Source organism: Pseudomonas salicis (assembly GCF_057128705.1).
Genome location: NZ_JBSKHU010000006.1, coordinates 225205 through 280291, shown reverse-complemented (window position 1 = coordinate 280291; position 55087 = coordinate 225205). Strand labels below are relative to the sequence as shown.

General features: G+C 60.2%; 57 protein-coding genes (1 of these 57 cut by a window edge). 29 read left to right on the top strand and 28 right to left on the bottom strand.

Features of this window, described 5'->3' with window-relative positions; translation table 11 throughout:
* The 6 genes from ACWKWE_RS22760 to ACWKWE_RS22735 form a co-directional block, all read left to right on the top strand.
* Positions 1-707 carry the 3' portion of an ABC transporter permease subunit gene (locus ACWKWE_RS22760; protein ID WP_483851764.1) on the top strand. The gene continues 1579 nt to the left of window position 1, outside the view, so 707 of the gene's 2286 nt are visible here — the last part of the coding sequence; its start codon lies off the left edge, out of view; it ends in the stop codon at positions 705-707.
* 13 nt (positions 708-720) lie between these two features.
* Positions 721-2391 carry a phosphate ABC transporter permease PstA gene (gene pstA / locus ACWKWE_RS22755; protein WP_483851763.1) on the top strand — a complete coding sequence of 557 codons (1671 nt, stop codon included), beginning with the start codon at positions 721-723 and terminating at the stop codon, positions 2389-2391.
* A gap of 103 nt (positions 2392-2494) precedes the next feature.
* Positions 2495-3328 (top strand): phosphate ABC transporter ATP-binding protein PstB, encoded by an 834-nt coding sequence (pstB, locus tag ACWKWE_RS22750; protein ID WP_166594018.1) that lies wholly within the window; start codon positions 2495-2497, stop codon positions 3326-3328.
* 54 nt (positions 3329-3382) lie between these two features.
* On the top strand, positions 3383-4141 hold the full coding sequence (gene phoU / locus ACWKWE_RS22745; protein WP_166594019.1) for a phosphate signaling complex protein PhoU: 759 nt from the start codon (positions 3383-3385) through the stop codon (positions 4139-4141).
* 185 nt (positions 4142-4326) lie between these two features.
* A complete protein-coding gene (locus ACWKWE_RS22740) occupies positions 4327-5223 on the top strand; it encodes a response regulator (RefSeq protein ID WP_166594020.1) in 897 nt (298 codons plus the stop codon).
* A gap of 323 nt (positions 5224-5546) precedes the next feature.
* Positions 5547-6455: a peptidoglycan DD-metalloendopeptidase family protein gene (locus tag ACWKWE_RS22735; RefSeq protein WP_166594021.1), complete on the top strand. Its 909-nt coding sequence runs from the start codon at positions 5547-5549 to the stop codon at positions 6453-6455.
* A gap of 140 nt (positions 6456-6595) precedes the next feature.
* Here ACWKWE_RS22735 and ACWKWE_RS22730 read toward each other — a convergent pair whose 3' ends face one another.
* The 3 genes from ACWKWE_RS22730 to phoB all read right to left on the bottom strand — a co-directional run bounded on the left by ACWKWE_RS22730 (position 6596) and on the right by phoB (position 10077).
* Positions 6596-7936 (bottom strand): hemolysin family protein, encoded by a 1341-nt coding sequence (locus ACWKWE_RS22730; RefSeq protein WP_341960921.1) that lies wholly within the window; start codon positions 7934-7936, stop codon positions 6596-6598.
* 98 nt (positions 7937-8034) lie between these two features.
* Positions 8035-9336, bottom strand: a complete 1302-nt coding sequence (gene phoR / locus ACWKWE_RS22725; protein WP_483851762.1) for a phosphate regulon sensor histidine kinase PhoR — start codon at positions 9334-9336, stop codon at positions 8035-8037.
* Between the two features lie 51 nt (positions 9337-9387).
* The gene (gene phoB / locus ACWKWE_RS22720; RefSeq protein WP_062379821.1) at positions 9388-10077 is read right to left on the bottom strand and encodes a phosphate regulon transcriptional regulator PhoB; all 690 of its coding nucleotides are present in this window, start codon (positions 10075-10077) and stop codon (positions 9388-9390) included.
* 171 nt (positions 10078-10248) lie between these two features.
* Here phoB and ACWKWE_RS22715 point away from each other — a divergent pair, with 171 nt between their 5' ends.
* On the top strand, positions 10249-10629 hold the full coding sequence (locus ACWKWE_RS22715) for a COG4315 family predicted lipoprotein (RefSeq protein WP_401145479.1): 381 nt from the start codon (positions 10249-10251) through the stop codon (positions 10627-10629).
* Between the two features lie 34 nt (positions 10630-10663).
* Here the strand turns inward: ACWKWE_RS22715 and ubiA are convergent, their stop codons facing one another.
* Together ubiA and ACWKWE_RS22705 are read right to left on the bottom strand one after the other, a co-directional pair.
* The gene (ubiA, locus tag ACWKWE_RS22710) at positions 10664-11554 is read right to left on the bottom strand and encodes a 4-hydroxybenzoate octaprenyltransferase (RefSeq protein WP_341960919.1); all 891 of its coding nucleotides are present in this window, start codon (positions 11552-11554) and stop codon (positions 10664-10666) included.
* Positions 11554-12129 (bottom strand): chorismate--pyruvate lyase family protein, encoded by a 576-nt coding sequence (locus ACWKWE_RS22705; RefSeq protein ID WP_178115699.1) that lies wholly within the window; start codon positions 12127-12129, stop codon positions 11554-11556. The genes ubiA and ACWKWE_RS22705 overlap by 1 nt, the downstream gene beginning before the upstream one ends.
* 201 nt (positions 12130-12330) lie before the next feature.
* Between ACWKWE_RS22705 and ACWKWE_RS22700 the strand changes: the two genes are divergently transcribed.
* The 4 genes from ACWKWE_RS22700 to ACWKWE_RS22685 all read left to right on the top strand — a co-directional run bounded on the left by ACWKWE_RS22700 (position 12331) and on the right by ACWKWE_RS22685 (position 14726).
* On the top strand, positions 12331-12498 hold the full coding sequence (locus ACWKWE_RS22700) for a rubredoxin (RefSeq protein ID WP_108236219.1): 168 nt from the start codon (positions 12331-12333) through the stop codon (positions 12496-12498).
* Positions 12499-12530: 32 nt separating this feature from the next.
* Positions 12531-13679, top strand: a complete 1149-nt coding sequence (locus ACWKWE_RS22695) for an NAD(P)/FAD-dependent oxidoreductase (RefSeq protein WP_483851761.1) — start codon at positions 12531-12533, stop codon at positions 13677-13679.
* 188 nt (positions 13680-13867) lie between these two features.
* Positions 13868-14143 carry an HU family DNA-binding protein gene (locus ACWKWE_RS22690; RefSeq protein WP_166594027.1) on the top strand — a complete coding sequence of 92 codons (276 nt, stop codon included), beginning with the start codon at positions 13868-13870 and terminating at the stop codon, positions 14141-14143.
* 208 nt (positions 14144-14351) lie between these two features.
* Complete coding sequence (locus ACWKWE_RS22685) at positions 14352-14726, top strand: SCP2 sterol-binding domain-containing protein (protein WP_483851760.1); 375 nt, start codon at positions 14352-14354, stop codon at positions 14724-14726.
* Positions 14727-14779: 53 nt separating this feature from the next.
* Here ACWKWE_RS22685 and ACWKWE_RS22680 read toward each other — a convergent pair whose 3' ends face one another.
* The 6 genes from ACWKWE_RS22680 to exbB form a co-directional block, all read right to left on the bottom strand.
* Positions 14780-16174 carry an aminoacyl-tRNA deacylase and HDOD domain-containing protein gene (locus ACWKWE_RS22680; RefSeq protein ID WP_166594029.1) on the bottom strand — a complete coding sequence of 465 codons (1395 nt, stop codon included), beginning with the start codon at positions 16172-16174 and terminating at the stop codon, positions 14780-14782.
* Positions 16175-16259: 85 nt separating this feature from the next.
* Positions 16260-18335 (bottom strand): ATP-dependent DNA helicase RecG, encoded by a 2076-nt coding sequence (gene recG / locus ACWKWE_RS22675; protein ID WP_483851759.1) that lies wholly within the window; start codon positions 18333-18335, stop codon positions 16260-16262.
* Positions 18336-18343: 8 nt separating this feature from the next.
* On the bottom strand, positions 18344-19273 hold the full coding sequence (locus ACWKWE_RS22670) for a hydrogen peroxide-inducible genes activator (protein ID WP_166594031.1): 930 nt from the start codon (positions 19271-19273) through the stop codon (positions 18344-18346).
* 91 nt (positions 19274-19364) lie between these two features.
* Positions 19365-20108 carry an energy transducer TonB gene (locus ACWKWE_RS22665; RefSeq protein ID WP_166594032.1) on the bottom strand — a complete coding sequence of 248 codons (744 nt, stop codon included), beginning with the start codon at positions 20106-20108 and terminating at the stop codon, positions 19365-19367.
* On the bottom strand, positions 20105-20530 hold the full coding sequence (gene exbD / locus ACWKWE_RS22660; RefSeq protein ID WP_166594033.1) for a TonB system transport protein ExbD: 426 nt from the start codon (positions 20528-20530) through the stop codon (positions 20105-20107). The genes ACWKWE_RS22665 and exbD overlap by 4 nt, the downstream gene beginning before the upstream one ends.
* A gap of 3 nt (positions 20531-20533) precedes the next feature.
* Positions 20534-21502: a tonB-system energizer ExbB gene (gene exbB / locus ACWKWE_RS22655; RefSeq protein ID WP_483851758.1), complete on the bottom strand. Its 969-nt coding sequence runs from the start codon at positions 21500-21502 to the stop codon at positions 20534-20536.
* A 211-nt stretch (positions 21503-21713) separates the two neighbouring features.
* On the opposite strand from exbB, the gene ACWKWE_RS22650 reads away from it, so the two are divergent.
* Entirely contained in the window at positions 21714-22577 is an 864-nt protein-coding gene (locus ACWKWE_RS22650; RefSeq protein WP_483851757.1) for an SDR family oxidoreductase, read from the top strand.
* A 154-nt stretch (positions 22578-22731) separates the two neighbouring features.
* Here the strand turns inward: ACWKWE_RS22650 and ACWKWE_RS22645 are convergent, their stop codons facing one another.
* The 6 genes from ACWKWE_RS22645 to ACWKWE_RS22620 all read right to left on the bottom strand — a co-directional run bounded on the left by ACWKWE_RS22645 (position 22732) and on the right by ACWKWE_RS22620 (position 28135).
* The gene (locus ACWKWE_RS22645; RefSeq protein WP_483851902.1) at positions 22732-23469 is read right to left on the bottom strand and encodes a hypothetical protein; all 738 of its coding nucleotides are present in this window, start codon (positions 23467-23469) and stop codon (positions 22732-22734) included.
* Between the two features lie 66 nt (positions 23470-23535).
* Complete coding sequence (locus tag ACWKWE_RS22640) at positions 23536-23916, bottom strand: RidA family protein (RefSeq protein ID WP_166594036.1); 381 nt, start codon at positions 23914-23916, stop codon at positions 23536-23538.
* Between the two features lie 23 nt (positions 23917-23939).
* Positions 23940-26048, bottom strand: coding sequence for a bifunctional GTP diphosphokinase/guanosine-3',5'-bis pyrophosphate 3'-pyrophosphohydrolase (gene spoT, locus ACWKWE_RS22635; protein ID WP_341960908.1), 2109 nt, complete (start codon positions 26046-26048; stop codon positions 23940-23942).
* Positions 26049-26108: 60 nt separating this feature from the next.
* Positions 26109-26372, bottom strand: a complete 264-nt coding sequence (rpoZ, locus tag ACWKWE_RS22630; RefSeq protein ID WP_004887180.1) for a DNA-directed RNA polymerase subunit omega — start codon at positions 26370-26372, stop codon at positions 26109-26111.
* A gap of 265 nt (positions 26373-26637) precedes the next feature.
* Entirely contained in the window at positions 26638-27258 is a 621-nt protein-coding gene (gene gmk, locus ACWKWE_RS22625) for a guanylate kinase (RefSeq protein ID WP_341964657.1), read from the bottom strand.
* Between the two features lie 13 nt (positions 27259-27271).
* Positions 27272-28135 (bottom strand): YicC/YloC family endoribonuclease, encoded by an 864-nt coding sequence (locus ACWKWE_RS22620; RefSeq protein ID WP_483851756.1) that lies wholly within the window; start codon positions 28133-28135, stop codon positions 27272-27274.
* A gap of 287 nt (positions 28136-28422) precedes the next feature.
* On the opposite strand from ACWKWE_RS22620, the gene rph reads away from it, so the two are divergent.
* Complete coding sequence (gene rph / locus ACWKWE_RS22615) at positions 28423-29145, top strand: ribonuclease PH (protein ID WP_296184638.1); 723 nt, start codon at positions 28423-28425, stop codon at positions 29143-29145.
* Between the two features lie 60 nt (positions 29146-29205).
* Positions 29206-29574, top strand: coding sequence for a DUF4870 domain-containing protein (locus ACWKWE_RS22610; protein WP_166594040.1), 369 nt, complete (start codon positions 29206-29208; stop codon positions 29572-29574).
* Positions 29575-29774: 200 nt separating this feature from the next.
* Here ACWKWE_RS22610 and ACWKWE_RS22605 read toward each other — a convergent pair whose 3' ends face one another.
* Entirely contained in the window at positions 29775-30554 is a 780-nt protein-coding gene (locus ACWKWE_RS22605) for a catabolite repression control protein Crc (RefSeq protein WP_166594041.1), read from the bottom strand.
* Between the two features lie 82 nt (positions 30555-30636).
* Here ACWKWE_RS22605 and pyrE point away from each other — a divergent pair, with 82 nt between their 5' ends.
* Positions 30637-31278, top strand: coding sequence for an orotate phosphoribosyltransferase (gene pyrE, locus ACWKWE_RS22600; protein WP_483851755.1), 642 nt, complete (start codon positions 30637-30639; stop codon positions 31276-31278).
* A gap of 22 nt (positions 31279-31300) precedes the next feature.
* Positions 31301-31915: a DUF4124 domain-containing protein gene (locus tag ACWKWE_RS22595; protein ID WP_483851754.1), complete on the top strand. Its 615-nt coding sequence runs from the start codon at positions 31301-31303 to the stop codon at positions 31913-31915.
* 65 nt (positions 31916-31980) lie between these two features.
* Here ACWKWE_RS22595 and argB read toward each other — a convergent pair whose 3' ends face one another.
* The 4 genes from argB to coaBC all read right to left on the bottom strand — a co-directional run bounded on the left by argB (position 31981) and on the right by coaBC (position 37281).
* Complete coding sequence (gene argB / locus ACWKWE_RS22590; RefSeq protein ID WP_062379782.1) at positions 31981-32886, bottom strand: acetylglutamate kinase; 906 nt, start codon at positions 32884-32886, stop codon at positions 31981-31983.
* 25 nt (positions 32887-32911) lie between these two features.
* Positions 32912-35512 (bottom strand): phosphomannomutase/phosphoglucomutase, encoded by a 2601-nt coding sequence (locus tag ACWKWE_RS22585; RefSeq protein WP_483851753.1) that lies wholly within the window; start codon positions 35510-35512, stop codon positions 32912-32914.
* A 98-nt stretch (positions 35513-35610) separates the two neighbouring features.
* The gene (gene dut / locus ACWKWE_RS22580; protein WP_166594044.1) at positions 35611-36066 is read right to left on the bottom strand and encodes a dUTP diphosphatase; all 456 of its coding nucleotides are present in this window, start codon (positions 36064-36066) and stop codon (positions 35611-35613) included.
* Between the two features lie 6 nt (positions 36067-36072).
* Positions 36073-37281, bottom strand: a complete 1209-nt coding sequence (gene coaBC, locus ACWKWE_RS22575; protein ID WP_483851752.1) for a bifunctional phosphopantothenoylcysteine decarboxylase/phosphopantothenate--cysteine ligase CoaBC — start codon at positions 37279-37281, stop codon at positions 36073-36075.
* Positions 37282-37413: 132 nt separating this feature from the next.
* On the opposite strand from coaBC, the gene radC reads away from it, so the two are divergent.
* Positions 37414-38088, top strand: a complete 675-nt coding sequence (radC, locus tag ACWKWE_RS22570; protein ID WP_483851751.1) for a RadC family protein — start codon at positions 37414-37416, stop codon at positions 38086-38088.
* A 148-nt stretch (positions 38089-38236) separates the two neighbouring features.
* On the opposite strand, the gene ACWKWE_RS22565 is transcribed toward radC, so the two are convergent.
* Positions 38237-39826 (bottom strand): ABC transporter substrate-binding protein, encoded by a 1590-nt coding sequence (locus tag ACWKWE_RS22565; protein WP_483851750.1) that lies wholly within the window; start codon positions 39824-39826, stop codon positions 38237-38239.
* Positions 39827-40187: 361 nt separating this feature from the next.
* On the opposite strand from ACWKWE_RS22565, the gene rpmB reads away from it, so the two are divergent.
* Entirely contained in the window at positions 40188-40424 is a 237-nt protein-coding gene (rpmB, locus tag ACWKWE_RS22560; protein ID WP_108236194.1) for a 50S ribosomal protein L28, read from the top strand.
* Positions 40425-40435: 11 nt separating this feature from the next.
* Positions 40436-40591, top strand: coding sequence for a 50S ribosomal protein L33 (gene rpmG, locus ACWKWE_RS22555; protein ID WP_062379766.1), 156 nt, complete (start codon positions 40436-40438; stop codon positions 40589-40591).
* Positions 40592-40684: 93 nt separating this feature from the next.
* Here rpmG and ACWKWE_RS22550 read toward each other — a convergent pair whose 3' ends face one another.
* Positions 40685-41047 carry a cupin domain-containing protein gene (locus ACWKWE_RS22550; RefSeq protein WP_166594048.1) on the bottom strand — a complete coding sequence of 121 codons (363 nt, stop codon included), beginning with the start codon at positions 41045-41047 and terminating at the stop codon, positions 40685-40687.
* A gap of 276 nt (positions 41048-41323) precedes the next feature.
* Here ACWKWE_RS22550 and ACWKWE_RS22545 point away from each other — a divergent pair, with 276 nt between their 5' ends.
* Entirely contained in the window at positions 41324-42817 is a 1494-nt protein-coding gene (locus ACWKWE_RS22545) for an aldehyde dehydrogenase (RefSeq protein WP_401145538.1), read from the top strand.
* A 317-nt stretch (positions 42818-43134) separates the two neighbouring features.
* The gene (locus ACWKWE_RS22540; protein WP_166594050.1) at positions 43135-44280 is read left to right on the top strand and encodes an MFS transporter; all 1146 of its coding nucleotides are present in this window, start codon (positions 43135-43137) and stop codon (positions 44278-44280) included.
* Here the strand turns inward: ACWKWE_RS22540 and ACWKWE_RS22535 are convergent.
* Together ACWKWE_RS22535 and ACWKWE_RS22530 are read right to left on the bottom strand one after the other, a co-directional pair.
* On the bottom strand, positions 44277-45860 hold the full coding sequence (locus ACWKWE_RS22535; protein WP_483851901.1) for a phospholipase D family protein: 1584 nt from the start codon (positions 45858-45860) through the stop codon (positions 44277-44279). The two genes, ACWKWE_RS22540 and ACWKWE_RS22535, sit on opposite strands and share 4 nt — an antisense overlap.
* A 54-nt stretch (positions 45861-45914) precedes the next feature.
* Positions 45915-47348 (bottom strand): aminotransferase-like domain-containing protein, encoded by a 1434-nt coding sequence (locus tag ACWKWE_RS22530; RefSeq protein WP_483851749.1) that lies wholly within the window; start codon positions 47346-47348, stop codon positions 45915-45917.
* Positions 47349-47523: 175 nt separating this feature from the next.
* Here ACWKWE_RS22530 and ACWKWE_RS22525 point away from each other — a divergent pair, with 175 nt between their 5' ends.
* Positions 47524-47757 carry a DUF1127 domain-containing protein gene (locus tag ACWKWE_RS22525; RefSeq protein WP_483851748.1) on the top strand — a complete coding sequence of 78 codons (234 nt, stop codon included), beginning with the start codon at positions 47524-47526 and terminating at the stop codon, positions 47755-47757.
* A 129-nt stretch (positions 47758-47886) separates the two neighbouring features.
* Here the strand turns inward: ACWKWE_RS22525 and ACWKWE_RS22520 are convergent, their stop codons facing one another.
* On the bottom strand, positions 47887-49176 hold the full coding sequence (locus tag ACWKWE_RS22520; RefSeq protein WP_483851747.1) for an NAD(P)/FAD-dependent oxidoreductase: 1290 nt from the start codon (positions 49174-49176) through the stop codon (positions 47887-47889).
* A gap of 270 nt (positions 49177-49446) precedes the next feature.
* Between ACWKWE_RS22520 and ACWKWE_RS22515 the strand changes: the two genes are divergently transcribed.
* Entirely contained in the window at positions 49447-49800 is a 354-nt protein-coding gene (locus ACWKWE_RS22515; protein ID WP_483851746.1) for a YkgJ family cysteine cluster protein, read from the top strand.
* A 6-nt stretch (positions 49801-49806) separates the two neighbouring features.
* On the opposite strand, the gene ACWKWE_RS22510 is transcribed toward ACWKWE_RS22515, so the two are convergent.
* A complete protein-coding gene (locus tag ACWKWE_RS22510; RefSeq protein ID WP_166594055.1) occupies positions 49807-50295 on the bottom strand; it encodes an Lrp/AsnC ligand binding domain-containing protein in 489 nt (162 codons plus the stop codon).
* Between the two features lie 154 nt (positions 50296-50449).
* Between ACWKWE_RS22510 and dadA the strand changes: the two genes are divergently transcribed.
* From dadA to ACWKWE_RS22480, 6 genes are all read left to right on the top strand, one after another.
* On the top strand, positions 50450-51751 hold the full coding sequence (gene dadA / locus ACWKWE_RS22505) for a D-amino acid dehydrogenase (RefSeq protein WP_483851745.1): 1302 nt from the start codon (positions 50450-50452) through the stop codon (positions 51749-51751).
* A complete protein-coding gene (locus ACWKWE_RS22500) occupies positions 51723-52076 on the top strand; it encodes a RidA family protein (RefSeq protein WP_166594057.1) in 354 nt (117 codons plus the stop codon). The genes dadA and ACWKWE_RS22500 overlap by 29 nt, the downstream gene beginning before the upstream one ends.
* A gap of 142 nt (positions 52077-52218) precedes the next feature.
* On the top strand, positions 52219-53292 hold the full coding sequence (alr, locus tag ACWKWE_RS22495) for an alanine racemase (protein WP_483851744.1): 1074 nt from the start codon (positions 52219-52221) through the stop codon (positions 53290-53292).
* A 149-nt stretch (positions 53293-53441) separates the two neighbouring features.
* Positions 53442-53990, top strand: a complete 549-nt coding sequence (locus ACWKWE_RS22490) for a cupin domain-containing protein (RefSeq protein WP_074754671.1) — start codon at positions 53442-53444, stop codon at positions 53988-53990.
* A 174-nt stretch (positions 53991-54164) separates the two neighbouring features.
* Positions 54165-54587 (top strand): c-type cytochrome, encoded by a 423-nt coding sequence (locus ACWKWE_RS22485; RefSeq protein ID WP_483851743.1) that lies wholly within the window; start codon positions 54165-54167, stop codon positions 54585-54587.
* A gap of 35 nt (positions 54588-54622) precedes the next feature.
* Positions 54623-54922 carry a DUF2845 domain-containing protein gene (locus ACWKWE_RS22480; protein ID WP_483851742.1) on the top strand — a complete coding sequence of 100 codons (300 nt, stop codon included), beginning with the start codon at positions 54623-54625 and terminating at the stop codon, positions 54920-54922.
* Positions 54923-55087 lie beyond the last annotated feature (165 nt).

Sequence of the window (55087 nt, the reverse complement as noted above, 5' to 3'; positions counted from 1 at the left end):
TGCCGGGGATTTTCAGCCTGCTGCTTCTGACCCCCATCGGCATTCTGCTGGCGGGTTATCTGTGGACGCGCTTGCCTGATTCGATTCGCCTGCGCGTGCCAGACGGCTGGGAAAGCGCGATCCTGATTCCGGTCATTCTGCTGGTGGGCTGGTTCTCGCTGGGCATGAGTTCGCACATGGAGAATTGGTTCTTCGAGGGCGACATGCGTTCATGGATCACCAACGGTCTGGGCATCACCTATGATCAGCGCAACGCGTTGGTCGTCGGTATCGCGATGGGTTTTGCCGTGATCCCCAACATTTATTCGATTGCCGAAGACGCCGTGTTCAGCGTGCCTCGCGGCCTGACACTCGGCTCCCTGGCGCTGGGCGCCACGCCTTGGCAGACCTTGATGCGCGTGGTGTTGCTCACAGCCAGCCCCGGAATATTCTCGGCGCTGATGATCGGCATGGGCCGCGCGGTGGGCGAAACCATGATCGTGTTGATGGCCACGGGTAACACGCCAATCATGGACATGAACCTGTTCGAAGGCATGCGTACGCTCGCGGCCAACGTTGCGGTCGAGATGCCGGAATCCGAGGTGGGCGGCAGCCACTACCGTGTGTTGTTCCTCGCGGCGCTGGTGCTTCTGGTCTTCACTTTCATCATGAACACCTTGGCAGAGCTGATTCGTCAGCGCCTGCGCAAGCAGTATTCATCTCTCTAGGGCAGGTATTCAGATGAAAAAGACCTCCCTCAAGAGCTGGTTCAACAGCGGCGCCCCCGGCGTGTGGATCAGCGCGGGTGCCGTGTCGATTGCCGTGATCATGACCATCGGCTTGTTGGCGGTGATTGCCGTGCGCGGGCTGGGGCATTTCTGGCCAGCGGACGTGATTTCCGCCCAATACGACGTTCCCGGTCAGGAAAAACACGTGCTGGTCGGCGAGCTGGTGCAGTCCGAGCAAGTCCCACGTGCCCGCCTCAAGGCGACCGGATTGCCGGTGCCGGATCAAGGGCCAGAGTTCATGACCCGCGACCTGTTCAAGGTCGGAAACCGCGACCTCAACCCCAGCGATTTCAGCTGGGTCATCGGTGAGTGGCTGAAGGACCAGAAAAGACCCGCCGAGCTGATGACGATCGAGCGCCGGGAGTGGGGCAATTTTTACGGCTATCTGGTCAACGTCAAAGAAAACGGCAAGGTCATTGCCGAGGGCGAGGCCGCGTGGCCACAGTTGCGCGAACGCATCGAGCGGGCGCAAACAATCTCCGATGAATTGGACAGTCTGGAAAAGACCGACATCGGCGCGATCAACCACGGCATCGAACGCCTGCGCCTTCAGGCTCGCAAGCTGGAGCTTAACGGCCAACTGGACGCCGAGGCCCAGGCCGACATGGCGACCGAGCGCGCCGAGTACGACGCGCGTTACAAGGATATCGAGTCGCGCCTCTCTGCCTTGCATGCTGATTTTGCGCGCGACAGCCTGACCGCCCGTGACGCCAACGGCAAAGAAGTGGAAATCAGCCTTGGCAAGGTTGTGCACGCGTATCAGCCCAATGCCATGGGCGTCGCGACCAAGTTGGGCTTCTACTTCCAGAAGCTGTGGGAATTCCTCAGCGACGACCCGCGCGAAGCCAACACCGAGGGCGGGATCTTCCCGGCGATCTTCGGCACCGTAATGATGACCCTGATCATGGCGGTGATCGTGACCCCGTTCGGCGTGCTGGCGGCGGTCTACCTGCGTGAATACGCCCGTCAGGGGCTGGTGACGCGGCTGATCCGCATCGCCGTGAACAATCTGGCGGGTGTGCCGGCCATTGTGTACGGCGTGTTCGGCCTGGGGTTCTTTGTCTATGTGCTGGGCGGTTCGCTGGATCGGCTGTTCTTCCCCGAAGCGCTGCCTACGCCGACCTTTGGCACGCCGGGTCTGCTTTGGGCGTCGTTGACCCTCGCGCTGCTCGCGGTGCCGGTGGTGATCGTGGCGACCGAGGAAGGTCTGGCGCGCATCCCGCTGACCCTGCGCGAAGGCTCGCTGGCACTCGGCGCGACCAAGGCAGAAACCCTGTGGAAGATCGTGCTCCCGATGGCAAGCCCGGCGATGATGACCGGCCTGATTCTGGCTGTCGCTCGCGCAGCGGGTGAAGTCGCGCCGTTGATGCTGGTGGGCGTGGTCAAGCTTGCGCCGTCGCTGCCCGTGGACGGCAACTACCCGTATTTGCACCTCGATCAGAAGATCATGCACCTGGGCTTTCATATTTATGACGTGGGCTTCCAGAGCCCCAACGTCGAAGCTGCACGGCCGCTGGTGTACGCCACGGCGCTGTTGCTGGTGCTGGTGATTGCGCTGTTGAACCTGTCGGCAGTGACCATTCGAAACCGGCTGCGCGAGAAGTACCGCGCCCTCGATGGATGACCGCAGCGACGAGCTTCAAGCGGCAAGCTACAAGCCGCTCCCCGTTTGCTCTACTTGTAGCTCACGGCTTAACGCCTGCCGCTAAAAACGATGTGAGAGAGAGATGCAGAAAGATCCACACACACACGGCGTGAACATGTCGGCTCTGGGGCGCAAGCGCCAGGGGCTGGACATGGCCAGCGAAGACGTGGCGCTGGAAGTGCCGGGCCTGAACCTGTTCTACGGTGACAAGCAGGCGCTGTTCGACATTCAGATGAACATCCCGAAGCAACGGGTGACGTCGTTCATCGGCCCGTCGGGCTGTGGCAAATCGACCTTGTTGCGCACGTTCAACCGCATGAACGATCTGGTGGACGGCTGCCGGGTGCAGGGCGAGATCAAGATGTACGGCCACGACATCTACACCAAGGGTGAGGATGTCGCCGAACTGCGCCGTCGCGTGGGCATGGTGTTCCAGAAGCCGAACCCGTTCCCCAAGACCGTGTATGAAAACGTGGTCTATGGCTTGCGGATTCAGGGCATCAACAAAAAGCGCACGCTCGACGAGGCGGTCGAGTGGGCACTGCGTGGCGCGGCGCTGTGGGATGAGGTCAAAGACCGCCTGCACGAGTCGGCGCTCGGGCTTTCCGGTGGTCAGCAGCAACGTCTGGTGATCGCCCGCACTATCGCCGTCGAACCTGAAGTGCTGCTGCTGGATGAGCCGTGCTCTGCGCTCGACCCGATTTCGACGTTAAAAGTCGAAGAGCTGATCTACGAACTGAAATCCAAATACACCATTGTGATCGTTACCCACAACATGCAGCAGGCGGCGCGTGTATCGGATTACACCGCTTTTATGCACATGGGCAAGGTGGTCGAGTTTGGGGACACCGATACGTTGTTCACCAATCCGACCAAAAAGCAGACTGAAGACTACATAACCGGTCGTTACGGCTAGCACGTGTTTCGTCAGCCCTGAACCACCGCGCAATCAATCGGACGGACACTCAGCATGATCAAAGACAGCCACACACATCACATCTCCCAGCAGTTCAACGCTGAACTGGAAGAGGTTCGCAGCCACCTGCTGGAAATGGGTGGCCTGGTCGAGAAGCAGGTCAATGACGCGGTCACCGCGCTGATCGAAGCCGATTCGGGCCTGGCCCAACGGGTTCGTGAAGTCGACGATCGCATCAACCAGATGGAGCGCAACATCGACGAAGAATGCCTGCGCATTCTGGCCCGTCGTCAACCTGCCGCTTCCGACCTGCGTCTGATCATCAGCATCTCCAAGTCGGTCATCGACCTGGAGCGCATCGGTGACGAATCCACCAAGATCGCCCGTCGCGCCATTCAGCTGTGCGAAGAAGGCGAGTCGCCACGCGGTTATGTGGAAGTGCGCCACATCAGTGACCAGGTGAGCAAAATGGTCCGTGACGCTCTCGATTCGTTCGCCCGTTTCGACGCCGATCTGGCGCTGTCGGTCGCGAAGTACGACAAGACCATCGACCGCGAGTACAAGACCGCGCTGCGTGAGCTGGTCACGTACATGATGGAAGACCCGCGCTCGATTTCTCGCGTGCTCAACGTGATCTGGGTCCTGCGTTCGCTGGAGCGTATCGGCGACCACGCTCGTAACATCTCGGAGCTGGTGATCTATCTGGTGCGCGGTACCGATGTGCGTCACTTGGGTCTGAAGCGCATGCAGGAAGAAGTCGAAGGTCTGTCCGCCGAAATACCTAATGTTCCGGCCTCGCCTGACGATAAGTAAGATTGCCTGAGAAAAAACGCCTGGCGAACGCCGGGCGTTTTTTTTGGGGGATTCAGTCCTTTCAGGCCGCCTATTTTTCTGTCACCCGCGAATAAATGTCCCGGTGTCGTCAAACAATTTTGGCAGTTGGCCACCAGCCAGCGATATGCTCGCCATTTGCGGTGAACACGCCATCAGGAGCGTCGATGAGTAAAGTCAGTGTATTGGTGGTGGATGACGCGCCGTTCATCCGCGACCTGGTTAAGAAAGGGCTGCGTAACGCCTTTCCCGGCGTCACGCTGGAAGACGCAGTCAATGGCCGAAAAGCTCAGGTCCTGCTGACCAAAGAGGTCTTCGACCTGGTGTTGTGCGATTGGGAAATGCCCGAGATGTCCGGGCTTGAATTGCTGACCTGGTGCCGTCAGCAAGAAAGCCTGAAAGGCATGCCGTTCATCATGGTGACCAGCCGTGGTGACAAGGAAAACGTCATTCAGGCGATTCAGGCGGGCGTTTCCGATTTCATCGGCAAGCCGTTCACCAATGAACAGTTGCTGACGAAAGTGAAGAAGGCGCTGCACAAGGTCGGCAAGCTGGAGGCATTGATGTCGTCCGGCCCGGCTCGTGCTGCAGCGGCGTTCGCCAACGACTCTCTAAGCGCGCTGACGGGCAATCGTCCGGAAGTCGTGTCCGCGACGCCAGCGGTGTCTGCTCCGACGCAACCGTTGATCAGGCCCGCCGCTCCGGCCGCGGCGTCGACCGAGCCCACCGGCCGGGGTCAGGGCCAGTTGCGTCTGTCCAGCGGCACTCAGCAATGCGTCATCAAGGCCTTGACGCTGAAAGAGGCGTCGCTGGTCGTACGCCGCAGTGAAACCCTGCCGCAGATTCTGGACAGCGCCGTGCTCGATCTGGAACAGGGCGAGAACGCCGAAGTGGCGCGGTTGAACGGGTACCTGCACGCCATCGCAGCGTTCGAACAGAAACCGGACAGTGACTGGCTGCAACTGACTTTCCGCTTCGTCGACCAAGACACCCAGAAGCTCGACTACCTGTCGCGCCTGATTGCTCGCGGCACAGCGCTCAAGCACTTCGTGCCTGGGGCGTAAGTAAATCCAACTGACCGCAATTACAGGACGGTCACAAAACCTGTGGGAGCGAATTTATTCGCGAAAGGCCGGTGCGGTCGCAGCAGATGTATCGGCTGTACGATTGCATCGCGAATGAATTCGCTCCCACAGAGTCGTTGCAGCCCGACAAGCTGACCAAACGCATTCCCAACTCAGCATAGAAATTGCAAAACCCTTCGCGCCTGACCCTGACGCGATTTCCTTGACGCTTCGTCTATTGCCGATTGATACGGATAAGTCCCGTTCTATCGGCTTCGCTGCTAGGCTGGGCGCCAATCGTCCCTTACGCCAGGCCTATCCCGATGTTAGAGCGCTTGCTGGTCGTGTGTGCATTGCTGCTGGCTGCGCAGTCGGCCTCCGCCATCACCATTTATCGATTCACCGACGCCAACGGCGTGGTCTCGTTCACCGACCAACCCGTCAAAGGCGCTCAGGTGATGAAGCTGCGCGAGCGCATGGTCGAGCACATCGACAGTCAGGTACGCCTGAACGTCAAAAAAGCCAAAGGTACCGACAGTCTTTACGTGCGCAACGACCTGTATGCGCCGGTGGAAATCGAGCTGAAGCTGTCAGGCGTGAAGAACGTCGTTGGCGTCGCCGATCAGGTCATTCGCCGCACGATTCCCGCCCGCAGCAACGAACGGCTGATCGCCCTCAGCCCGCAAATCCCGAGCAAGGCCATGGCCTACAAGCCGAGCTTGCGCTCGATTGTCGGCGACCCGCAGCGGGGCCTTGTGAGCAACGTGGGAGGGTATCGTTATCCGCTGCCGTGGGTCGGCGGGCCATTCCGCATCAGCCAGGGCCCCAACGGCGCCTACAGCCATGTGGGTGCGAGAAGCCGCTACGCCATCGACATCGCCATGCCGGAAGGCACACAGATCATCGCCGCGCGCAGCGGGACCGTGATCAAGACCGAGAACAGCCAGACAGGCCGAGGCGCGAACCCCTCAGGCAACTTCGTGCGCATCCTTCACGACGACGGGACGATGGGCGTGTACCTGCATTTGAAGCAAGGGTCGGTCAGCGTGAAGGAAGGGCAGCGCATCGTGGTGGGCACGCCACTGGGGCTTTCCGGCAACACCGGCAACAGCACTGGGCCGCACCTGCATTTCGTGGTGCAGCGCAACGTCGGGCTGGCGCTGGAGTCAATCCCCTACGAATTCGCCCAGCCAGTGCAGAGCCTGCCGAATTTTGCGATTGGCGGGAATTGATACTGGTGCGGCGGGGCGTGTCTCTGTAGGAGCGAATTCATTCGCGAGAGGCCGGTGAAGCCAACACATCCCCGTCGGATGTGTCGCCGCGTCGCGAATGAATTCGCTCCCACAGGTTTTCCATATCGTTCGGGCTTACATCAATCCAGCTTCAACACCTTCGCCAGCACGATCTTCGGGCCCTTCATCTTTTTGATGATGATGCGCAGCCCTTCGACTTCCATGACTTCCTCTTCCTCAGGCACGCGCTTCAGGCTGTCGTAAATCAGGCCGGCAAGGGTTTCGGCCTCGACGTGGTCCAGATCGATGCTCAGCAGCCGCTCGACCTTGAACAGTGGCGTGTCACCCCGCACCAGCAGTTTGCCCGGTTGGTACGCGAGGATGCCGCGCTCGGCCTTGCGGTGTTCGTCCTGAATGTCGCCCACCAGCACTTCCAGCACGTCTTCCATGGTCAGGTAGCCGATCACCTTGCCATCGGCTTCCTCGACCAGTGCGAAGTGCGCGCCGCCCTGACGGAACTGCTCCAGCAGGCGCGACAGCGGCATGTGTTTGGACACGCGCTCAAGCGGACGGGTCAGCTCGGCCAGGTCGAACGCTTCCGGAAGATGATCCAGCGCCGCCAGTTCCAGCAGCAGGTCCTTGATGTGCAGCAGGCCGACAAATTCGCCACGCTCGGCGTCGTACACCGGATAGCGGCTGAACTTGTGGCGGCGGAACAGCGCGAGGATTTCCTTGAGCGGTGCGTTGAAATCCAGCGTGACGAGGTCTTCGCGGGAGTTTGCCCAGTCCACCACTTCCAGCTCGCCCATTTCCACGGCTGACGCCAGCACACGCATGCCTTGGTCGCTCGGGTCCTGGCCCCGGCTGGAGTGCAGGATCAGCTTGAGCTCTTCGCGGCTGTAATGGTGCTCGTGATGCGGGCCAGGCTCGCCCTGGCCTGCAATGCGCAGAATGCCGTTGGCGCTGGCGTTCAGCAGGTAAATCGCCGGGTACATGGCCCAGTAGAACAGGTACAGCGGCACCGCCGTCCACAGCGACAGCAGCTCTGGTTTGCGAATGGCCCAGGACTTGGGCGCCAGTTCGCCAACCACGATGTGCAGGTAAGAAATGAGGAAGAAGGCGGTGAAGAACGACACGCCTTTGACGACTTCCGGCGAATTCACGCCCAGCATTTCCAGCAGCGGCGCCAGCAAATGCGCGAACGCAGGTTCACCGACCCAACCCAGGCCAAGGGAGGCGAGGGTGATGCCCAGCTGACAGGCGGAGAGGTAGGCGTCGAGTTGACTGTGAACCGTGCGCAGGATGCGGCCGCGCCAGCCGTTTTTCTCGGCAATGGCTTCCACGCGTGTAGAGCGCAGTTTGACCATGGCGAACTCTGCCGCAACGAAGAAGCCGTTGAGCAGGACCAGAATCATTGCGAAGAGAATCATGCCGAAGTCGGCGAAAATCGAAGCGAGGCTAATACCAGGGGAAGGGTCCATGATGGAGTTTTGCAGGTTCCGTTTTGATAAGGGACGTCATAAACCCCCACGAATCGGGGGCATAAGCGCAGCAATTTAGCGGCTATCCACGTGCTTTGCTAGGGCTTGGTCATCTGCGCGGGAGCGAAGTTGCAGATAAATACGCTGCCTTTGCCCAACACACTGTTGATCTCCATTGCGCCCCGATGGCGCAACAGCACGTGCTTGACGATGGCCAACCCCAATCCGGTGCCGCCGGTGTTGGACGCACGGCTGGAGTCGACTCGGTAGAAACGCTCGGTCAAGCGTGGGATGTGCTTGGGATCGATGCCGATGCCCGAGTCCTGCACGCTCAGGTGTGCGCCACGCCCGTCAGCCCACCAGCGCACGCGGATCCTGCCGTCGGCGGGGGTGTATTTCACGGCATTGAAGATCAAGTTGGAGAACGCGCTTCGCAACTCCGCTTCGCTGCCTTTGAGGTTCACGTGGTCTTCAATATCCAGCGTGATCTGCTGATTCTTGCTGCCGGACAACGCCTGCGCGTCACTGGTAATGGATTGCAGGAGGGCGGGGACCGACACGGGCTGGTTGTCCGACGGGTAATCGGTGGCTTCGAGCTTCGCCAGCAACAGCAGGTCGTTGAGCAGGGTCTGCATGCGGCCACCTTGCTGGTTCATCTGCTGCAACGCACGCAGCCAGCGAGGGTTCACGTCTTCGGCGTTATCGAGCAGGGTTTCCAGATAACCACAGATCACCGTCAGCGGCGTGCGCAGCTCATGGGACACGTTGGCGACGAAGTCCTTGCGCATCTGTTCCAACTGATGAAGGCGGGTGACATCGCGCACCAGCATCAGGTGCTCGTTGTTGCCGTAGCGGGTGATCAGCATCTGAATGCGCAAGCGGTCATTCACCGGCGATGGAATCTCCAGCGGCTCGGCGTAATTGGCTTGCTCGAAATATTCCTTGAAGCGCGGGTGGCGCACCAGGTTGGTGACCGGCTGGCCGCTGTCTTGAGGGGTTTTCAGGCCCAGGAGGGTTTCAGAAGCGCGGTTCCACCATTCCAGGTTGCCATCGCTGTCGAGCATGATCACCGCGTCTTTCAGTGCTGCCGTGGACTCCTGCACGCGATCGATGACCGCTTGCAGACGCCCCCGCACGCGTTGGTCGCGGCGTTGCAGGTGATAAATGCTGTCGAAGACGTCGCCCCACAGGCCGTAACCGTCAGGCGGCGGCTCGTCGGGTTTGTGATGGCGCAACCAGTCGTGCAGGCGCAGCAATTGTTTGAGGGTCCAGGCCAGGTACAGACCCACAGCGACAGCCAGGCACGCGCCGTAATGCCCACTGATCAGCCCGGCCAGCAGCGCGGCCGTGACCAATAGCAGCAGATGGCGGATCAGGGTGCCATGCCAGTTGTGATTCAATTAACGCGTCCTTGTTTTCAGCGAATGGCGAATCCGCTCCCAAAAGCGTGCTCAGCTTTTGGTGGAGAAACGGTAGCCAGTACCGCGGACGGTTTGTACCAGATTTTCATAGGCATCGCCGAGGGCTTTGCGCAGACGACGGATATGAACGTCCACGGTGCGCTCTTCCACATAAACGTTGCCGCCCCAGACCTGATCGAGCAGTTGCCCGCGGGTGTAGGCCCGCTCCTGGTGCGTCATGAAGAATTGCAGTAGGCGGTATTCGGTCGGACCCATCTCAGCAGGCTTGCCGTCGATGGTCACGCGGTGGCTGATCGGGTCGAGCAGCAGACCGCCAACTTCGATCGGCGACTCGCCGTCGTTCGGACCCGCACGACGCAGCACGGCCTTGAGGCGCGCGACCAGTTCGCGGGGGGAGAAAGGCTTGGTGATGTAATCATCGGCGCCGACTTCAAGCCCCTGGATCTTGTTGTCCTCTTCGCCTTTTGCGGTGAGCATGATGATCGGGATGTCGCCGGTCAGCTCGTCGCGCTTCAAACGGCGCGCCAGCTCGATGCCGGAAGTGCCAGGCAGCATCCAGTCGAGCAGAATCAAATCGGGTTTGCGGTCGACGATGACGGCGTGAGCCTGTTGAGAGTTCTCTGCCTCCATGCAGTCATAGCCGGCCATTTCCAGTGCGACGGCGATCATCTCGCGAATCGGCGCTTCGTCGTCGACGATCAGAATGCTCCTGCCAACCATGCCTCGAACCTCATGTCATTTAACTGTCTTGGGGCGCATTAGATAACGGAATTATTGCAGTCGTGTGACAGGTTAGTTCGAATGAGGCGCGAAGTCTGGCCTCGCGCTAGACTGTCGGTCCTGTCCTACAACAAATGTCTAAATAACGACGAACAAAAAGAGGATGTACCGATGGCTAAAATTTCTTCCGCATTCATGAGCCTTCTGGCTGCTGCCGCCCTGGCCTCGTCCGGCCTGGCGTTCGCTGCCGCGCCGGCAATGACCACTGGGGGCGTGCTGACAGACCACAAAGGCATGACCCTTTACACCTTCGACAAAGACACCTCAGCCGGCAAGTCGGTGTGCAACGATCAGTGCGCGACCAACTGGCCACCGTTGACCGCCAGCGCCAGCGATAAAGCCGAGGGTGACTGGACCATCATCAAGCGTGACGACGGCGCTTCCCAGTGGGTCTATAAAGGCAAACCGCTGTACACCTTCAAGGCCGACAAAGCCGAGGGTGACAAAACCGGCGATGGCAAGGGCGACGTCTGGCACGTGGCCAAGCCTTGATCTGAGGCTTGAACCTGCGCTGTCCCGCAACGGGTCAGCGCAGCGCGTAGTCCACGACAATTCCGACGAAGATCGCCAATCCCGCCCAGTGGTTATGCAGAAAGGCTTTGAAACAGGCTTGCGGGTCTTTGTCCCGCGTCGACCAGAACTCCCAGGCGAAACACCCGGCGGCCACCAGCAGGCCGAGGAAGAAATACAGGCCCAACTCGAAACGTGAGCCGGCCAGCATCAGGCAGAACAGCGCCAGGCCCTGCAGCGTCAGGATGATCACCCGGTCCGCATCGCCGAACAGCACAGCAGTGGACTTCACGCCAATCTTCAAGTCGTCTTCGCGGTCGGTCATCGCGTAATAGGTGTCGTAGCCCACGGTCCACAGCAGATTGGCGATGTACAGCAGCCATGCGGCAGCAGGCAGATCGCCGGTCTGCGCCGTGAACGCCATCGGCATGCCCCACGAAAACGCCGCCCCCAGCACCACTTGCGGGTAATAGGTGTAGCGCTTCATGAATGGGTAGGTTGCCGCCAGCGCCAGGCCGCCAAACGACAGCCAGATCGTGGTGGCGTTGGTCAGCAAGACAAGACCAAAACTCAGCGCCACCAGAATCGCGAATAGCGCCAGCGCTTCCTTCGACGTGACTTTGCCACTCACCAGCGGGCGTTGCTCGGTGCGTTTGACGTGACCATCGACCTTGCGGTCCGCGAAGTCATTGATCACGCAGCCTGCAGCACGCATCAGAAACACGCCGATCACGAAAATCAGCACATTACCCAGCGACGGCGAGCCTTTGCCCGCGATCCACAACGCCCACAGTGTCGGCCACAGCAGCAGGTAAATGCCGATCGGCTTCTCGATGCGCATCAGTTGAATGAAGTCCCACGCGCGAGGGTGCAGGCGGGAGAGGGCTTTGAGCAGCGACAGGTACATCAGCGGCGCTCCTGATGGGAATCGGCAATGTGATGGATGGCGTGCCAGACCGTCGGCAAAAACACTTCAGCCACCAGAATGCTCAACGGGCCGCGGCTGAAGCATGAGCGTCGCCCCCAGAGACCGGGCGCGACATCGGCGTCGGGCAGCCATGGCGCGGGGTATTGGCAGATTTGCAATGGGCCGCGTGCGAACGCGCGGTCGCTGAACAACAACTCGCCCAGCGAGCGCGTGCCCAGTTCATCCATGTGCAGACCGTCCCGCTCCAGCGCGGCACGACCGGCCACGCTGCGGGCGAACACCCATTTTTCGCCATGGCCCAGCAGGTAAACCTCTCGCACCCAGCCTTCGCTGCCATCGGGCAAGTCCAACGCCGCGCATTCGTCGGCACGCAGACGTTGCCAGCCCTCGAACAACGGCATGACGCTAAAGCCATCGTGAGAGAGCCGGGTCAGGCGGCGGGTCAGGGAGTCTTCGTGGAACAGCCATTCGAGGACGACGGTGTCAGGCGCTTCGATCAGTTGATCGCGCGACAGCCAGTGAGGGGAGGGGCATGCAGGATTTTGCTGGATCACAGTGAGCAGATATTGGCAGCAATCGAGGCGGCGAGCTTAGCATGATTGACGATTCTGGCCGACGACCGGAGCGGGCCATAAGCGTCGATGAAACTTGCGTCATCGCCCTCCGATCAGTAAAACGCCCTGACCCATTCGAAAAAGTGCGACGACCGCCAAACGTCTGGGCCCGTCCAGCCTGAGAACCGAGAGAACCGACTGATGAAAAAGTGGCAATGCATTGTCTGTGGCCTGATTTACAACGAAGCCGACGGTTGGCCCGATGACGGCATTGCACCCGGTACCCGCTGGGAAGACGTGCCGGAAGACTGGCTGTGCCCTGATTGTGGGGTCGGCAAGATGGATTTCGAGATGATCGAAATCGCCTGATTTTTGTTTTCTGACTGACTGTGGAGAAGTGAATGAACGCGCCTGTGGTGATCATCGGAACTGGCCTGGCGGGCTATAACCTCGCCCGCGAATTTCGCAAGCTCGATGGCGAAACCCCGCTGTTGCTGATCACCGGCGATGACGGTCGTTCCTATTCCAAGCCCATGCTCTCCACCGGGTTTGGCAAGAACAAGGAAGCCGACGGACTGAGCATGGCCGAACCCGGCGCGATGGCCGAGCAATTAAAGGCCGAAGTGCGCACCCACACCCGCGTCAGCGGCATCGACCCCGGCCACAAACGCCTGTGGATCGGCGAAGAGTCGGTTCACTACCGCGACCTGATCCTGGCGTGGGGCGCGGAAACCGTGCGCGTGCCAGTCGAAGGTGACGCGAGCGATGCGATCTTCCCGATCAACGATCTGGAAGACTACGCGCGTTTTCGTGCAGCCGCGTCGGGCAAGCGTCGCGTGCTGATTCTGGGCGTTGGCCTGATTGGCTGCGAGTTCGCCAATGATCTGATTCTTGGGGGGTACGAGGTCGACTTGGTCGCGCCGTGCGAGCAAGTCATGCCGACCTTGCTGCATCTAGCGGCTGCGGCTGCTGTGCAGGCAGGGTTGGAAAGTCTCGGTGCGCGTTTCCATTTGGGGCCCGTATTGAGTCGCCTGGCCCGGACTGAAGACGGTCTCGAAGCGCACCTGTCCGATGGCGAAGTGTTGCAGTGCGATCTGGTGGTCTCGGCCATTGGGTTGCGCCCGCGTGTCGACCTCGCGGCGGCAGCGGGTCTTGAGATCGGGCGCGGCGTGGTGGTCGATCGTCACCTTAAAACTTCTCACGCCAACATTTATGCGCTGGGCGATTGCGCCGAAGTCGATGGCCTCAACTTGCTGTATGTGATGCCACTGATGAGTTGCGCCCGTGCGTTGGCACAAACCCTCGCCGGGACGCCAACTGCCGTGAAGTACGGCCCAATGCCGGTCACCGTTAAAACCCCCGTTTGCCCGCTGGTGGTTTCGCCGGTGCCAAAAAGGCTGGAAGGCGTCTGGAGCGTCGAAGGGCAAGGCGCCGACATCAAGGCGCTGTGCCACGACGCGAGCGGTAACCTGCTGGGCTACGCGCTCACCGGGGCGGCGGTGATGGACAAACTGGCGCTCAACAAGGCACTCCCGCCACTCTTGGCGTAAATACTTGTCGTTCTGTCGGATAAGGCACGTTTTTGTTGCTACAAACGTCGCTCCTGCACTGGCGCGGGATTCTGCAGCATGCCATCCTCATTCCGGTCTGCCGCTACGTAGAGCCGTCGCGGCACCTGCTCGCTGCCCGCCAGGGCCGCACGGGACATAAAAACAAAAAACCGTAAAAGAGGCTTCATATGCGTAAACCAGAACTCGCAGCCGCTATTGCTGAAAAAGCAGATCTCACCAAAGAACAAGCCAATCGCGTCCTCAATGCCGTCCTGGACGAAATCACCAACGCCTTGCACAAAAAGGACAGCGTCACCCTCGTGGGCTTCGGCACTTTCCTGCAACGCCATCGTGGCGCACGCACGGGTAAAAACCCGCAGACGGGCGAGCCGGTGAAAATCAAAGCCAGCAACACCGTAGCGTTCAAGCCAGGCAAGCTTCTGAAAGACACTGTTAACCCGTAATAAATCGCTGGACGCCTTGCGGAAGGCGAACGGCAGCCAATGGGCATACCTGCAAAAGCGGGATGCCCATTTTTATTGCCCGCGATATACGGAGCGCTGTCTATCCCGCCATTTTGCGACCAGCAGGTTCTGCTCGTTCACCTCGTCTTCAAGCTCGCTACACTGGCGCTCAACGCTGTATTCGCACGTGTCGGTAGAGGCCTTGAACATGAAGTTTCGCTTTCTTCTTTGGATGCTGGGCCTGTTGATGGCGCGCGCCAGTCGCACTAACCCGGCTTTTCAGCAACAACTCGCGGGCAAAGACCTGACGTTTCAGTTGCAGACGCAGGATGGCAAGGTTGCACGGCATTTTGTGGTGCGCGATCAGCGCGTCAGCAGCCAGCGTGGCGCGGTGGCCGCGCCCGCTTTTGCGATTTCGTTCAGGGATGCCGCCTACGGTTTCGCCACGATGCAGGCGAAGAACAAGCAGTTGGCGTTCATGCAGGGGATTCAGGACAAGAACATTCAGGTCACCGGCAACACCGGACTGGTGATGTGGTTTCAGGGCCTGACGAAGTATTTGAAGCCGAGGAAGAAGAAATAACGCGCCGGTGATGTTCGCCGGGAGCCAGCAAGCTGGCTCCCACACGCTTCATGTCAGTGAAACTGCGACGCCAACTCGCGCAGCAGCACTTCGGCTTCCAGCACTTTCTGCACCACGTCTTCAGCTTTTTCGCGCGGCAATTGCAGACGCTCGAACAGCTCATCCGGAATGCTTTCCATCGGGCCAGAACCGATGCCTTCCTTGCGCAGCAAGCGCACCGCCAGACATACCAGGTTGGCGTACTTGTGATGCTCGCCGTCGTAGTGCGGGTCGTGCTGAAAGCGCAGGGCTGTGGCCAGCTCGTCGGGCATGTCCCAATTGCGCATCAGCCACGCACCGATCTGCTCGCGGGTAATGCCCAGCAGGTGCTGTTCCACGAAGCTGTGGTGCAGGTGCGGGTTGACCTCGATCTGGCGACAGATCAGCGAAAAGTGCGGCGGGAACACGTGGGCCAGCAGCAGGTAACCGAAATTGTGCAGCAAGCCCGCCAGGTAGGTCAGGCCGCTCTCAGGACGCTCTGCGCGTGGCATTGCACGGGTGAGGCCCTCGATGACCGCTGCTGTGTAGATCGACTGCTGCCAGTACGGCGTCGCGTGCTGCGGGTGATCCTTCGGCAATTCCAGGGTTTTGCCCAGCGCCAGGCCCAAGGCCAGGTTGATCACCAGATCGAAACCCAGCACGCGAACAATGGCATCTTCAACCGAGCGAATCTTGCCTGCCGAGCCGTAATAGGGCGACGCGGCCCAGCTCACCACCTGGGCGGCCAGCGCTGGGTCTGTTTCGACGACGCCGGTGATGTCATCAATCGTGGCATCCGGGTCGACCCGCAGCTTGATGATCTTCTGCGCGGTGTCGGCCAGCGGCGGGATTTCCACGGTGGCTTCCAAGCGCTGCTGGATGCGGCGCGCAGTGAAGTTCTGCACGGCTTTGGTGATTTCCTCGCGGTCGTCGTCCGGGCGCTTGAGGTTCGGCGTGACGGTCGAGACCAGGTGGCCGAACGTCGCGGCGCTGGCCTTGCTCAGGAGCGTCTTGAAGTCATCGCTGCTGATTTCCAGCAACAAACCCGGCTCGCCAGACTCGATCAGCACGGTCGGCTCCAGCAGGAGGCGTTCGTCGTACAGGCACGGTGAGCTGGTCAAGGCGGGAAGGGCAGGCAGGCTGCGCAGGTTGTTCTTGCTGAGCATCTGGTCCAGATGATCCTGCGAAACCGCTGTCAGTTTGCGGCCGGTCAGCTCGGTAATGCGATTCAGGTCCAGCAGTTGGTTTTGCGGAAACAGGACCAGCAGCGCGCCGACGGTGTCATGGGCCAAGATGGCCTGCACCTTTTGCGCAGTGGGAAGTGTGTCGTCGTCCATGACTTCGCGGAAGTTGATGGCAGCTTTGCCAAGCAACTGTCGAATGACAGACGGGGCGTGTTGGGTTGCGTCGATTTGGGCAACTTCTGTCATGGCCTGTATCCAGATTCCTACAATTGCTGAAGTATAACCAGCTTGGTTGTTCTATAGGTGAGACACGTTCCGATTGCCGACCACTTCACACTTGCCCGTATTGCTGGCCGTGGCGCAACCAGCGCTCCAGCAACGGACTCACGTGTGCTGGCCAGCGTTCGAGCAATGCCTGGGCAGCGTCTCGGACTGCCGGCAGCAGGTCAGCATCTCGCATCAGGTCGGCGACCTTGAATTGCAGCAGGCCTGTTTGTCGCGTACCGAGCATCTCGCCCGGGCCGCGTAGTTCGAGGTCTTTTTCCGCAATCACGAAACCGTCGTTGGTCTCGCGCATGATCCCCAATCGCTGTTTGCCGATCTGCGACAGAGGTGGATGGTACATCAGCACGCAATGGCTGGCTGCACTGCCGCGTCCCACTCGTCCGCGCAATTGGTGCAACTGCGCCAGGCCCAGTCGCTCGGGGTTTTCGATGATCATCAGGCTGGCGTTGGGCACGTCCACACCGACCTCGATCACAGTGGTGGCGACCAGCAACTGTAAATTGCCTTGTTTGAATTCGGCCATGACGGCGGCTTTCTCGACCGGCTTCATGCGACCGTGAATCAGCCCCACCTTGAGTTCGCCGAGGGCACTGGTCAGTTCTTCGAACGTGGTCTCGGCGGCTTGGCAGGTCAGCTCTTCAGATTCTTCGATCAGCGTGCACACCCAGTAAGCCTGGCGCCCTTCAGCGCAGGCGTTTCGAACACGTTCGACGACTTCGATCCGGCGGCTGTCAGCCACCAGCACGGTGTTGACTGGCGTCCGACCGGGCGGCAGCTCATCAAGGATCGACGTGTCGAGGTCCGCGTAAGCGCTCATCGCCAGCGTGCGCGGGATGGGTGTCGCCGTCATGATCAGCTGGTGCGGGCACATCCGACCGCCGACGCCTTTCTTGCGCAGGGCCAGACGTTGTTGCACACCAAAGCGGTGTTGCTCGTCGATGATCACCAGAGCCAGGTTCTTGAACTGCACTTCGTCCTGAAACAACGCATGGGTGCCGACCACCATGGGCGCCCCGTTGGCGATCTGTTCGAGTGACGCGGCCCGGGCCTTGCCTTTGAGCTTGCCTGCCAGCCACGCGGTTTCAATGCCCAAGGGTTCGAGCCAGCGGGTGAAATTGATGAAGTGCTGCTCGGCGAGAATCTCGGTCGGCGCCATCAGTGCGACTTGATAACCCGCTTCCAAGGCCTGCAACGCAGCGAGGGCCGCGACAACGGTCTTGCCCGCGCCCACATCGCCCTGAATCAGCCGCAGCATGGGTTCCTGCTGGCTGAGGTCGTAGGCGATTTCCTTGCCGACCCGCTGCTGGGCCCCCGTCGGTGGAAAGCCGAGGTTCGCCAGAAACTGCTTCGGTAGCTTTTTAGCCAGGGGCAGGGCGGGGGCGCGCTGGGAGCGCAGGCTTTCGCGCAGGCGTTGCTGGGACAATTGGTGCGTCAGCAGTTCTTCGAAGGCCAACCGGTGCTGGGCCCAGTGATGGCCGAGTGCGAGTTCTTCGACATCGGCGTCTGCCGGTGGGTGGTGCAGATAATGTATGGCGTCCGACAGCGGGGCGAGTTGGTAGTCCCGCGCCAGCTCGTCGGGGAGCCAGTCAGGCAGGCTTTTCGGGCCGAGCATGCCGAGGCTTTGCTGGCACAACTGGCGCAATCGCTGCTGTGTGAGGCCTTCGGTCAGGGGGTAAATCGGCGTGAGCGTCTGCTCCACGGCGACGTGCTCTTCACCGGTGATGGCGCGGTATTCCGGGTGATAGATTTCCAGCCCCGACGCGCCGGGCCTCGCTTCGCCGTAGCAGCGCACGTGGGTGCCACGCTTGAGGCCGTCTTTCTGCGCGTTGCTGAAGTGATAGAAACGCAGGCTCAGCACGCCTGTGCCGTCACCCAATCGCACCAACAGGCTGCGACGCTTGCCCATCACCACGTCAGCGCCGCTGACCACCCCTTCGATCACCGCGTCCTGCCCCGGCCGCAACGCGCCGATGGGCACGACACGGGTGCGATCCTGATAGCGCACGGGCAAGTGAAACAGGACGTCCTGAATGTTTTCCAGGCCGACCTTCGCCAGCTTTTCGGCCATGGCCTCGCCGACGCCCTTGAGCGCCGTGACCGAGACGTGGGACAGCTCAGTCATACCGCCACTTAGCTCGCTTCGGCCTGGGCTTTAGGGCGCGCAACCGAGCACAGGCGGATCGAGTCAGCCAGGATTTCGATGGCTTTAGGCCGTGGGAAACTGGCACGCCAGGCGATGGCCACTGTGCGGAACGGCACAGGTGGCGACAGCGGACGGACCTCGATCACGCCAGGCGCGTAGTGATGACTGTCCACAGCGGACATCGGCAGAATTGAAACCCCAAGCCCCGACGCAACCATGTGACGGATGGTTTCCAGCGAACTGGATTCGACCGTGGTGTGCTTAGCGCTGTCGCCGCCCTTGACCAGCGTCGGGCAGGCTTCGAGGACCTGATCGCGGAAGCAATGGCCTTCGCCCAACAGCAGCAGGCTCTTGTCGTTCAGCGCCGAAGCATCGATGGTGGCTTTCTGGGTCCACGCGTGGTCGGCCGGCATCAGCACGTAGAACGGCTCGTCGTACAGCGACATGGTCAGCACGTCGGCTTCGTTGAACGGCAGAGCGATGATGATCGCGTCGAGTTCGCCGTTGCGCAGCTTGTCGCGCAGCACGTGAGTGAAGTTCTCTTCGATATACAACGGCATTTGCGGGGCGACCCGATGCAGTTGCGGAATCAGATGAGGGAAGAGGTAAGGCCCGACGGTGTAGATCGCGCCGACTTTGAGCGGGGCGGTCAGTTGGTTCTTGCCGGTCTGGGCGAGTTCACGGATGCCTTGAGCTTGTTCGAGCACCTTCTGTGCCTGAGCCACGATGCCCTCGCCAACCGGCGTAAGACGTACCGCACTCTTGCTGCGCTCGAAAATCAGCACACCGAGTTCATCTTCCAGCTTCTTTACGCCCACTGACAGCGTTGGCTGGCTGACATGGCAACGCTCGGCCGCGTGGCCGAAATGCTGCTCTTGAGCGAGGGTAACGATATAGCGCAATTCTGTGAGGGTCATAGCGTGCGTCCATGAAGTTGCGGCCCCAGCATAGCGGGTGCAATCGATAGACGCACGTTATCAGGCACTCTGTCTTTGTAAAAACGTCGTTTCAGCGTTTATCCAACGAGTAAACGAACGGCGCAACGACTTCGAGCGTGCCATTGTTGAGCAATTCCGGGGGCGGCTTGGGCAGCGGCTGAGCGCGACGGATCATTTCCAGCGTCGCCCGATCCAGTGCCGCACTGCCCGAACCCCCCGCGATTTCGTACGACAGCACGCGACCTTCACCATCGACGACGAAGCGCAGACGGTTGATGCCTTGCATGCCGCGACGGCGCGCGTCTTCCGGGTACTTCTTGAATTTGCTCAGGTGACGCAGCAAGTCGCCCTGCCAGCTTGGCAATGCGGTACTCGGCGGCGCAGGCGGGGCCTGTTCGGGTGCCGCGGATTTTTCCGGCTTGGCGTTGGACGGCTGAGTGTCTACCGGTTTTTCATCGGCAGGCTTCTCTTCCTTCGGCGGCTCGACCTTCTTCACCGGCTTCGGCGGCTGAGGCTTGGGCTTCGGCTTGACCGGTTTCGGAATCGCGATTTCCGGTTTTGGCGCTTCGGCGATAGGCGGAATCGGCAGTTGCTCTTCAGGCGCAGGAGGCTGCGGCGGTTGAACGACTTTCGGCGGTGGCGGCGGTGCTGGCTCGGGAACAGGCGCCAGCTCGATCATCATCGCGGCCGGTGGCAGTTCGACGGCCTGCGGAGAGGACCACCGCAGGGCGACGAGAATCGCCACGGCGTGGACCGCCAGCACCAACAACAGACTACCGCTATAGCGCGTCAGTTTTTGGCGCGTATTGATCATTTCTTACCAACCGTCTCAAGACCCACCAGGCCGACTTTCAGGTAACCGGCCCCGCGCAGAAGGTTCATCACCTCCATCAGATCGCCGTAATCCACGCCTTTGTCGGCCTGGAAGAAGATCGTCGTGTCCTTCTTGCCTTTTGTCTTGGCGTCCAGCACCTGACCGATCTGCTCGCGAGCGACCTTTTCGTCGCCCAGGTACAGGCTCTGGTCGGCCTTGACGCTCAGGAAGACAGGCTTCTCGGGTCGGGGCGCGGGTTTCGCCGTGGAGGCGGGCAGGTCGACCTTAATGTCGACCGTGGCCAGCGGCGCCGCCACCATGAAGATGATCAGCAGCACCAGCATGACGTCGATGAACGGCGTCACGTTGATTTCGTGGTTCTCGGCGAGGTCATCGCCACCTTCGTTAAGATGCAGGCCCATGGTTTACCCCATTTTTACCATGTGCGGCTGTTGGGCACGTTCAACGGCGGGCTGGTGATCCAGATCGCGGCTGACGAGCAACAGAACCTGCGCCGAGGCATCGGACACTTGCGCCTTGTAGCCTGCGATGGAGCGGGCGAAGACGTTGTAGATCACCACCGCCGGAATCGCGGCGACCAGACCCAGTGCCGTAGCGAGCAGGGCTTCGGCGATACCCGGCGCCACGACGGCGAGGTTGGTGGTCTGAGTCTTGGCGATGCCGATGAAGCTGTTCATGATCCCCCACACGGTGCCGAACAGGCCCACGAACGGCGCGGTGGAACCGATGGTGGCGAGTACGCCGGTGCCCATGCTCATGTTGCGACCGCACGCGGCAACCAGACGCTCCAGACGGAAGCTGACGCGTTCCTTGATGCCCTCGCGTTCGCGGCTGTTCACCGACAGGTGCATTTCTTCGAGGGCGTCATGAACCAGAAGATTGGCGAGCGTGCCTTGCTTCTTGGCACCGGCGCTGGCTTCGTCCAGAGTACGCGCGCGTTTGAGGGCGGCGATTTCGCCCTTGAGGCGACGCTTGGCGCCCAGCAGTTCGAAGCCTTTGGCGATCCAGATGGTCCACGTGATGATCGAGGCGATGGCCAGGCCGATCATCACGGCTTTGACGACAATGTCGGCGTTTTTGTACATGCCCCACGGCGACAGGTCATGGGACATACCCAGGCTGTTGTCTTGTGGAGCGGCTTCAAGCGACTCGGTCGGTGCGGCAGGGTCTTGAACGGCAGGCGCCGCCGAGGTGTCCACTGGGGTGGCGGTTGGCGCGGACGATTGCACGGCGGGCGTTTGCGCGGGGGCATTGGAGTCGGCGAAGGCAATGGGTGTCAGCATCAGGCTGAACAACACCGCTGCGAATGCGCGAACTGCGCGTGGCAGACCTGAAGACATAGTGGGGGAAGCGGGGGATTGAGTGCGTGTCATGCTGGCCCGACCTGATATTGAAAAGGTGTTTCGTTCTAAGTGCGTCGCGCTGGCGCGAGGCGAGCGGAGGAGAACAAAGGGCCGGTATTATTGCAAGTAATTCTTGTTAACAAAAGTAATAGAGTATCTTTTTTTAACACGAACGCGCCCCGGTGGTCGCTTTTTGGCCCGGAATCATGGGCTCAAACCTATTTTTGATGTGGAGATTGTCATGGCAACGCCATCCGTTTTGATTGCCGGATGTGGCGACATCGGAGGGCGTCTGGCCTCCCGGTTGCTGCAACAGAGATGGTCGGTGCATGGACTGCGCAGGAACGTGGCGAAATTGCCGCAAGGCGTGCGGGGCGTCAGTGGTGATCTGTTCGATGCGCGGATTCCGGAGCAATGGCCTGAAGGGCGAATCGATTATCTGGTGTATTGCGCAACTCCCACGGAGCGGGATGAAGCGGGTTACCGGGCGGCGTACGTGCAGGGATTGCGCAACGTGCTGGGCTGGATCGCGCGCAGCGGGCAGAAACCACGACGGGTGCTGTTCGTTTCAAGCAGCAGTGTGTATGGGCAGCAGCATGGAGAATGGATTGACGAAACCTCTCCAGCCGAGGCTTCAGGATTTTCCGGACAGATCATGCGCGAGGCTGAACAGGTGGCGCTCACCAGCGGCTGGCCTGCGAGTGTCGTCCGTCTCACCGGCATTTACGGGCCGGGCCGCAGTGATCTGATGAACCGGGTACGTCAGGGCTACAGCGTGGCTGTCGAGCCGCCTTTGTATGGCAACCGGATTCACGCCGATGATGCAGCGAATCTGTTGGCGTTTCTGCTCCAGGCCGATGCTGACGGGAGGGTGCTGGAGGACTGCTACATCGGTGTCGACGATGCCCCCGCGCCATTGGCGGAGGTAGTGGACTGGATGCGTGAGCGGCTGGGCGTTACGCAGTGGTCGGACGAAAACACCGTCCGCCGCACCGGCAGCAAACGTTGCAGCAACGCCAGGGCAAGAGCGCTGGGCTGGGTGCCGCAGTACGCGAGTTATAAAGAGGGGTATGAGGCGCTGTTACGGGCACCTCATAACCTGTAGGAGCGAGGCTTGTCCCGCGATCGGCGACACAGTCGGCGCAAAGTCTGCGTGCTCAATGTGCCTGATACAACGCGTGCGCTCGGTTTACGACTGCTGCGCAGCCGGTCGCGGGACAAGCCGCACTCCTACAAGAGATTCGGCTTAGCGATGGGGATCAGTTCTTCTCCAGCACCCAGTGCCGCTCGCCCGGACGAAGGTCCGGCATTTCGGTCGCCTGGGCATTATTCACCGCCTGAAAGATTTCCAGCTGTTTGCCTTGGCGCACGAACACCCACGGGTTGCCGCGCTCGTTTTTCTCCAGCCACATGCTGTCGTATTCGCCGCTCATGGCCGCGCAGTCGCCTGCCAGACACAGCGCATAACGGTCATTGCCCGGCAATCCACTCACGCTGCCATCGGGTTCGAATACGACGACGCTGCCTTGGCCGTCGCCGTTGACGATGGTCCATTTGCCGCCCAGATAAGCGGTGTAGAGCGCACGTTCAAAGCTCGTTCCTGGCTGGGCGCCTGCTGGAGCGGCTTCTTTTGGAGTGCGAAAATGCTGCTCAGGGCCGGTGTCACTGGCAGCCTGCACCAGCTCATCACCTTTGAGCTTCAAATCGTCGGAAGCGCTGCCGTAGACGTTGACCTTCCAGTCGCCTTTCGGGTCCTTGGCAATCTTGCCCTCGGTCAGCTCAAAGCCGTTGTAAGACGTCGCCTGACCCGCTGCCGTATTGATATTCCACTCCAGCGTCGGCCCGTAAGCCAACAACGACTGGCGCAGATTGCCACCTTCGGCTGCAGCATCGATGGCCGCCTGGTTAATCCAGACACCCTCGGGGGTTTTGTTGGAGTGGCTGGCGCAACCGGTCAGCATTGCGGCCAGCAGCGAGAAAGCGAACGCGACGCGCATACGCATGGCGGAGTCCTTCCGTTGCTCTGAGAGGGTGGCGGAGCGTGTAGGCGCTCCGCGAGAGATTTACTCGATGACCAGCACAGCGTCCATTTCGACCTGGGCGCCACGTGGCAGCGCGGCAACGCCGATGGCAGCGCGGGCCGGGTAAGGCTGTTCGAAGTATTTGCCCATGATTTCGTTGACCTTGGCGAAGTGGCTCAGGTCGGTCAGGAAGATGTTCAGCTTGACGATGTCCTTGAACGAACCGCCTGCGGCTTCAGCCACGGCCTTCAGGTTTTCGAACACCTGAACGGTCTGGGCTTCGAAGCCTTCGACCAGTTCCATGGTTTTCGGGTCCAGAGGAATCTGGCCGGACATGTAGACGGTATTGCCAGCTTTGATCGCCTGAGAATACGTGCCGATGGCGGCAGGGGCTTTGTCGCTGGAGATAACGGTCTTGCTCATGAAAAACTCCTGTTGGCGGTTGGCTACGCGCGCATGCGGGTGATGCGGATCACGCCGGTAAGGGCGCGCAGTTTCTTGATCACTCGGGCCAGGTGCACGCGGTCGTGCACGCTGACCACCAGTTGGACCACGCTGATACGACCATCGCGTTCGTCCATGCTGATTTTCTCGATGTTGCCATCGGCCGCGTTGACGCTGCTCGCCAGCAGGGCAATGAGCCCGCGCTGATGCTCCAGCTCGACCCGCAGCTCGACATTGAATTCGCCGGTGACGTCCTTGGCCCAGGACAGCTGGATGCATTTTTCCGGGTTGTGGCGGATTTCACTGATGTTGCGGCAGTTGTCCAGGTGCACGACCATGCCTTTGCCCGCCGACAAGTGGCCCACGATCGGGTCGCCCGGAATTGGCGTACAGCATTTGGCGTAGCTGAGCACGAGGCCTTCGGTGCCGCGAATCGCCAGCGGCCCTTCGGCGCTCGGCAGCTCTTCGCCTTCACTGGCCAGCAAGCGGCGAGCGACGACATAGGCCATGCGGTTACCCAGGCCGATGTCTTCGAGGAGGTCTTCGATGACCTCGACCCGGTATTCGGCGAGGATCAGTTGCAGGCGCTCGTTCGGAATCTTGTCCAGCGTGCTGTCGAAGCCGTTCAGCACCTTGTTCAGCAGTCGTTCGCCCAGGCTGATGGACTCGGAGCGGCGTTGCAGTTTGAGGGCGTGACGAATGTGCGTGCGCGCTTTGCCGGTAACCACGAAGTTGAGCCAGGCCGGGTTCGGACGTGCGCCCGGAGCGCTGACAATCTCGACGGTCGAGCCGCTTTGCAGCGGTTCGGACAGTGGCGCCAGACGACGGTTGATCCGACAGGCAATGCAGCTGTTGCCGACGTCGGTGTGTACAGCGTAAGCGAAGTCGACCGCCGTGGAGCCTTTGGGCAGCTCCATGATCCGGCCTTTCGGCGTGAACACGTAGACCTCGTCCGGGAACAGGTCGATTTTCACGCTCTCGATGAATTCCAGCGAGTTGCCGGCGCGTTGCTGCATTTCCAGCACGCCCTTGACCCACTGACGTGCGCGGGCGTGGGTGCCTTTCGGCTGCTCGTCGCCCGACGATTTGTACAGCCAGTGCGCGGCGATGCCGTTGTTGGCCATCTCTTCCATCTCGCGGGTGCGGATCTGGATTTCGATGGGCACGCCATGCATACCAAACAATGTGGTGTGCAACGACTGATAGCCGTTGGCTTTGGGAATCGCAATGTAGTCCTTGAAGCGCCCCGGCAGCGGTTTGTACAAATTATGTACAGCGCCCAGCACGCGGTAGCAGGTGTCGACCTTGTCTACGATGATCCGGAACGCGTAGACGTCCATGATTTCGTTGAAGGCCCGACGCTTGCCGCGCATCTTCTTGTAGATACCGTAGAGGTGTTTCTGCCGCCCGCTGACTTCGCCTTCGATACCGTCCACCGCGAGGCAGTGGCTCAGCGACTCTTCGATCTTGTTGACCAGTTCCTTGCGGTTGCCGCGCGCACGTTTGACGGCTTGACCGATGCGCGACGAGCGCATGGGGTACATGGCTTTGAAACCCAGGTCTTCGAATTCGATCCGCACGCTGTGCATGCCAAGGCGGTTGGCGATGGGGGCGTAGATTTCGAGGGTTTCTTTAGCGATGCGTCGGCGTTTTTCGCCAGACAGCACTTCCAGGGTGCGCATGTTGTGCAGGCGGTCGGCGAGCTTGACCAGGATCACGCGAATGTCGCGGGCCATGGCCATGGCCATCTTCTGGAAGTTTTCAGCTTGCGCTTCGGCCTTGGTCTCGAAGTTCATCTGGGTCAGTTTGCTGACGCCATCGACCAGTTCGGCCACGGTTTCGCCGAACTGCGCACAGAGCGCTTCCTTGGCGATACCGGTGTCTTCGATCACGTCATGCAGCATCGCAGCCATCAGGCTCTGATGGTCCATGTGCATGTCGGCAAGGATATTGGCCACCGCCAGCGGGTGCGTGACGTAGGCTTCGCCGCTGCGACGGCGTTGGCCATCGTGGGCTTGTTCGGCGTAGAAATACGCTCGGCGAACCAGATTGACCTGGTCGGCGCCGAGGTAGGTCGAGAGGCGATCGGCGAGGGCATCTATGCTCGGCAAGGGAGAACTCCTTGCCGAAGCGGGTGACCCTGCGCGTTGCTACGTCGACCGGGCATAGGCTTAGACGGCCTCGTTGGACTCGTCCTCGAACGCAGCGAACAGTGGTTCATCTTCAACGATTTCAGCTTCTGCAATGACAGCGTAATCCATCAGGCCCGCTGCGATTTCGCGCAGGGCAACAACGGTAGGCTTGTCGTTTTCCCAGGCCAGCTTTGGTTCTTTGCCGCCGGTCGCCAGTTGACGCGAACGTTTGGTGGCGAGCATGACCAGCTCAAAGCGGTTATCTACATGTTCCAGGCAGTCTTCAACGGTCACGCGGGCCATGGGTATTCCTCGTAGCAAATGCGTATGCGCGGTGCCCGGATGGGCGAGCGGACTCGGTAGTTTACAAGTGGACGGCCACAAGCTTCAAGCGGCACGCCACAGGCGGTCGGTTTTGGTGCTTTTTCGATGCGTTTCAAACGGCCCCTGTAGGAGTGAGCTTGCTCGCGATAGCTATCCATCAGGCGAATGCAGTGCCTGATCTGACGCATCGCGAGCAAGCTCACTCCTACAGGTTCGCGGTGTCACCACGCGGGCAGTGGTGTGATTATGCGAGCAACTGTGACAACAGCCCGGCGTGACGCTGTTGTTGATGCTCATTGCTCAGCAGGTTGGCGCGGAAGATGGCTTTCAAGTCTTCCAGCGCGGTCGCGAAATCGTCGTTGATGACGATGTAGTCGTACTCGACATAGTGGCTCATCTCGCTGACCGCTTCACGCATGCGGCCTTCGATGATGTCGTCACTGTCTTGGCCGCGGTTGGTCAGACGCTGACGCAGCGCCTGTTGGGTCGGCGGCAGAATGAAGATCGAGCGGGCGTGGGGCAACAGCTTGCGCACTTGCTCGGCGCCCTGCCAGTCGATTTCCAGAATCAGGTCATGGCCTTCGTCCAGTGTCTGCTGGAGACGGCTTTGCGAGGTGCCGTAGAGGTTGCCGAACACTTCCGCCTGTTCGAGAAAATCACCGTGTTCGATCATCCGCACGAACTCGGCGCGGTCGACGAAGTGGTAATTCACGCCGTCCACCTCACCCGGACGCATGGCCCGCGTGGTGTGGGAAACGGAGACGCGGATCTGTGGCTGCGCATCGATCAAGGCTTTGACCAGGCTGGTCTTGCCCGCGCCCGAAGGGGCGGAAACGATGTAGAGAGTGCCGGTGCTGTGGGTCATGTCGTGGTTGGCCTTACTCAATGTTCTGCACTTGTTCGCGCATCTGCTCGATCAACACCTTCAGGTTGACCGCGGCTTGTGTGCTGCGAGGGTCGAAGGCTTTGGAGCCCAGTGTGTTGGCTTCGCGGTTGAGTTCCTGCATCAGAAAATCCAACCGACGCCCCGCCTGTCCGCCGGCCTTGAGCACGCGGCGCACCTCGGTGACATGGGTGCTCAGGCGGTCGAGCTCTTCGGCGACGTCGCTCTTCTGCGCAAGCAGCACCATCTCCTGTTCCAGACGCTGCGGATCGAGCTCGGCCTTCATGTCGGCAAAGCGATCAAGCACTTTCTGGCGTTGGGTGGAGAGCATCTGGGGCACAAGGGTGCGCAGGGTAGCGACTTCGGTCTTGATCGATGTCAGCCGTTCGTCGAGAAGTTTGGCCAGATCGGCGCCTTCGCGAGCGCGGCCTGCTTTCAGTTCGTCCAGCGCTTCATTGAACAGGGCCAATGCGTCGTTGTTGAGCGCCTGTGGGTCAGCTGCGTCGGCCACCAGCACGCCGGGCCATGCCAGAACTTCCAGCGGGTTCAGCGCTGCGGGCTGTTTGATCAGGCTGGCGACGGTTTCAGCGGCAGCCACCAGTTGACTGGCGCGCTCGCGGTTCACTTGCAGCGGCTTGCCGGCCGTTTCTTCGGTAAAGCGCAAGGTGCATTCGATCTTGCCGCGAGACAGCCCTTGGCGGAGCGCTTCACGTACGGCCCCTTCCAGATCGCGGAAGGATTCCGGCAGGCGCAGATGGGGTTCGAGATAACGATGATTGACCGAGCGCAATTCCCAGCTCAGCGTGCCTTGGGTGCCGGCTCGTTCGGCACGGGCGAAAGCCGTCATGCTGTGCACCATGGGGAATACCTCTAAAAAGTCAGGCGTACGGGGCGATGTGCCGCCCGAAGTTGCCGTGAAGAAACGGCAGGCTATAAAGGCGCAAGATTGTAGCTCAGAGCAGGGGGCGCGCCCAAATGTGGCAGTGTCGCAGCCGTGAAAGAATGTCGCTGTTTCGCTGCGTTACAGCGCCTTTCTGTAACCTTGGGCGTACGCCAATCATCATTGAAGCGTTACAAGATGTCCCAAGGCAGGGCGTGCGCCCCTATAATGCACGTCAGTTTTCCGTCTCAGCACAGGTATCCCAGATGAAACGTCCAAGTGGTCGCGTTGCCGATCAGCTCCGCTCGATCCGCATCACCCGCAACTACACCAAGCACGCCGAGGGTTCTGTGCTGGTCGAGTTCGGCGACACCAAGGTGATCTGCACCGTCAGCGTCGAAAACGGCGTCCCGCGTTTTCTCAAAGGCCAGGGCCAAGGCTGGCTGACCGCCGAGTACGGCATGCTGCCGCGTTCGACCGGCGAGCGTAACCAGCGCGAAGCGAGCAAGGGGAAACAAGGCGGACGTACGCTGGAAATCCAGCGGCTGATCGGCCGTTCTCTGCGCGCCGCGCTGGACATGTCCAAGCTGGGCGACATCACCCTGTACGTGGACTGCGACGTGATTCAGGCCGACGGCGGCACTCGCACGGCGTCCATCACGGGTGCCATGGTGGCGCTGGTCGATGCACTGAAAACCATCAAGAAGCGCGGTGGTCTCAAGGGCGGCGACCCGCTGAAGCAGATGATCGCTGCCGTTTCCGTTGGCATGTATCAGGGTGAGCCCGTTTTGGATCTGGACTACCTCGAAGACTCCGCTGCCGAAACCGACCTGAACGTGGTCATGACCAGCGCAGGCGGTTTCATCGAGGTTCAAGGCACTGCCGAAGGCGCGCCGTTTCAGCCTGAAGACCTGAACGCCATGCTGGCCTTGGCGCAGAAGGGCATGAACGAAATCTTCGAATTGCAAAAAGCCGCATTGGCAGACTGATCGCTACAAGCGCGGTTTTTTATTCACAGCTCGCTTCACAACCGTCAGAACAGGGAAAGCATGATGATTGACCAGACGCCTTTATCCGCACCGAGCAAGGAAGTCCGTCAGTGGGCAATGCTGTGCCACTTCGCGGCGTTTTTCGGGTTGATCTTCCCCTTCGGCAACCTGCTGGGGCCGCTGATCGTCTGGCAATTGAAGAAAGAAACCGACCCGTACATCGACAGCCAGGGCAAGGAAGCACTGAATTTTCAGATCACCGTCGCCATTGCGGCGATGGTCTGCTTTCTGTTGATGGTGATCGTCATCGGTTTTCCGCTGTTGATGCTGGTGGGAATTGGCGCACTGGTGCTGACGATCATTGCGGGCATCAAGGCAAATGACGGGGTTGCCTACCGGTATCCGTTCACCTGGCGGTTGATCAAGTAATATCTGCCAGCGCTGGACAACTCTGTGGGAGCGAATTCATTCGCGAGACGATGGTACGGTCGAAGGTAATGCGTCGGATGTACCGATCTCTCGCGAATGAATTCGCTCCCACAGGGGATGTGCTGCGTCTGTAGGGGCGTGCCAACTGCCAGACAAACAAAAGCCGACTTCACGTCGGCTTTTTTTTGAGCAACTGGACGTCAGATGGTCAACGTCCAGTCGTAGTCCACGATCAGCGGCGCGTGCTGTGAGAAGCGCGGCTGGCGTGGCAGGCGTGCGCTGCGTACGAAACGGCGCAAGCCCGGGGTCAACAGTTGGTAGTCGAACCGCCAGCCCAGATTCAGCATCTCGGCCTGCTCGTTATCGGGCCACCAGCTGTACTGATCGCTCTCACGGCTGACTTCGCGCAAGGCATCGACATAGCCCATGTTGCCAACGATCTCGTCCATCCACGCACGCTCCGGTGCCAGGAAACCCGGAGATTGCTGGCTGTCGCGCCAGTTCTTGATGTCCAGTTTCTGCTGCGCAACGTAGAGCGAGCCACAGTAGATGTACTCACGACGTTTACGACGCTGCTTGTCCAGATACTTGCCGAAATCGTCCATGAGCTTGAACTTCTGGTTCAAGTCGTCATCGCCGTTCATCCCGGACGGGAGCAGCAAAGTTGCGATACTGACTTTATCGAAATCTGCTTGCAGGTAACGCCCATAACGGTCGGCTGTTTCAAAGCCAAGACCGTAGATCACCGCCTTTGGTTGCAGTCGCGAGTAAAGTGCCACGCCACCCTGGGCGGGAACTTCGGCATCGCGGGCATACAGGAAGTAGCCATCCAGTTGGAAGGCTGGATCATCCATTTCAAAGGCGGAGGCACGGGTGTCCTGAAGGCAGATGACGTCGGCATTCTGGGCTTGCAGCCAACTGAGCAACCCGCGCTCGACTGCAGCCTGAATACCATTAACGTTCACACTGATGATCCGCATAAATGGCCCCAAAAATCACGTGCGTGTATGATACCCGAGCTCTACCTAATTAGCTAAATCCGTGGTATTCGGGGCTTTTTTCATGCAGGCGTATCAGCGCGAATTCATTCGTTTTGCCATCGATCGCGGGGTTTTGCGCTTCGGTGAGTTCACTTTGAAGTCGGGGCGCACCAGTCCTTACTTCTTCAACGCCGGTCTTTTCAACAGCGGCTCGGCACTTGCCCAACTGGGTAAGTTCTATGCGGCGGCTGTTGTAGAGAGCGGTATTTCCTTCGATGTCCTGTTCGGGCCTGCGTATAAGGGTATTCCTTTGGCGGCTGCGACGGCCGTGGCATTGGCCGATCGTCACGACCTTGACCTGCCGTGGTGTTTCAACCGCAAGGAAGCCAAGGCTCACGGCGAAGGCGGCACGCTGGTCGGTGCACCGTTGACCGGCAACGTCTTGATCATCGACGACGTGATCACTGCAGGCACGGCGATTCGTGAAGTCATGCAGATCATTCAGGCTCAGGGCGCGACCGCCGCTGGCGTGTTGATTGCATTGAATCGCCAAGAGCGTGGGAATGGCGAGCTTTCGGCCATCCAGGAAGTCGAGCGTGATTTCGGCATTCCGGTCGTGAGCATCGTTTCGTTGAATCAGGTCCTTGAGTTCCTGGCAGACGATCCTCAGCTCAAGCAGCATTTGCCCGCCGTGGAAGCGTATCGGGCGCAGTACGGCATCTGAAGGGTCAGGGGATCGCGTTGTTATGCTCAAGCTGGGCACGGTAGGACTTTGTTTGTCGCTGGGAGTGGGGTGTATCGCGAGCGTTCACGCCGACGACACCTCCGGCATGGTGTTCTATCGGTACATCGACAGTCGCGGTGTGACCGTGCTCGACCGTCAAGGCGTGCCCGCGGAATATGCGGGCAAGGGCTATGAAGTCTTGAATATGCGCGGTCGCGTGATTCAGGTCATTCCGCCCGCGCTCACCGGCGACCAGGCACGGGAAGCCCAGGCTGCCGCGCAAGCCGCCAAGACTCAAGCCGATGCGGATGCCCAGCTGACGCGTCTCTACAGCAGCGTGACCGATGTTGATCGGGCCCGCGCGCGCAAGCTCGCCGAGCTGGATTCGCTCATCTCCGTAGCCCGCAGCAATATTCAGGGGCTGGCAAGCCAACAGGCGTCGCTCCAGAGTCAGGCAGCGGATCAGGAGCGGGCTGGCCGCGTGGTGTCTCAAAGCCTGATCGATCAGATGAACGACACCACCGATCAGCAACAGCATCTCAACGACGAGATTCAGCGTTATCAGAGCGCCAAGCAGCAGGCCGACAAGGGTTTCGCGCAGGATCGCGCTCGGTTGCAGCAGTTGCTTTCGCAATAAGCTCCGCCCAATGAAAAGGCCCCATCGGTTTGTGCCAGTGGGGCCTTGTTCATTGCGTGCCGGAATCAGTGACGCTTGCGGTTGCTGATCAGCGTACCCACGCCGGTGTCAGTGAAGATTTCCAGCAACACGGCATTCGGGACGCGACCGTCGATGATGTGCGAGGTGGTCACGCCACCCTGCACGGCTTCCAGCGCGCAACGGATTTTCGGCAACATGCCGCCGTAGATGGTGCCGTCGGCGATCAGGCCGTTGACTTGCTCGGTGGTCAGGCCGGTCAGCACCTTGCCTTCTTTGTCCATCAAGCCGGCGATGTTGGTCAGCAGCATCAGCTTCTCGGCCTTGAGGGCTTCAGCGACTTTGCCTGCGACCAGGTCGGCGTTGATGTTGTAGGACTCGCCGTCTGCACCTACGCCAATCGGCGCGATCACCGGAATGAAATCACCCTTTACCAGCATGTTCAGCAGGTCGGTGTTAATGCCCACCACTTCGCCTACGTGACCGATATCGATGATTTCCGGCTTGGTCATCTCCGGCGTCTGACGGGTGACGTTCATTTTTTTCGCGCGGATCAGCTGCGCGTCTTTACCGGTCAGGCCGATGGCGCTGCCGCCATGGCGGTTGATCAGATTGACGATGTCCTTGTTGACCTGACCGCCCAGCACCATTTCCACGACGTCCATGGTCTGCGCATCGGTGACGCGCATGCCGTCAATGAAGTGGCTTTCGATGGACAGGCGCTTGAGCAGGTCGCCGATTTGCGGGCCGCCGCCGTGAACGACGACCGGGTTGATGCCCACTGCCTTCATCAGCACGATGTCGCGCGCGAAGCCGGTTTTCAGCTCTTCGCTCTCCATGGCGTTGCCGCCGTACTTGATCACCAGCGTCTTGCCGACGAAACGTCGGATGTAGGGCAACGCTTCGGAAAGGACTTTGGCGGCATTGGCTGCGGCATCGCGTTCGAGGGTCATTTGGGCTCCACTCAAAAAAGGTTGATCAAAAAGGAAGTTCTAGGTCCGGTGCTACGTTTTTAAGCTGGGTACGGAACACGTCCTTGATGCGTTGCAACTCGTCCTCGGTCTCGGCTTCGAAGCGCAACACCAACACGGGGGTGGTGTTGGAAGCGCGCACCAGGCCCCAGCCTTTCGGGTAATCGACACGCACGCCGTCGATGTTCGTCAGGTTGGCGTTGCCCCATTGCGCGTCCTGCTCCAGCGCCTTGATGATGCTGAATTTGCTGGTTTCAGTGACCTTGACGTTGATTTCCGGGGTCGACAGATCGTTCGGGAACGTCTGGAACAGCTCTTCGGCGCTGAGTTTTTCCTGACTGAGAATCTCCAGCAGGCGCGCAGCGCTGTAAATGCCGTCGTCGAATCCGAACCAGCGTTCCTTGAAGAAAATGTGGCCGCTCATCTCGCCAGCCAGCAGCGCGCCGCTTTCTTTCATCTTCTTCTTGATCAGCGAGTGACCCGTCTTCCACATCACCGGGCGACCGCCGTATTCCTGAATCAACGGGATGAGGCGGCGCGTGCACTTCACGTCAAAGATCACATCCGCGCCCGGATTGCGCTTGACCACATCACGGGCGAACAGCATCAACAGGCGATCAGGGTATACGACGCTGCCTGCGTTAGTGACGACACCTACCCGATCACCATCGCCGTCGAATGCCAAGCCCAGGTCGGCGCCGGTCTCTTTCACCTTGGCAATCAGGTCTTCCAGGTTTTCCAGCTTGCCCGGGTCAGGGTGATGGTTCGGGAAGTTGCCGTCCACGTCGCAGAACAGCGGAATGACTTCGCAATTCAACGCGGCGATCAGTTTCGGGGCGATGACGCCTGCTGCGCCGTTGCCGCAATCGATCACCACTTTCAAACGGCGCGCCAACACCACATCGCTGGTGATCTGGCCAGCGTACAGGTCGAGGATGTCAACTTTACTCACGCTGCCTTTGCCTGGCGGCAGGTTGTTGCGTTTGATGCGATCGTGCAGCGCCTGAATCTGCTCGTTCGCGAGGGTGTCGCCTGCGATGACGATTTTGAAGCCGTTGTAATCCTTGGGGTTGTGGCTGCCGGTGAGCATCACCCCCGTGCGGCCGTCCAGCACGTTGGCGGCGTAATACAACGCAGGGGTCGGTACGAGGCCGACATCGCTGACGTGGCAGCCGCTGTCGTAGAGGCCCTTGATCAAATGGGCCACGAGTTCAGGGCCGGACAAGCGACCGTCGCGGCCAACAGAAACGTTGGGTTCACCTTGGGCCAGGGTTTGTGCGCCGATGGCACGGCCAATCCAGTAGGCGGTTTCCCCGCTCAGGGTTTCGCCGACGATGCCGCGAATGTCGTATGCGCGGAAGATCGAGTCGGGAAAACTGGGGGCGATGGATACGGTGCTGCTCATTGCGTGGGCTTGCTCCGACTTCTGAAAGTCTTGCGATTCATCGAGCATGTCGAGATCGAGAATGTCGGTGTCCTGGAACAGTGGGTCGGTCAACTCGGTTTCTGCTGGATCGAGAGCTTCAAACACGGCCCTGCTGGTCGTCGAACCTGACGTGGCGGTGGGCGAGCCGGGGTTGGCTGCCGTGACAGGCGGGGCCGGTTGGTTGCGCAACGAAAACCTCGCCAGGCTCTGCGCCAACCCGTTCAGGGCCGGCATGCTCAGGCCGAAGGCTTTGACGGCTTTCCCGCCCGAGAGTTCTTGCAGCAGTTGCTCCAACTGTCGGGCATCGGCGGCGACCCGGCGCTTCAGCGCGCTTTCGTTCAGGTACAGGCCCAGCAGCATGCTGCCGAGTGCCACCAGTGCCGCCAGAAGCAGCATCAGCGACGGTGGGGACGAGTTAAGGGCGGGCCCTGGTGTAAACGTCAGCTTCCAGTTGGGGTAACCCGTGGGAAAGTCAGTGCCACGGCCACCGTCAGACTGGCCGCGTGTCAAAAAGCTCTGTGCGGTAGCGTCGCCGAATTGCTGGCTGAGGACAGTCTGGCCGACTTCCGGTGGCGCTTCCGGCAAGGCATTGGTCACGCGTTGAAGTTTGAACGCCAACAGCAGCGTGCCGGTGACAGGGGTGTCGGCTGAGGCCCGCAGCGGCGCGACGCTGTAGATCATCCAGCTGTCGCCGACTTTTCGGGCTTCGGGGGCAGGGGTTTCACCCTTGCTGGCCCGGGCGAGCATGTCCAGCGTGGCGAAGCTGATCGGCAACGGACCCTGATTGTCGACGCTGTTGAAACCCAATGGGTTCAGGCGTGCGCCAATCACACTGTCGCGATACAACAAACGGTTCTGGGCGTTCTGGATCTGCACCGGGTCGTTGCTTTGCAGCGCTTGAGCCAGCGCTGCATCCGTCGCGGCGGCCTGCGTACCTGCGCTGAGCTGACGCAGTGTCTTGCCTATGGCGCCAGCTTGCGCAGTACCCCAGGCTTGAGCGAGCTGATCTTTCTGCTGAGGCTGACTGAGCAAGCCCAGCCAGACGAGAATGCCAGCCGCGATCAAGCCAATGATCGCAGGGATAAGGCCTGGACTTGCCAGGCTCAGGTTCGAGTCCTTGACCGGTGCATCAGTCGTTTCTGGGCGAGAAGCCGCCTTCGCTGTGCGCTTGATGCCTTTCAAACTGGACTCTCCCTGCTCTGACTGCCTGAGGTGGTTTACGTAGGTCGTGGGGCGACTCAAGCGTTTAGCGACATCCGTGCCAAGAGGTTTTACGCGGTTCAGTGGCTGCCCGAATGGCCGAAACCGCCTGCGCCGCGCTGACTTTCGTCGAACTCCTGAACGATTTCGAAGTGCGCCTGCACGACCGGCACCAGCACCAGTTGGGCGATGCGCTCACCCACAGAAATCTTGAAAGCGGTCTGGCCACGGTTCCAGCAGGACACCATCAACTCGCCCTGATAATCGGAGTCGATCAGGCCGACAAGGTTGCCCAGCACAATCCCGTGCTTATGGCCCAGGCCCGAGCGCGGCAGAATCAGCGCGGCAAGGGCAGGGTCTGCGATGTATATCGACAGGCCGGTAGGAATCAACAGGGTCTGACCGGGTTCCAGTACCGTTTCCTCTTTGAGCATGGCGCGCAGGTCCAGACCGGCGGAACCGGTGGTGGCGTAGGCCGGGAGCGGGAATTCGCCGCCAATGCGGGGGTCGAGGATTTTGGCTTGTAGAGCATGCATACGTGATTAAACCTGGTTCAAACGTTCGGCGATAAAAGTGACCAACTGGCGGGCGATCTTGGCCTTGCTGGTCTGGGTGAAGAGCGTTGCTTGCAGCGCTCGGTCGATCACGCTGCACGCGTTTTCTTCGCTGTTGAAGCCAATGCTGGGATTGGCAACGTCGTTGGCGATGATCAAGTCGAGGTTCTTGTCCTTGAGCTTGCGTGCAGCATAGTCGAGCAGATGTTCGGTTTCGGCGGCGAAACCGACACTGAATGGACGATCCGGACGCTGGGCGATGGTGGCGAGAATATCCGGGTTGCGGACCATTTGCAGCAAAAGGCCATCACCGGTCGTAGGGTCTTTCTTCAATTTCTGTGGCGCGACGACCTCCGGGCGGTAATCCGCGACAGCGGCAGACGCGATGAACAGATCGCACGGCATTGCGGCCTCGCACGCAGCCAGCATGTCGCGGGCGCTCACGACGTCGATGCGCGACACCCGGTCAGGCGTCTGCAGGTTGACCGGGCCCGTGATCAGCGTGACGCGAGCGCCCGCTTCGGCGGCAGCTTCCGCCAGCGCGAAGCCCATTTTTCCCGAGCTGTGGTTGGTGATGTAACGCACCGGATCGATGTTTTCCTGAGTCGGCCCGGCTGTGATCAACACGTGTTTACCGGTCAGGCTCAGGCGCTGGAAGCAATCGGCAGCGGATTGCGCCAGATCGTTGGGTTCGAGCATCCGGCCATAACCCACGTCGCCACAGGCCTGGTTGCCACTGGCAGGACCGAAGGTACGGAAGTCGCGGCTTTCGAGGGTTTGCAGGTTGGCCTGGACGGAAGGGTCGCGCCACATGGCCTGATTCATGGCCGGTGCAACGGCGACGATGGCGTCGGTGGCGAGCACCACGGTGGTCAGCAGGTCATTGGCGATGCCTTGGGCCAGGCGCGCGATCAGGTCGGCGGTGGCGGGGGCGATCAGCACCATGTCGGCCCATTTTGCCAAGTCGATGTGGCCCATGGCCGCCTCAGCGGCAGGGTCGAGCAGGTCGAGATGGACGGGGTGCCCGGAGAGGGCTTGCATGGTCAACGGGGTGATGAACTCGGCGCCGCCTTTGGTCATGACGACCCGCACTTCGGCGCCGTGATCTTTCAACCGACGGACCAGTTCTGCGCTTTTGTAGGCCGCGATGCCACCGCCTACGCCGAGAACGATGCGTTTCCGATACAGCCGCTGCATAGGCCTGCCTTTCAGTCGAGTTACACGCGGCAATCATGTGGCCTTCCGAGGCCGGGTCGACGCGTAAAAAAGATGGCTAAGATAGCACAGCGACCGCACGGGAACAGCGGCGCCCACAGTCAGGGAGGTGCTATGAGTATTCGTGATTGGCCTGCAGCGGAGCGGCCTCGGGAGAAGCTGTTGGAGCGGGGGGCATCAAGTCTTTCCGACGCCGAATTGCTCGCTATTTTTCTGCGCACCGGCGTATCAGGGAAGAGCGCTGTGGACCTTGCGCGTCACCTACTGACGCAGTTCGGCAGCCTGCGTGCGTTGCTGGAGGCCAGCCTGCCCGCGTTCAGCGCCGAATTGGGGCTAGGGCCCGCCAAATTCGCTCAGTTGCAAGCGGTCATGGAAATGGCCAAGCGGCATATGGGCGAGAATCTCAAGCGTGGGTCTGCGCTGAAAAGCCCTGGACAAGTCCGCACCTATCTCAAAGCGTTGCTCAGAGACGAGCCTCATGAAGTGTTCGGTTGCCTGTTTCTGGACAGCAAGAACCGCGTTCAGGCGTTCGAAGCGCTGTTTCAGGGGTCGATCAATGTCGCGCATGTTCACCCGCGACAGGTGGTCAAACGGGCGCTGGCACATAACTCGGCGGCGGTCATCCTCTGCCACAACCACCCGTCCGGCGTGTGCGAGCCGAGTGAGGAGGATGTTGAACTGACGGAGCTGCTGAAAAATGCCTTGGCGATGATCGATGTGGTGGTCGTCGATCACCTGATCGTCGGGGATGGAGACCCGATGTCATTGGTGGAATTGGGGTTGATGTAAGAGAGAGGTTCTGTCCGGGTCCCTCTGTAGGAGTGAGCTTGCTCGCGATGGGTATCTCAGACGACGAAGATATGGAGGTCTGAAAAGACGTCTCGCGAGCAAGCTCACTCCTACTGCGGTTTGCCTTCCTGTTTGGTCATGCCGCGCGTTACTTCACCGTCACCTTGGAGAAGTCCTGCCGCCCAAACGGGCTGACGTCATACCCCAGCACATTCTTGCGAGTCAGGGCGAAGGCGGTCGGGTGGGCCAGCGGCAGCCACAGCGCTTGTTTCTGAATCTGCTCCTGCACCTGATGGTAGAGCTTGCTGCGTTGCCCTTGATCGGTCACGGTCTTGCCCTGGCTGATCAGCTTGTCCAGACCTTCATCGCAATAGCGGGCGAAGTTGGTGCCGGATTTCACCGCCGCGCACGAGAACTGCGGCGTCAGGAAGTTATCCGGGTCGCCATTGTCGCCCGCCCAACCCATGAACAGCAGATCGTGCTCGCCGGTCTTGGCGCGACGAATCAGCTCGCCCCATTCGATGACCTTGATCTCGGCCTTGATACCGACAGCCGCGAGGTCATTTTGCAGCAACTGCGCACCTGCACTGGGGTTCGGGTTGAGCAGACTGCCGGACGGACGCGTCCAGATCGTGGTCTTGAAGCCGTCTTTGAGACCCGCCTTCGCCAGCAACTCCTTCGCCTTGGCGACGTCATGCTTGTACCCCGGCAAATCGCTGGCATACCCCCATGTGTTAGGCGGATACACGCCATTGGCGGCCCGCGCCGAGCCTTCGAACACCGCCTTGAGGTACGTATCCTTATCGAACGCGAGGTTGATTGCCTGACGCACTTCCGGCTTGTCCAGCGGAGGATGTTGGCTATTGATTGCCACGAACGCCGTCATGAATGCGTCAGTCTTTTCGACTTGCAGGTTCGGATCCTTGGCCGCTTCCGCGACATCCAGTGGCTTGGGCGAGAGCGCGATCTGACATTCGTTCTGCTTGATGCGTTGCAGGCGCACATTAGCGTCCGGGGTGATCGCGAACAGCAAGGTATCGATGGCCGGCTTGCCCTCGAAATAATCCGTGTTGGCGGTGTAACGCACCACCGAGTCCTTCTGGAAGCGTTTGAAAACGAACGGTCCGGTGCCGATTGGCTCGCTGTTGAGCTTCTCGGGTGTGCCGGCTTTCATCAGCTTGTCGGTGTATTCCGCGGAATAAATAGAAGCGAAGCCCATGCTTAAAGTGGCGAGGAAGGTGGCGTCCGGGTGGTCCAGGGTGATGCGCACGGTGTTGGCGTCAGGCGCTTCGATCTTCTTGATCAGAGAGGGCCATTGCATTGACTGGGCGTGAGGAAAGCCCTGCACCGCAACCTTGTTCCACGGATTGGCCGGGTCAAGCATTCGCTGGAAGCTGAACACCACGTCATCAGCGTTGAAGTCGCGGGTCGGCGTGAAGTACTCGGTGTGATGGAATTTCACGCCCGAGCGCAGTTTGAAGTCGTAGGTCAGGCCGTCCGGCCAGACGCTCCAGCTTTCTGCCAGGCTGGGCACCAGCTTGCCGGTCTGGGCGTCGTGGTTTACCAGGCGATTCATCAGCACGTCGGCCGAGGCGTTGGTGGTGGTCAGCGAGTTGTACTGCACCACGTCGAACCCTTCCGGGCTGGCTTCGGTGCACACGCTCAGGCTGGTGGCGGCCTGTGCCATCAAAGGCGCGCTCAGGGACGCAAGCAAAAAGGGTAAAACAGCTAGGCGCATGGCGATTTTCCTTTCAGAGATAGCCCATCTGCCGGCGCAGTCTGGAGAGGGAGTTACCCTAGACCATGGATAGACAGAGGACAATCTATCTGGCGCGACGAGTGGTATATTTCCCCTCCCGCCCTTTGCCGCTGGCCTTGTCAGCCGGAAATTCGGGCGTTTCTTGCAGGTCATGCGTCGTTTGTGTTGTTGCGTGAAAGGCTTTCTGGTATAAAGCAGCGCTCTTTTCTAGGGGCCCGCTTCCTTCTTCGTAGGTGTGGCCGGTAAGACCCCTGAAGAAACGCGGCGCCTAGCGCCATGACTGAGAGATTAAGCGGCCAACCCATGCCGGGTTGGGCATGTGGTTTTAGAGGGCTGAGGCATGTCGAGAGTATGTCAAGTTACCGGTAAGGGTCCGGTAACCGGGAATAACATTTCCCACGCAAACAACAAAACCCGTCGTCGTTTCCTGCCAAACCTGCAGCATCACCGCTTCTGGGTTGAGAGCGAGAAACGCTTTGTACGTCTGCGCGTATCTGCTAAAGGCATGCGTATCATCGACAAGCGCGGCATTGATGTCGTTCTGGCCGAAATTCGCCGTGATGGCGCTAAGGTTTAAGGGAGAAAATCATGCGTGAATTGATCCGTTTGGTGTCGACCGCTAACACCGGCCACTTCTACACCACCGACAAGAACAAGCGCACTACCCCGGACAAAATCGAAATTAAAAAATTCGATCCGGTTGCTCGTAAGCACGTGATCTACAAAGAAGCCAAAATCAAGTAATTGATTTTCGCCTCTTACGAAAAAGCCCGCAGCGATGCGGGCTTTTTTGTGGGCGAGATCTGGAATCTTGCCTCCTACAAGGTGGTGGGGCATTCAAGCCTTCTGTTCGAACACCACATAAATTTTGCGGCACGGCTCCAGCACTTCCCATGTGCCTTTGAACCCCGCCGGGATCACAAAGCGATCCCCTGCGCGCAGCGTCTTGGCGTTGCCTTCCTCATCGCGCAACACCGACACGCCCTGCACGATTTCGCAGTATTCGTGTTCGGTGTAATTCACCGTCCATTGCCCGATTTCACCTTCCCACACCCCGGCGTTCATTTGCCCGCACGGGCTGTCGTAGTGGTTGTACACCGTCTGCTCCGGGTCGCCCTTGAGGATCTTTTCTGCGGCGGGCTTGAAACGCTCGGCGTGGGTGTTGGCTTCGCTGAAGTCGACGATGCTCTCGATGCTCATGTCCTGGCTCCTGAAACAGCGGTGGAAGAGGGTGTTTGGATAGGTACTGTCGGCGATAGTGCCGCGCTCGTTTGGTCACTATTGAACTGGGCTGTTGAATAAAATGCACGGTAAAACGTCGTTTTAGGTCTTTTTGTCCAATATATTGGAAATTCCCCTGACGCTGGTTTAGGGTGGACGGATGCCTTTTGCCGATCCGGCAGCTCATCAAGCAATGCCCCTGGAGCTCGGATCATGAGCACGAGGGCGCGCACATTCATTAGAGGAGGACGCTTCATGACTACCCTGACTCATGCTGACTGGGAAAAACGCGCCCAAGCGTTGAAGATCGAAGGCCGTGCCTTTATCAATGGTGAATACACTGACGCCGCGTCCGGCGCCACCTTCGACTGCATCAGCCCGGTCGACGGTCGTTTCCTCGCAAAAGTGGCCAGCAGTGACGTTGCCGATGCCCAGCGTGCAGTCGAAAGCGCTCGCGCCACGTTCGATTCCGGTGTCTGGTCGCGTCTGGCCCCGACCAAGCGCAAGGCTGCGATGATTCGCTTCGCCGCATTGCTCGACGAACACAAAGAAGAGCTGGCGTTGCTTGAAACCCTCGACATGGGCAAGCCGATCAGCGATTCCTACGGCATCGACATTCCGGGCTCCGCACGCGCGTTGAGCTGGAGCGGCGAGGCCATCGACAAACTGTACGACGAAGTCGCCGCCACTCCCCACGATCAATTGGGTCTGGTCACCCGTGAGCCCATCGGCGTGGTCGCGGCCATCGTGCCGTGGAATTTCCCGCTGATGATGGCGTGCTGGAAACTCGGCCCTGCGCTGTCGAGCGGTAACTCGGTGGTGCTCAAGCCGTCCGAAAAGTCCCCGCTGACCGCCATCCGCGTCGCAAAACTGGCCATCGAAGCCGGTATTCCCGCAGGCGTACTCAACGTGTTGCCTGGTTATGGCCACACCGTCGGCAAGGCGCTGGCGCTGCACATGGACGTCGATACGGTCGTGTTCACCGGCTCGACCAAGATTGCCAAGCAACTGCTGGTGTACTCGGGCGAGTCGAACATGAAGCGCGTGTGGCTGGAAGCCGGTGGCAAAAGCCCGAACATCGTGTTCGCCGACGCGCCGGACCTCAAGGCTGCTGCCGAATCGGCTGCCAGCGCCATTGCCTTCAACCAGGGCGAAGTGTGCACCGCAGGTTCGCGTCTGCTGGTGGAGCGTTCGATCAAGGATAAATTCTTGCCGATGGTGATCGAGGCCCTCAAGGTCTGGAAGCCGGGCAATCCGCTGGACCCGGCCACCAACGTCGGCGCGCTGGTGGATACGCAACAGATGAACACCGTGCTGTCGTACATCGAAGCGGGCCACACCGATGGCGCCAAGCTGGTCGCGGGTGGCAAGCGCATTCTGCAAGAGACGGGCGGCACGTATGTCGAGCCAACGATTTTCGACGGCGTGACCAATGCCATGAAGATCGCTCAGGAAGAAATTTTTGGCCCAGTCCTGTCGGTGCTGACGTTCGACACCGCAGAAGAAGCGGTGCAGATCGCCAACGACACGCCGTACGGCCTGGCGGCGGCGGTGTGGACCTCCGATCTGTCCAAGGCCCACCTGACCGCCCGCGCGTTGCGAGCAGGCAGCGTGTGGGTCAACCAGTACGATGGCGGCGACATGACCGCTCCATTCGGCGGCTTCAAGCAATCCGGCAATGGCCGCGACAAATCGCTGCATGCGTTCGACAAATACACTGAGTTGAAGGCGACGTGGATTAAGTTGTAACCGTGGATTGGTCCGATCTCGCTTCTGGCCGGAGGCCGTAGGAGCAAGCTTGCTCGCGATCTGCCCGGGGTCGCGTCCGACCGCAGCGGCAGCAAATACTGAACACGCGGTATGCCTGAAACACCACCGCTGTCTGGTTTTGCTACTGCTTCGCAGCAGATCGCGAGCAAGCTGCGCTCCTACGCCCTCCGGGCAGAATCGCAAGCAGATCCAGGTCAAATCGTGATCTCATGCGACGCAGATTTCCTACAACAGCCGGGCTTCCCCAAAAAGCCCGGCTGTTTCGTCTCTTCCCTTTGAGCCACAGGAGCGTGGTGATGCGTTGGGGTACTTATTTCGCGGTGCTGTCGTCCGTGTTGAGCGTCGGTCTGGCGCTGGGCGTGAGCATGCCGCTGGTGTCGTTGCGCCTCGAAGCCTGGGGGTACGGCGCCTTTGCCATCGGCGTCATGGCCGCGATGCCTGCGATTGGTGTGTTGTTGGGCGCCAGTCTGGCAAGCCGGTTGGCGTCCGCCCTTGGCACTGCGAACGTGATGCGCCTGTGTTTGTGGGGCGGGTCGATATCGGTTGGGTTGCTCGCGCTGCTGCCCCATTACTGGATCTGGCTGGTGTTGCGCCTGATGCTCGGGGTAATCCTGACCATGGTCTTCATCCTCGGTGAGAGCTGGATCAACCAACTGGTGACCGAGAACCTGCGCGGTAAACTTGTTGCGCTGTATGGCAGCTGCTACGCCCTCAGTCAGTTGGGTGGCCCGTTGCTGCTCGGCGGGATTGGCACTGAGCACGATTACGGCTTCTGGGTCGGCACCGCACTGCTCGCGACTTCACCTCTTTTGCTTCTGGGCCGATCCGGCGCGCCAAGCGCAGAATCCAGCCACGTTTCCCTGCGAGACCTGGGTGGTTTCTGTCAGAAGCTGCCCGCTATCGCGTGGGCCATCGCGCTGTTCGCCGGTTTCGAAGCGATGATTCTGACACTGCTGCCGGTGTACTGCCTGCAGCAAGGCTTCACGCCCGAGATCGCGCTGGCGATGGTCAGTACCGTGGTGGTGGGCGATGCGTTGCTGCAACTTCCGATTGGCGCACTGGCGGACAAGGTTTCCCGGCGGGGCCTGTTCTCGGGCTGTGCGCTGGCGTTGATGCTGTCGAGTCTGGCGATCCCGTTGCTGGTCGACACCATCGCCATCTGGCCGCTGTGGGTGCTGTTCGGCGCCAGTGCGGGTGGGTTGTTCACGTTGTCGCTGATTCTGATCGGCGAGCGTTATCGCGACGATGCGCTGGTGCGGGCTAATGCCCATGTCGCGCAGCTTTGGGGCATCGGCTGTCTGTTGGGGCCGTTGGCAGCGGGAGCCGGCAGCCAGTGGATCAGCGGTCAGGCGCTGCCCTTGCTGATGGCCGCAGGCGCGCTGGGCCTGGTGATCTTGTCGCAACGCCCACAGGCGTTCGGCGTGCAGCCGGTCGCCGCCTAGAGCATTCTTTCCAGCCCCACGGCGCTGCTGAACCACGCGTTCAGTCGGCGCCACCAATCCCCGGGCTCCTCGTACAGCGTGTGTAATTTGCCGTTGTCCTCGGTGACCCAGACCACGCGATCATTCTCCAACTTGGCCTGGTAGCTGATCGCAGGCGCCATACCTTGCAAGGCCAGTTCGCGCAGGTATTCGGTGAGTTCGGGACTGTCGACCAGCACGCCGACCTCGGTATTCCACAGCACGGAACGGGGGTCGAAGTTGAACGAGCCGACGAAGATTTTCTGCCGGTCAAAAATCATCGCCTTACTGTGCAGGCTGGATTCGGAACCGCCTTTAAGGGTTTTGGTGCGCAGAAACCGGGGTCCGCTCCCTCGCGCATTGCTCGGGTCGCCAGGCTGACGGCGCAGTTCAAACAGCTTCACGCCGTGGGTCAGCAAAGCCTTGCGATAGGGCGCGTAACCGCCGTGGACGGCGGGCACGTCCGTCGCCTCCAGCGAATTGGTCAGCAGGTTGACCGACACGCCTTTGTCGGAAAGGCCCGTGAGGTATTTCAGACCTTCCGGCCCCGGCACGAAGTAGGCCGAGATCATCATCAGCTCCTGATGCACGTTCATCAGGTCGGGGCTCAGCTGCGTGGTCAGCAGCAAGTGGGGATCGGGATCGCCACGGGACAGCACCTTGGTCGGCGCGTCCCACAGAGCCTGGTTGTGCGCCCAGATCAGCTCGTTCAGCCAGGTCTTCAAACGCGGTTGATCTTTGTAGGCCATCAGCCGTTCGTATAACGCTTTTTTCTCGACGTGAGCCTGGTCCAGCGACGCGTCCAGCCGCTTGCGCGCTTCGGCGAGGTCCTTGGTGTCGGGCGGCCAATAGATGAAATCGTCTACCGGCCTACTTAGAGTGCTGTTCCAGTACTGATCGAAACTGTGGCTCAACTGCTCGGCCACGGGCCCGACGCTGAGCATGTCGATATCGGTGAAATTAAGGTTGGGTTCGGCGTCGAAATATTCGTCGCCAAGATTGCGTCCGCCGACGATGGCGACGGCGCTGTCCGCCAGCCATAGCTTGTTGTGCATGCGCCGGTGCTGCTGGGACAGATTGAAGAGACGGCCGAGCGAGCGCGTCGCCCCGGTGCTGCGCCCCAGATTAAGCGGGTTGAACAGCCGAATCTGGATGTTCGGGTGGGCGGCGAGGGTGGCAATGACCTCGTCCAGCCCGTCGCTGGTGGTGTCGTCCAGCAAAATGCGCACGCGCACGCCTCGGTCGGCGGCTTTGAGCAATTCATCGATCAGCGCCCGGGTGCTGAGTCCGTCGTGGACGATGTAGTACTGCAAATCGAGGCTGGTCTTGGCGTTGCGAATCAACTCGGCGCGGGCCATGAAGGCCTCAGTGCTGTTGGGCAGCAGCCGGAAACCAGAGCGGCCGCCGTAGGGCGCCGCTTCCGCCAGGATCGAGCGCCCGAAAGGCGAGGCCGACGCGGGCAATGCCTGGCTCGGGCCGTCCTGCTGCGAAGACGTGCTCGCGCAGCCGCTGATGCCGAGGGCAAAGGCCAAAAGGAGGGGCAGTGCCCATGTTTTCGTCAACGGCATCATCCGGAAGTCACGTCATGGCGATATGACCGCATTTTCCGCCAAAGGTTAAGTCATTGGCGTTTCAGCGTGGGCCATTAACCGGGCCGCCGTGGCCCCTACCTTGCGCACGGCGTCCTCGATCTGCGGCGTAGGCTTGGCGGCGAAGTTCATGCGCAGACAGTTTCTGTACTTGCCCGAGGCCGAAAAAATATTGCCGACTGCGATCTGTACGCCTTGGCCCTCCAGTGCACGATTCAGTCGCAGGGAATCGAAGCCCTCAGGCATTTCGATCCACAGCATGAACCCGCCTTGTGGACGGCTGACCCGCGTGCCCTCCGGAAAATAGCGCGTGACCCAATCGGTCATCAGGTCACGGCTGCGCTGATATTGGCCGCGCATCCGGCGCATGTGGGGTTCGTAATGGCCGTTCTTCAGAAAGTCGGCAATTGCCAGCTGCGGCTGGGTCGCCGTAGAACCGGTGCTGATGTATTTCATGTGCAGCACACGGTCCAGATAGCGGCCCGGTGCAATCCAGCCAACCCGCAAACCCGGCGCCAGCGTCTTCGAAAACGAACTGCAAAGTAAGACGCGTCCGTCTTCGTCGAAGGATTTGATCGTGCGCGGGCGTGGGTACGTATACGCCAGATCGCCGTACACATCGTCTTCGATGATCGCCACGTCGAAACGCTGCGCGAGGGTGAGCAACGCCCGTTTGCGCTCTTCGGGCATGTTGTAGCCCATGGGGTTATTGCAGCTCGGGGTCAACTGTATGGCTTTGATCGGCCACTGTTCGAGCGCAAGTTCCAGCGCGTCCAGGCTGATGCCGGTGATGGGGTCGGTGGGGATTTCCAGCGCCTTCATGCCCAAGCCTTTGAGTGCCTGCATGGCACCGTGAAAGCTTGGGGAGTCGACGGCAACGATGTCGCCGGGCTCGCAGATCGAGCGAATGCTGACCGCCAGCGCTTCCTGTGCGCCGGTGGTGATCACCAGATCGTCAGGGCCGACGCGTGTGCCCGAATCCAGCAACAGGCGCGCCACCTGCTCACGCAGGCATTCGGTGCCATAGATATTGTCGTAATACAGCCCCGGCATGTCGTGGCGACGGCTGATTTTGCCAAGGGCTTGGGTGAGCGGGCGCAGCGTCGGGCTGGTGATGTCCGGCATGCCGCGCGCCAATTGCACGATGTCCGGGCTTGGCGCGGCGCGCGCCAGTTCCAGCACTTGGTCCCATTGGGAAATATCCACAGGCCTTTGCGCCGGACGACCTACCGCGGGCAGGGCCGGAGTCTTACGGCCAGCGGGCACGAAATAACCGGATTTGGGACGGGGAGAGGCCAGGCCGTTGTCTTCCAGCAAGCGATACGCCTGTTGAACGGTGCTGAGACTGACGCCGTGTTCAAGGCTCAACGCCCGAACCGAAGGCAGGCGATCGCCCGGCCGGTAAAAGCCGTTCTCGATGCGTGTGCCGAGCAGTTCGGCAAGGTTGACGTAGAGGGTCATGGCGTACTCCCGCGCAGTTCCGTCGGTTGACCGATACAGATGTAGCGAAAATACAGCATTCAGGCAGAGAAGTGACGTGTCTGTATGCAAAAAATTTGAAATCTTTGGATCTGTAATGGTTTTCCATACAGACGCATCATGGACTCACTTGAAACCCATGATGAGGTGTCTGGAAATGAGCGGGATGAGCGATGTTCGGTTAAGGCTGTATGCGCGGGAGCTGGTTCAGCAACAGGAAGCGACCGTGCGGGTGAACGCGCCGAAAGGGCTGAGCCTGTTGGGTCTGTTTCAGCATCGTCGGCGTACACGGCAGGCATTGTTGGGGCTGACGGATGATCAGTTGCGTGATGTCGGCCTCACCTATGAGCAAGCAAGGCGTGAAGGGATGAAACCGTTTTGGAGGGGGTGAAAAGTCAGGCACAGAACGCGGTTTCTGTAGGAGTGAGCTTGCTCGCGATAGGGTTCTTGCTGCCAAAGGTACTGTGATAGATACAGCCTTATCGCGAGCAAGCTCACTCCTACAGTATGGTACGAAGATTCAGATCAGCTCCTTCATCCGATGCCACAGCATCCCCAACGCCAACAATGGCGAACGCAAATGCTTCCCGCCCGGGAAAGTCATGTGCGGGACTTTTGCAAACAGATCAAATCCGCCGCTCTGCTGGCCACTGATGGCCTCGCCCAGCAACTTGCCCGCCAGGTGCGTGGCATTCACGCCGTGGCCTGAGTACGCCTGCGCGTAGTACACGTTCGAATGCTCCTTGAGCCGCCCGATCTGCGGCAATCGATTGGCGCCGATGCCGATCATTCCGCCCCACTGAAAATCGACCTTCACGTCCTTGAGCTGCGGGAACACCTTGAGCATCTTCGGCTGCATGTACGCCGCAATGTCCTGAGGGTCGCGACCGGAGTAGTGGCAGGCGCCACCGAACAACAGGCGCCGGTCTGCCGAAAGCCGGAAGTAATCCACTGCCACCCGCTGATCGCATATGGCTGTATTGCGGGGCAGCAATTGCCGAGCGAGTTCTTCGCCCAACGGCTCGGTGGCGATGATGTAGCTGCCTGCCGGGAGGACTTTGCCGCTCAGCGTTGGATCGAGGCCGTTCAGGTAGGCATTGCAACCCAGCACCAGCGTATTGGCGCGCACCACACCTTGGGCCGTGTGCACCTTCACTTGAGGGCCGTATTCCAGACGGGTCACCGCCGAGTGTTCGAACAATTGCACACCGAGAGACTGCGCCACACGTGCTTCTCCGAGCGCCAGATTCAGCGGATGAAGATGGCCCGACCCCATGTCGAGCAGGCCGCCCGCGTAGTTGCCAGAGTCGATCACGCTGCGAATGTCCTCGGGCTGGATCAACTTGAGTTCGCGACGATAGCCCAAGCCTCGCAGTTCTTCGGCATCTTCAGCGAAACCTTCGAACTCCTTGGGCTTGTTGGCCAGGTCGCAATAACCCCACGTCAGGTCGCAGTCGATTTGATATTTTTCGACGCGCTCGCGGACGATCTCTACCGCCTCAAGGCCCATGAGTTTGAGCTGTCGCACGCCTTCGGCACCGATCACATCGCGAAAGCGCTCGACGTGATGACCCACCCCGCGAATCAACTGGCCGCCGTTACGTCCGCTCGCGCCCCACCCGATTTTGTGCGCTTCCAGCAGCGCCACGCTCATTCCCCGCTCGGCCAGTTCGATGGCTGTGTTCAGCCCCGAATACCCGCCGCCGACCACGCACACATCGACCGTCAGTTCGCCTGCGAGGGCCGGGTGGTCAGGCTGAGCGTGGCTGCTGGCGGCGTAATACGAAGCGGCATGGCGGGAAGCATTCATGCGGTCGGTCCCTGCGTGACTGTTTGGAAAATTTTACGGAGGGTAGCGGGGGTGGGCAGGCGGGGCAAGGTACTCGGGCGCTGAGCAAGGGCAACGCAGTGCATTAACCTGTGGGAGCGAATTCATTCGCGAAAAATAGACCGGACGATTGAGATGTGTTGTCTGCACCGGCGCCTCGCGAATAAATTCGCTCCTACAGGTTGGTACATCGCTGTTGGTTTGCGATTCGCCTGGGGCACAATGTCGGCTTTCACAGGGGAATCTCACGCGATGAGCTGCAACAGCCAGAAAATCCGCGATTTGCGGCGGCAGATTCCGTCGTTCGAATGTGTACCTGGCTGTCACGATTGCTGCGGACCCGTGACCACCTCTTCCGAAGAAATGGCGCGTTTGCCGCGCAAGACCGCGGCGGAACAGGAGGCGGCGCTCAAGGAGCTGAATTGTGTGCACCTGGGGCCGAACGGCTGCACGGTCTACGACGAACGCCCCCTGATCTGCCGTCTGTTCGGCACCTCGGCGAGCTTGCCGTGCCCGAACGGGCGCCGTCCCGAGACCTTGATCCACCCGCGCGTCGAAAAGCAGGTGCACGATTTCATCGCCACAACGCGGCAGGTCCTGGTCTGATCGCCGTCATTCCGGAATTGGCAGATTCAAACTCTCTTTCACCTCTTCCATCACGATGTAACTCTTCGATTCCCGCACGTGGGGCAGCTTGAGCAGGATGTCGCCCAGCAGCTTGCGGTAAGACGCCATCTCGGAAATGCGCGCCTTCACCAGATAGTCAAAATCCCCCGACACCAAGTGGCACTCCAGCACGTGGTGCAGTTTAAGGACCGCTCGGCGGAATTCCTCGAAAGTGTCGCCCGATTTGTAGTCCAGGCTGATCTCGACAAATACCAGCAGACTCGCCTTGAGGTTCTGCGGATTGAGGCGGGCGTTGTAGCCCATGATGATGCCTTCGCGCTCAAGCCTGCGGACTCGCTCCGTGCATGGCGTGGTGGACAGGCCCACGCGTTCTCCCAGTTCCGTGAACGAGATTCGGCCGTCGGCTTGCAGAATGCGCAGGATGTTGCGGTCGATTTTATCCAGCTCACGTTTTGACTGGTGTTGGGTGCGCATTGAAACCCCCTCTGCGAATGGGTTGGTTGCCGAGAATTACCGCCGAATATAGGCATTTATATAGTGAAAAGCACTGCTCATTGCTTTTTATACTGCGCACATCCTGGCTTGAAACTTCAAAACGTCAGCGGATATCCGCGATGAGGAAATCAACATGCGCGTTCTGGTCCTTGGAAGTGGCGTAATCGGTGTTACCAGTGCTTACTACCTGGCCCGCGCGGGGTTTGAGGTGACGGTCGTCGATCGTCAACCCGCCGCCGCTCTGGAAACCAGTTTCGCCAACGCCGGGCAGGTCTCGCCGGGCTATGCATCGCCGTGGGCCGCACCGGGCGTTCCTCTCAAAGCGATGAAATGGTTGCTGCAACGCCACGCGCCGCTGGCCATCAAGGCTACGGGCGACATCGATCAGTACATGTGGATGGCGCAAATGCTGCGCAACTGCACCCAAAGCCGTTATGCCGTGAACAAAGAGCGCATGGTGCGCCTGTCCGAATACAGCCGCGATTGCATGGACGAGCTGCGGGCCGAGACCGGCATCGCCTATGAAGAGCGCACCTTGGGCACGACTCAGCTGTTCCGCACACAGGAACAACTGGACAACGCCGCCAAAGACATCGCCGTCCTCGAACAAGCCGGTGTGCCATACGAAGTGCTCGACCGCCAAGGCATCGCCCGCGTCGAACCCGCACTGGCCAGCGTCAGCAATATTCTCTCCGGTGCCCTGCGGCTGCCAAACGACCAGACTGGCGACTGCCAGCTGTTCACGACACGTCTGGCCGAGATGTGTGTGAAGTTAGGCGTTGAATTCCGTTTCGGCCAGTCCATCGAGTCGATTGATTTTGCGGGCGACCGGATTAACGGCGTGCGCATCAACGGCAAACTCGAAACCGCTGACCGCTACGTGTTGGCACTGGGCAGCTACTCGCCGCAGTTGCTCAAGCCACTGGGCATCAAGGCCCCGGTGTATCCGCTCAAGGGCTACTCGCTGACGGTGCCGATCACCAACCCGGCGATGGCGCCGACGTCGACCATTCTCGACGAGACCTACAAGGTCGCGATCACCCGTTTCGACAACCGCATTCGTGTGGGTGGCATGGCGGAAATCGCCGGTTTTGACCTGTCGCTCAACCCGCGCCGACGCGAAACGCTGGAGATGATCGTCAACGATCTCTATCCTCAGGGCGGCAATCTGAGCGAGGCCAGTTTCTGGACCGGTTTGCGTCCTGCCACGCCAGACGGCACCCCTATCGTCGGTGCCACGCCGTTCCGCAATTTGTTCCTCAATACCGGCCACGGAACATTGGGCTGGACCATGGCGTGCGGCTCCGGTCGTTTGCTGGCCGATCTGATCGCCCGCAAACAACCGCAGATCAGTGCCGCAGGCCTCGATATTTCCCGCTATGGAAGTTCCAAGGAGATCGCCAAACATGTCAGTACAGCGCCAGCTCACCAATGAACGCATGAGCCAGATCGTCGTGCACAACGGCACCGCGTACCTCGCGGGGCAAGTGGGTAACGATCTGACTGCAGGGATCGAGCAGCAAACCCGCGAAGTGCTGGGCAACATCGAGCGCCTGCTGGATCTTGCGGGCACCGACAAGAGCCGCCTGTTGTCGGTGACGATTTACCTGAATGACATCGGCTCACAGTTCGCCACCATGAACGGCATCTGGGACACCTGGCTGCCAAAAGGGGTCGCGCCTGCCCGTGCCACCGTCGAAGCGAAGATGGCCGCGCCCAATGTGCTGATCGAGATGTCGGTGATCGCTGCACTGCCATAAATCGCCGCCGCTATACCGTCCTTGTAGGAGTGAGCTTGCTCGCGAATGCGTTGTATCTGTGCTGGATCATTGGCTGACACAACGCGATCGCGAGCAAGCTCACTCCTACACGTCGAATACCTCCAGACCTGAGCCCCACCCCATGCGTCCAGCCCGCGCCCTCATCGATCTTCAAGCCCTTCGCCACAACTACCAACTGGCTCGTGAAACCACCGGCGCCAAGGCCCTCGCTGTGATCAAGGCTGACGCCTACGGCCATGGTGCGGTGCGCGTGGCGCAGGCGCTGGAAGCCGAAGCGGACGGTTTTGCCGTGGCCTGTATTGAAGAAGCGCTGGAGCTGCGTCAGGCCGGGATCGGTGCGCCGATTTTGCTGCTGGAAGGCTTTTTCGAAGCGGATGAACTGGCGCTGATCGTCGAGCATGATTTCTGGTGCGTGGTGCATTCGCTGTGGCAGTTGGAGGCCATTGAAAAGGCTGCGGTCGGCAAGCCGCTGAATATCTGGTTGAAAATGGACTCGGGCATGCACCGCGTCGGCATTCATCCGGCTGAATATCAGGCGGCCTATCAGCGTCTGCTGGCGACGAACAAAGTCGGCAAGGTCGTGCTGATGACCCACTTTGCTCGCGCTGATGAGTTGGACAGCGTACGCACCGACGAACAGGTCGCGATATTCCAGTCGGGCCGCGCAGGGCTGGGGGCAGAACTGAGTCTGCGTAACTCGCCGGGTGTAATGGGTTGGCCGAGCGTGCCCAGCGACTGGGTGCGTCCGGGCATCATGCTGTACGGCGCGACCCCCTTCGATCAGCCGCAGTCGGTGGCTGATCGTCTGCAACCGGTCATGACCCTGGAGTCGAAAGTCATCTGCGTGCGCGAACTGCCTGCCGGTGAGCCGGTGGGCTACGGCGGCGCGTTTGTCACTGACCGCACCATGCGCATTGGCGTGGTCGCGATGGGTTATGCCGATGGTTATCCGCGCCAAGCGCCTACCGGTACGCCGGTTTTGATCGACGGCCATCGCAGCCAATTGCTGGGCCGTGTGTCAATGGACATGCTTTGTGTCGATCTCACCAACGTGCCAGGTGCCGGTCTGGGAAGTCGCGTCGAGCTCTGGGGCAAAAACATCCTGGCCAGTGACGTCGCGGCCCATGCAGGCACCATTCCGTATCAGATTTTCTGCAACCTGAAACGCGTGCCAAGGCTCTATTCCGGGTGCTGAGCGCACCGCTCGCTGTATCCCGTTGCGGCCCCTGGTGGCCGCCAGTCTCTTTGCTAATCTGGCAATGGGCTCAAGTGTTGTAAATACTGAACGCTGTTGCCATCATGGCGACCACTTGACCGTGCTTGATTAACAGGAGGACCCCCGCATTGGACGTCGGTGAACGACTGCAATCCATTCGCAAACTCAAAGGTCTGTCGCAACGAGAACTCGCCAAAAGAGCGGGCGTGACCAACAGCACCATTTCGATGATCGAGAAAAACAGCGTCAGCCCCTCGATCAGCTCACTGCGCAAGGTGCTGGGCGGCATCCCGATGTCCATGGTGGAGTTCTTTTCCGAAGAGCTGGAGCCTGAGAATCCGACCCAAGTTGTCTACAAGGCCAGTGAACTGATCGATATTTCGGACGGTGCTGTCACCATGAAACTCGTCGGCAAGTCCCACCCCGACCGGGCGATTGCATTTCTGACCGAGGTTTATCCGCCGGGCGCCGACACCGGTGAGGAAATGCTCGTTCACGAAGGCGAAGAAACCGGGATTCTGGTCGAAGGTCGCCTTGAGCTGGTGGTCGGGCTCGATACCTATGTGCTGGAAGCGGGCGACAGCTACTATTTTGAAAGCACACGACCTCATCGCTTTCGTAATCCGTTCGACGTGCCAGCGCGCCTCATCAGCGCAGCGACGCCCGCGAATTTCTGATCGGTGACACCCATCCCCTGCGTAAGGCGGGGGACAGCGGTTCAGCTCGAAGCCAAGGTCGACGCGCCGACAGCCCTGCTTCGCACAGGGATGTGACGACCAACGAGCTATACTTTCGCCACCTGCAGACTCCCGTGACGGCAGGGACGTGATAGCCACCATGAGGGTGAGAGCGTGAACCATACCAATAAGATCCTGACGGCCCTTGCACTGCTCGCCTACTGGGTGTTCGCCGCCCAGGCCTCCACCCAGGATGACCTCGCCAAACGACTGGAACCGGTCGGACAAGTCTGCATTCAAGGCAAGGAATGTCCGGGCATGGACGTTGCCGCCACAGCAGGCGGAGCGGGCGGCGCCAAATCTCCGGATGATGTGATCGGCAAACACTGCAACGCCTGCCACGGCACCGGTCTGCTGGGCTCGCCGAAAATTGGCGACAGCGCTGACTGGGGCAAACGCGTCAAGGAGCAGGGCGGCCTCGATGGGTTGCTCGCCAAGGCAATCACCGGCATCAACGCCATGCCCCCGAAAGGCACTTGCGCGGACTGCTCGGATGACGAGCTGAAGGGCGCGATCAAGAAAATGTCGGGGCTTTGATGGCTGTCAGCCGTGACTCAAGGAAACGCTTTCGGATGCTCAGAGCGCCGTGGTGGTTGGGGTTTTCCCTGTTGCTGTTCGCGGGCACTGCGAGCGCCACGATGCGCTGCGGGACTACGCTAATCAGCCTGGGCGACACGGCAGCGGTGGTGCGCGACAAGTGCGGGCCGCCGGATAGCAGCGTTGATCAAATGCCCGCGGCGCGCGTCAATGGCGTACCTCGCCTGAACGCCGTCAAAGTCAGCCTATGGGTTTATGGCCCGCGCAACGGCGCGTTTCAGCACCTCAAGTTCATTGAAGACAAACTCGTGAATATCGATACCCGGCGCGACTGATCGGATTTTTGTAAGAGTGAGCGTGCTCGCGATGGCTGGGTATCATGCGCAGATGCATTGACTGATCGCCCTTGATCGCGAGCAAGCTCACTCCTACAGGTATGGGTTACGGCATTCATGCAGCAATTCCCGCTCATCCCCGGTCCAAGCTCCATCGAATAACAA

Bases quoted from the DNA above. Each gene is read 5' to 3' on its own strand.
- ACWKWE_RS22640 (WP_166594036.1), bottom strand. From the start codon at position 23,916: ATGAGCAAGACCGTTATCTCCAGCGACAAAGCCCCTGCCGCCATCGGC.
- coaBC (WP_483851752.1), bottom strand. From the start codon at position 37,281: ATGCAGCGGCTGTATCGGAAACGCATCGTTCTCGGCGTAGGCGGTGGC.
- ACWKWE_RS22530 (WP_483851749.1), bottom strand. From the start codon at position 47,348: ATGACCCTCTACGTCAACCTTGCCGAACTGCTCGGCACACGCATCGAG.
- ACWKWE_RS22500 (WP_166594057.1), top strand. From the start codon at position 51,723: ATGTCAGTACAGCGCCAGCTCACCAATGAACGCATGAGCCAGATCGTC.
- ACWKWE_RS22645 (WP_483851902.1), bottom strand. From the start codon at position 23,469: ATGCGCGTCGCGTTCGCTTTCTCGCTGCTGGCCGCAATGCTGACCGGT.
- exbB (WP_483851758.1), bottom strand. From the start codon at position 21,502: ATGACACGCACTCAATCCCCCGCTTCCCCCACTATGTCTTCAGGTCTG.
- dut (WP_166594044.1), bottom strand. From the start codon at position 36,066: ATGCATGCTCTACAAGCCAAAATCCTCGACCCCCGCATTGGCGGCGAA.
- ACWKWE_RS22680 (WP_166594029.1), bottom strand. From the start codon at position 16,174: ATGACAGAAGTTGCCCAAATCGACGCAACCCAACACGCCCCGTCTGTC.
- ACWKWE_RS22620 (WP_483851756.1), bottom strand. From the start codon at position 28,135: ATGGTGCACAGCATGACGGCTTTCGCCCGTGCCGAACGAGCCGGCACC.
- rpmG (WP_062379766.1), top strand. From the start codon at position 40,436: ATGCGTGAATTGATCCGTTTGGTGTCGACCGCTAACACCGGCCACTTC.
- ubiA (WP_341960919.1), bottom strand. From the start codon at position 11,554: ATGTACCTGTCGCTGCTCAAAGCCCTCTCCCGCCTGCACCCTCGCGCG.
- phoU (WP_166594019.1), top strand. From the start codon at position 3,383: ATGATCAAAGACAGCCACACACATCACATCTCCCAGCAGTTCAACGCT.
- exbD (WP_166594033.1), bottom strand. From the start codon at position 20,530: ATGGGCCTGCATCTTAACGAAGGTGGCGATGACCTCGCCGAGAACCAC.
- recG (WP_483851759.1), bottom strand. From the start codon at position 18,335: ATGACTGAGCTGTCCCACGTCTCGGTCACGGCGCTCAAGGGCGTCGGC.
- ACWKWE_RS22700 (WP_108236219.1), top strand. From the start codon at position 12,331: ATGAAAAAGTGGCAATGCATTGTCTGTGGCCTGATTTACAACGAAGCC.
- pstB (WP_166594018.1), top strand. From the start codon at position 2,495: ATGCAGAAAGATCCACACACACACGGCGTGAACATGTCGGCTCTGGGG.
- ACWKWE_RS22595 (WP_483851754.1), top strand. From the start codon at position 31,301: ATGCTCAAGCTGGGCACGGTAGGACTTTGTTTGTCGCTGGGAGTGGGG.
- ACWKWE_RS22540 (WP_166594050.1), top strand. From the start codon at position 43,135: ATGCGTTGGGGTACTTATTTCGCGGTGCTGTCGTCCGTGTTGAGCGTC.
- ACWKWE_RS22610 (WP_166594040.1), top strand. From the start codon at position 29,206: ATGATGATTGACCAGACGCCTTTATCCGCACCGAGCAAGGAAGTCCGT.
- ACWKWE_RS22565 (WP_483851750.1), bottom strand. From the start codon at position 39,826: ATGCGCCTAGCTGTTTTACCCTTTTTGCTTGCGTCCCTGAGCGCGCCT.
- ACWKWE_RS22545 (WP_401145538.1), top strand. From the start codon at position 41,324: ATGACTACCCTGACTCATGCTGACTGGGAAAAACGCGCCCAAGCGTTG.
- rph (WP_296184638.1), top strand. From the start codon at position 28,423: ATGAAACGTCCAAGTGGTCGCGTTGCCGATCAGCTCCGCTCGATCCGC.
- ACWKWE_RS22735 (WP_166594021.1), top strand. From the start codon at position 5,547: ATGTTAGAGCGCTTGCTGGTCGTGTGTGCATTGCTGCTGGCTGCGCAG.
- phoB (WP_062379821.1), bottom strand. From the start codon at position 10,077: ATGGTTGGCAGGAGCATTCTGATCGTCGACGACGAAGCGCCGATTCGC.
- pstA (WP_483851763.1), top strand. From the start codon at position 721: ATGAAAAAGACCTCCCTCAAGAGCTGGTTCAACAGCGGCGCCCCCGGC.
- ACWKWE_RS22605 (WP_166594041.1), bottom strand. From the start codon at position 30,554: ATGCGGATCATCAGTGTGAACGTTAATGGTATTCAGGCTGCAGTCGAG.
- argB (WP_062379782.1), bottom strand. From the start codon at position 32,886: ATGACCCTCGAACGCGATGCCGCAGCCAATGCCGCCAAAGTCCTTTCC.
- alr (WP_483851744.1), top strand. From the start codon at position 52,219: ATGCGTCCAGCCCGCGCCCTCATCGATCTTCAAGCCCTTCGCCACAAC.
- ACWKWE_RS22550 (WP_166594048.1), bottom strand. From the start codon at position 41,047: ATGAGCATCGAGAGCATCGTCGACTTCAGCGAAGCCAACACCCACGCC.
- ACWKWE_RS22685 (WP_483851760.1), top strand. From the start codon at position 14,352: ATGAAGTTTCGCTTTCTTCTTTGGATGCTGGGCCTGTTGATGGCGCGC.
- ACWKWE_RS22715 (WP_401145479.1), top strand. From the start codon at position 10,249: ATGGCTAAAATTTCTTCCGCATTCATGAGCCTTCTGGCTGCTGCCGCC.
- ACWKWE_RS22510 (WP_166594055.1), bottom strand. From the start codon at position 50,295: ATGCGCACCCAACACCAGTCAAAACGTGAGCTGGATAAAATCGACCGC.
- ACWKWE_RS22650 (WP_483851757.1), top strand. From the start codon at position 21,714: ATGGCAACGCCATCCGTTTTGATTGCCGGATGTGGCGACATCGGAGGG.
- ACWKWE_RS22525 (WP_483851748.1), top strand. From the start codon at position 47,524: ATGAGCGGGATGAGCGATGTTCGGTTAAGGCTGTATGCGCGGGAGCTG.
- ACWKWE_RS22515 (WP_483851746.1), top strand. From the start codon at position 49,447: ATGAGCTGCAACAGCCAGAAAATCCGCGATTTGCGGCGGCAGATTCCG.
- rpoZ (WP_004887180.1), bottom strand. From the start codon at position 26,372: ATGGCCCGCGTGACCGTTGAAGACTGCCTGGAACATGTAGATAACCGC.
- ACWKWE_RS22695 (WP_483851761.1), top strand. From the start codon at position 12,531: ATGAACGCGCCTGTGGTGATCATCGGAACTGGCCTGGCGGGCTATAAC.
- dadA (WP_483851745.1), top strand. From the start codon at position 50,450: ATGCGCGTTCTGGTCCTTGGAAGTGGCGTAATCGGTGTTACCAGTGCT.
- ACWKWE_RS22480 (WP_483851742.1), top strand. From the start codon at position 54,623: ATGCTCAGAGCGCCGTGGTGGTTGGGGTTTTCCCTGTTGCTGTTCGCG.
- rpmB (WP_108236194.1), top strand. From the start codon at position 40,188: ATGTCGAGAGTATGTCAAGTTACCGGTAAGGGTCCGGTAACCGGGAAT.
- ACWKWE_RS22520 (WP_483851747.1), bottom strand. From the start codon at position 49,176: ATGAATGCTTCCCGCCATGCCGCTTCGTATTACGCCGCCAGCAGCCAC.
- radC (WP_483851751.1), top strand. From the start codon at position 37,414: ATGAGTATTCGTGATTGGCCTGCAGCGGAGCGGCCTCGGGAGAAGCTG.
- ACWKWE_RS22740 (WP_166594020.1), top strand. From the start codon at position 4,327: ATGAGTAAAGTCAGTGTATTGGTGGTGGATGACGCGCCGTTCATCCGC.
- ACWKWE_RS22665 (WP_166594032.1), bottom strand. From the start codon at position 20,108: ATGATCAATACGCGCCAAAAACTGACGCGCTATAGCGGTAGTCTGTTG.
- pyrE (WP_483851755.1), top strand. From the start codon at position 30,637: ATGCAGGCGTATCAGCGCGAATTCATTCGTTTTGCCATCGATCGCGGG.
- ACWKWE_RS22730 (WP_341960921.1), bottom strand. From the start codon at position 7,936: ATGGACCCTTCCCCTGGTATTAGCCTCGCTTCGATTTTCGCCGACTTC.
- gmk (WP_341964657.1), bottom strand. From the start codon at position 27,258: ATGACCCACAGCACCGGCACTCTCTACATCGTTTCCGCCCCTTCGGGC.
- ACWKWE_RS22690 (WP_166594027.1), top strand. From the start codon at position 13,868: ATGCGTAAACCAGAACTCGCAGCCGCTATTGCTGAAAAAGCAGATCTC.
- ACWKWE_RS22670 (WP_166594031.1), bottom strand. From the start codon at position 19,273: ATGACCCTCACAGAATTGCGCTATATCGTTACCCTCGCTCAAGAGCAG.